The organism is uncultured Tateyamaria sp. (assembly GCF_947504105.1).
Classification (GTDB): Bacteria; Pseudomonadota; Alphaproteobacteria; order Rhodobacterales; family Rhodobacteraceae; genus Tateyamaria.
The window spans coordinates 1-53,347 of sequence record NZ_CANNGP010000031.1 but is presented as its reverse complement, the minus strand read 5'-3'; the positions used below and the strand labels follow the sequence as shown (position 1 = coordinate 53,347).

Here is a 53,347-nt window from a genome sequence, read left to right as displayed (position 1 = left end):
TCCTGCGGATGGACCGGAACCGTCAATGACGCCCAAATCGCTCACCAACAAAACCCAGTACACGAAAGAAACAGGAAAACCTTCCCGCTAGACCACGTGGAAGCCGCTCTATGCGCTTGGGAACACATAATCGAACGCCGCGACGCAGAGCCATATGCCAAACACTATGATAGCCTAGGCACCCCTGCCATGAGGTCCTGTGCAATACAGGCTGGCGGGATCGCGGAGGCGGTTTATGCTGACATGCTCTCCCTCGGATATGAACTCTCTGAACCATACGACTTCGAGATGGTTCCAGCTGTGCTGCAACAACTGGACTGGGATGCCCTCGTTGAAGACAACCAGTTCAACGGCCAGCCATACAAGCCAGATATCGACGCGCTGGGCACTGCTGTCGAACACCTCTTCCACAAACCGGACCCACGGATCAGATGGATGGCCCAAGCGCGGCATGAGTGCAAAAAGCAGTGGCAATACGAAGGTCTACTAGCTGACCACCCCGAGGCAACAGAAGCAGCATTTAATGAGGGGGAAACGCCCGCAGGGTTCGTCAAAGCGCTGGGCGAAAAATATGACCTGCTACCAGCTATGATCTGAAAAGAAAGAACAATTCTGCGCTCCATCAGCGGAGCGCAGATCTTCCAAAATGCAAATCGTGAAGCCTCTGCCGCTGTCAGGTGGGTCAAAGGGCCGAACAAATTGGAAAGAATGACATGTCACAAGACACCATCACCCGATCACAGAAACCAGGCCAGACAATCATCACAACCAAGGCCACCAGCGGGGACGTTGACCAGTCCCTAGAGGTCGTCTGGGAAGCACTGGCGCAAGTCCGCGAAGAACTTCTGCCAGAAGGTGAACCCATCTACGATGCACAGTGGGATGAAATCACGACGGCAATGGGCTGGATAACTGAGGCGCTGGGCATTGACCCGATGGACACTGAGGTAAGCGACCGGGGGACCTCATGCTGACATGGCGCAGGCGGCATTAGGAACTGGCGGCAATAAAAACTCGTCCTAATCGAGATCCCCAAATTCTGAATGCAGCCTGCGAGCGGCTGCAAACAACACCGACCAATCCTTGACAGGCCACCCGATAGGAGGGAATTAGAACATAACAAGAACATTGAGGAGGATTTCATGCCGATCCATCGGATCACACAGCCAGTCATTGAACACTGCCCTCCCATGCGCTTGGTCTCGATACCCGTAAGTGCTGGCTTCCCCAGCCCTGCTGCTGACGATCTTGAAGGGGAGATCGATCCAATTGCATGGGTTGTGCGCAGACCTAGCTCAACGTTCTGGTGGCGCGTAGAAGGCGATTGTCTCGCTGATGCAGGTATTCTCGACGGCGACTTGATCGCGGTAGATCGCGACGGCACCCGAAGAGTAGGCCGCGCCGTGCTGGCAGTGGTTGATGGCTCAGTCACAGCGAAAATTCTGCGCAAGAAAAACGGCCGATACTACCTTGCTCCCGCCAACTCTGCGACGAACTACCCGGACATCGAGATGACGCCCAGCAGCGAAATATGGGGCGTGATCGCAGGTGTTGTTCGACGGTATGAGCTGGGATGAACCGGCATCCAATTGCCATCTCAGACTCGAAGAATTTCTATGTAAGCGCAGAGCGAATTTTCGATGTCTCGCTGGCGAACGTTCCAGTGATTGTCTTGTCAAACAACGATGGTTGTGCCGTCGCCCGCAGTGATGAAGCAAAAGCGCTGGGCATCCGCATGGGTGAACCACTCCATCTGATCAGAGACAAGATCGAGCGGCACGGCATTCAAGTGTTCAGCTCAAACTACACGCTCTACGCAGACATCTCGCGACGTGTCGTGGACACCTATGCCGATTTCACACCTTCGGTAGAAATCTACAGCATTGACGAGTGCTTTCTCGATTTCAGCGGATTCCGTGATCGCGAGGCGCACGCACAAGCCATGCGCGCGGCGGTGCGCCGACGTGTCGGCATCCCAGTCAGAGTTGGAATAGCAAGTTCGAAGACACTGGCAAAATGCGCCAACGAAATCGCGAAGAAGAACCCAATATTCCACGGCGTCTTAGACCTCATGGACGAAGGCTTAGCCCGCCGACTGCTGCCCAAAGTACCTGTTGGGGACATTTGGGGCATCGGGCGACGCACAGAGGCAAAGCTGAAGGCGATAGGGATCAACACCGCAGAGGAGCTGCGCAATATGCCTCTGAGGCAAGCCAGACAGCTCGGGACAGTGGTGCTAGAGCGCACAGTGCTAGAATTGCAGGGCGAACCATGTCTGTCGCTCGATGAAGTCGAGCCACCCAGAAAAGGGATGGCAGTAACCCGCTCTGCCTCAACTCCAATGACCGACTTCGACACACTGTTTCAAGCTGTCACAGCTCATGCTTCGAGAGCAGCGGAGAAGCTTCGCCAACACGATTTGGTGGCAGGCACACTGACAACGATTTTTCACACAAACAAACACCGGCCAGACCGTCCACAGTGGTCAGCAGCGCGCTCGACCAAGCTGACACCAATGTCGTCTGACACATTTGATCTCGTGGACGCAGCACGCAGATGCGCAAGGGCCGGTTGGCCGAAAGATGGTAAGCCCTATGCATTCACAAAAGCAGGTGTTTTGCTCGATGACCTGCTGCCCACCAGTGACAGGCCGCTCACCCTATTTGACACCATGCGCCCAAAGTCCGCACAGCTCATGGCTGCTCTTGATGCAGTGAATGAGCGCTTCGGCAAGAAGACCATGGTTCTGGCATCAGAAGGGACATCCCGTGCATGGGACTTACGCGCAACTCACCGCAGCCCTCGCTACACGACCAGGATCAACGATCTGCCTGTAGTCAAATGACGCCTGGTTCAGCCTGGGGACGCAGAGAGAGAACTGCATTCTGAATACCCTCTGGATCGTCCAAGAGCTTCATGCGCAGCAATGTGGCCCCACGCATATCTACAACCAGATCACCAGTCCCCATTATCCTCTGGAAAAGTGACTGATGCAGATCGACGCTGGCAATTTCTGGGATCGGCACTCTCGCGACGGTCCTGTTCAGAACACCTTTCGCATACTTCAGTTCGCCTTCAGCTATGACCAGCCGTGTACATGACCATTGAATGGCTGAAATCGCCAGAGACAGGACTGAACCGGCAACAATCACGATCACAACGCCGTATTGGAAGCTCGACTTCATATGCGAGGGCAATTCAAACCTTTCCACAGCCGCCTCGAAGAGGAAAAAGACCCCCATCATCACAGCGGCCGCGAAGATCCATGGCACCAGGCGATCAACAAAGAACCACCAATGCATCCGATACTGTGTTTGTTGGCTCATAGTCATTCTTCCCATGGATCAGGCAGCGCTAAGCGCCGTAGAAATTCCGCTTTGTCCTCTTCGACCACACTCCAAAGCGTCTCCAAATTCAGCTGCTGACTGGCGAGCATTGATGTGTTGTCAATGATGAGGTCTCGTAGGCCCAACCGGTTCTGTCCAAGATCAGCGACGATCCAATCAAGGGAAATGTCTGACTCGACAGTTCCACCACGCAACCGTGTCCCAACACATGCAACACCGGGACCTATCGTGTTGACGCTCAGAACATCGATGACTTCACCCTGATATGCTTGGAAAGCGGCCGCATAGCTCTGCGCTGTCACCTTCAGTAGAGATTCCGACAGATCCCGCCTCTCGCCATCAGAGAGGGCTGAAACCAGCGCTGGAGGGACGGTGTTTCTCAACACGAACCCCCAGTCGGTCGAGCGCTCGACCAGCTGAACCAGCTCCGGCAACCGCTCACGGGGGGGGCTTTGATATATGCGCAGTGCTTCCCCCGCGACCGCAGAAACGGCATCGACTGCTCGATTTTCAGCCGCTGCAATCTCCTGCTGGCCCTGACCACCAGAGACCCCGGATATGTCAGTTTGCGCCCCTGAGACAGAGGCACATAGGATGAGAACTAGGGCAATGACGCGATCAAGGCGCACTGTCACCTCCTAGGATCGTACAAACGTTGTCGAAAGAGATGTCGAGACCAAACGTGTTCGACAGAAGGATGGCGACGTCTGTGATCATAAAACACAGAACCGCGCCGCACAGAAATCCAAGAACTTTCAGGCCAGTTCCCTGCCCCTGAAACGACGTTATTCGGACGTACACTAGGAAACCAGACCAAAGCAGAGACGTGATCCCGATGCACATAAAAAACAGGATGACGGCTCCCTTAACCCGTTCACACCAAGGACTTGAGTCGGGTGGTGGGAGGTACGAAAGCATGTTGTATGTCTCCGTGCCGCCCAGCACGAACGTCCCCGCAATATCCCAAAGCAGCACCAGTGGCACCGAGAGTGCCCCGCCCAAAAGCATCAAGCCTAAAGCTGACCATGGTGTTGGAGCACTTTGCCCATATAGCTGACCGCGACCGCCAACGGTTGCTGTTCGCCACGCAGAAACACCGCCGTAAACGATGAAAAATAGCCCCATCAGGGCCATCAGGCCCAGGATGAATTCAATGTAGTAGGGGAAAACATCTGTCAGTCTGACCAACGCGGTATCTAAGCTGGGAATCTCCATACCATCCGCACCCTACTGGCCCGTGCCAGTGTCGATTTTCAGATACGTCAGCAGATCATTGTAGCGCCCAGCCAGATCATTGTAGCGCGTCGTCAGAAGCTCAACGTTTTCCTCTAAAGCCAGGATGCGATCCTCGGCACGTTTGACCTTGATCGCCAGCAGGTTGGGATCAAAATACTCGTTCGCCATATACTCATCGACCTGAACAGTGTCAGGCTCAATAGCCCGCTGCGCAGGCCCTTGTTGAGCGTTCGCCAAATTGGCGGTGGCAACGCAAAACAGTAGAGCGGCGACGGTCAGTTGGACTGGATAAAGCATTGAATGAAATCCTCCGTTTCAGACACGACGGAGGCTTTGACGATAACCTCTTCATCGTTGGTGACTTTGCCGTTCACAACGAGCGCTGGAGCGTCGTTTGGTTTCAGCTGTGATGGGTCTGTGACAATGAACGCGGGTATGTCCGTTAGAGGCATCACACACCCCCCCATGCCCAGCATTGATGTGTCAGTGTCAGGCGCAGTCGCCGCCCATTTCTGATAGATGTCATCGACGTACCAGATGACCTCACGAGACAGGTCGTTGTCCTCGCCCACAAAGACCGACACGCGAGCGCCACGCTCAACAGCCGCGACGAGTGCTTCGGCTTCAGGCATCGTCAACTCACCTCGGCTGTGAAAGATCACAACAGATTGGGCCGCGTTGATCACATCAATGGAACAAGCCGAACCACAATCCTCAAAACCACTGGTAGTGAGACTTGAGAGGTCCAAAGCCTCTATCTCTGCTGTAGCCATACATGGCAACGCTACCGCTGCCAAAACTCCTGCTATCGCCTGCTTCATCGGGCGCTCTCCTCTGCTGTTGTTGAAACCATAGTTGCCCAAGCCGCATTGGGCCGTGATCGACCAGAATTGTAGAGCTGCGCTCTGGTGAACTCGTCGGCCGCGATCTTGGTAAGATCGACGATTGCGTCACGCAGCTCACCCATGGCCATGTCGGCTGCATATCCAACATCTGATAAGTGCCCCATTGGGTTGGTGCCCAGCTCCGAAGCAGACACACCGCCACCAGAACTCCCCATAGGAATTGCCGCCAAGTTTCCGATTTGGCAGTTGTTGGGCAAAGTCATCCCATCCGGTCTCGAAATACCTTGAGAAGCGTATGCCGCAGCTAGTTCGGGCGGAAACGTCACCCGGTTGGGCAAAAACGGTTCAGGATTGACGAAATAGAAACTGCTGGGCAGGGCTGACGCGATTTGGTCTGCCGTTAGAGGGTTCGACCTTTTGGAACCGGTCCATCCCCCAGGGGATTCCCAGATCCGCGACTCCATACCAACACCTTGCAGCTGCGATCCTTGTATCAGGGTGCCCAGGTGCAAGTGGATCGAACCAGGTGACCCAGTATCACCCATGGTCCCAATTTGAGTGTCCGGCGCGACGGTTGTTCCAATCCGACGAACATCGCGATGGATTGAATCCAAGTGCATGAACACAAACCGCTGCGTGCCATCGCTGGTCTCAATCACAACGCGGTTCCCGCCGCTCCCGGAACCAGCGACAACAACCCGCCCATTTACGCCGGCATAAATCGGATCACCGCGGCCAACATTGTTTGCCAGGTCCAGTCCTTGGTGCCATCCGGCCGACGCGCGACCGGTCCTATCGACGCCGTAGGGCGACGTCACACGTTGACCACTGGTCGACATAACCGGATGGGTCATACACACGCCAGAAACGGCGCTGTGAGCCGCTGATTGAGCAACCTGGTCAGCAGTATAAGTCCCGCCGCTTGGACTGCCGCCATAACCAGACGCACCGGCTATTCCGCCATGTGCCGCTGCACCACTCACCAGTCTGCCCATCACATAACGGTCCAAACGCTCCAAGGTGGGGTCAGATGGAAAATTCTGTCGGAGGATCAGCGCGAGATTGTTGAGGTTGGCGCCAGTGAAGCCAGAACGAACGAAATTGTTCATGCCACCGGCACCAAGAAAGTGCGCGGCGGAAAGCAGACCACCTTCAGTGATGAGAACGCCCTGCGCCGGGGTTTTCCCAATATAGGATTTTGTAGACGCACTCAGAGCGACCCAGTTGCGCGCTGTGAACTCATCGAAGGCGCGATCTTGAAAGCGTTCTCCAGCTTCCGTGTTCAGAAAGTCGTTCAGACTGCTCACGCCCAGCGCCCGAGACCTCGCGTTGAACACCACGTCGTCCCAGCCCCAACCACCTGTCACACTGGACACATACCCTAGATCCGCCAACGTCCGGGGCATGAACTGATAAGCGCCAGCTGCGCGTCCAGTGACCCGGTTGAGCACATTGTATCTACGCCCAGATTCTGGCCCCATGACAGCAATCCGGTATGCCTCAAAACTGAACCCACCGGATATGTTCTGAGCAAGGCTCGGCGCGACAAGAGAGACGATGGCGATGAACGAAAAAATGGCGAAATGCCAAAGACGGAACCTCGATCTAACCGGCATCGCGCGGCCTCCTCGGAGGTGACTCCGCTGACACCGGCTCGATCAGAACGAGGTCTGACACAGCGCCAGTGTCCAGATCGATTTGCGTCACCCCCTCATCCAACTGGTATTCGACAAAAATCCGATCTTTCGCTTCAAAGAAGCCCCAAGGAAGATCCAGTTTGACGAAAACCACGCTCGGCTCTTTGCCATCACGGATGATGACCAGCGGACACACGGACCCGCCCCCTGTGCAAATACTCGTTGTGGCAAGGTGAATTGCCTTGAGTGTTTCACCAGATTTGGCCCGAAACAGATAAGCGAGGTTGGCGGCGCTATTCTCTGGCGTTGAAGCTAGGTCATTTTGAAAAGGGATTATTGCGGCCGCAAAATCCGCATCGCTGGCAACACCCGCAGCAACCGCCTGGTCCGCAATCAATGGCACAAAACCGACGTCTCTCCATTGCCACTGCCGACCGTCAGCTACGATCCGCTTGAAGTAGGATCTGGGGTCGTCAACAAAACCAACGATGTCCTGACCACGAAAGACCTCAACCCAGAGAGCATCAGACTTGGACCAAAACAAAACACGTTGGCCGTCCTGCCAGTGCTCTACCAACTCGTCAGGGGCCGCACCGTCGAGATCCACATCGATCTTTGTACGGAAGCTATCTTGTGCGCTGGCTGGGGTCGCAAGAGCGCAGACCAGAGCGATACATTGGAGTGCTGGTTTCAAAGTCCGCCTCTCACGAATATCCTAGAAGATACCATTATTTTACAGTATGTAGTTAGATAGAGAAAGGGAGAATGCCATGACTGCCTTGAGAAACACAATCACCTATGGCGGCGAATATGACTTCAGACAGGGCTTCGCTCTGGAGACTGAGCTGCCGCAGTATTTGGAAGAGCTGGTTCAGGAGACACACGCTGGTCTTTTGACCGATGTAGCCTTCACATCTGTCACTGAGATTGACCAAGGTGCCGACTTCCCCAAGTACCGTCTGATGATGGACATCTCAGGCATGACACTGAGCATCAGGTTCAACGGCGAGGAAGAAGACACGCGCCGCGCAATGTCCGATTTCGAGCGCCTTGGCGGTATCCGAGATATTCTATCCGGTATCGTCCAGGGCGGAGGATTGCCTGCGGAACTCGATCCCGAACACGTCACAACTTCACTGGACTAATCTTTTCAATGAGCGACGATAACAGACCGAAGCGCGGTACTATCGGAAGCATTCTCTTTCCGTGGGCCAAGATCAAAGGCCTTAGCCCGCTTAACATCTTCCACGCTCGCATGACAAACCAACGAGATGTTGGTTCCAGCTTTTCATTCGCTGTTTCAGCAGTTGGGAAGCTGTCGAATAAAGGGCGCTGTCCCAAATGCAACGCTCAAGGAAGCGTCCAGCTCCTAGATGCGATAGAGCATACGAGTGGGGACATAACGTACGTTCTGGGATGCAACCGATGCGACCATATGGAAGAAGTGGAAATGGTTCTCGCGGCCGTCACCAAAACCATCGATGAGCTGCGGATCGGTGAGCGCCGCTTTCTGATTGCCTCTGCCGGAGCCGTTGGATTTGGCTTCCTATACTACTTCGTGACCGGCTATCTTCTCACGCTCATAGGCGCTGTTCTCATTGCGACCATGCTCCTGTTCAATGCTTTGCACCTGCGCTATCGTGTTTGGCAATATGTCCACAAACGGCTTTATGAGAACAAGGCACCAGTGAGAGACTGGTTGAGGCATGAGTTTCACGGCGACACCGCCCAAAATGTACCCTCGCGCCAACAGCGTTAGCCTGGACACACCCTTTCCCCAACTGAAAAGATAAGGACTGCAATGGCAGAGATTGACCTGCTCCAGTTCTCAAAAGCTGAACTTCTGAAACTTCAAAAAGACATTCCCAAGGCCCTACAACAGCTCGACGCGCGGGACAAAGCACTGGCGCTCAAGGAGATGGAAGAAGTGGACGATTTGAAGATCACGTAGCCCCAGAAACTCTGGGTTTAACGCAAAAAAGCCGGGGCGTGTCCCCGGCTTTTTCAATTTCGATCTATGACATCAGGTCTCTATTCGACCATTTCTCAAAGACGCCTGCGACGTTTTTGACGTGTCCGCGCCGCCATGTGCTCACGGAAGGTTTCCTGGGACTCCTCAAGTCGAGCGAGAAGAGTGCTTTGTTTTGCGCGATCACATGCCGCGTCGAATGCTTCACCAGGGCTGGTCTTGTGCGTATCAGGCCCGATAAAGAGCACAGCGCGCAAAATCCGCTCACCCAGTCCCATTTTGGTGCGGGGATAGAAAACTGATTTTTCGGTACTTTCGGTACGTGCCATTTTCCCATCCTTTCTCTAAGTCAATCTAAATATAGTCTGTTTTTGCATATTTTTCAACCCTGGAGAGACTTCCGTGGCAAGGTTCTGCCCTTCAGACCGCCGTGCGGATCCTCTTCACCTCAACCGTGGCTTCTGCCTTCTCCACCTGGCGCTCCACATCACTCAACGCCGCGCTGCGCCCGCGCGATCGCTCGCGCGACTTCTCTGCTCGGACACGCGCCAGATCCAGCACAACATCGTGCAGCACCGCTTTGAAGCGTGGTGACCCCACCTTACGTTGGACATCGCTTTGAACCATTGTCATGGTCCCCGACTGCTTCGATTGTTGTTCAAGTCGGGCAACAAGACCGAGATATGAATCAAACAGAGCTGCTGTCTCATCGTCTGGATAGTCAGCGAGCTTCGCCTGCCGTTGTTCTGCTCGATATGATAGATATGACAGCCAATCATCAGGCCCAACATGCTGTGGGAACGCATCATAGGTCAGTGCATTGACACGCTCCTGCATCAATGCCTGACCTGTGGCACTGATCTTCAACGCCAGATCGGGGTTCCCAGAGAGCTTTAGCTCGGCCCGCATCTTGGCTTTTTCATCAGGAGCCATTGGCAAAACATAGGCCGCGTTCAACGGACTGATCGAGTCTGGGCTGTAATCCCCACCGCAATAGAGCGACAACAACCGAACGACCTTGACGGACTGGTTTGTGATCACCCGCTTACCTTTGCGTGAGAAAATGGGTGTGCCCAAAATGAATGTGAACTTCCCATCCTTCTGAGCGCCCATATCATCATAGCTTAGCCTGGAAAGGCTCTGGAGACGGCTACGGCCGTCATCCAGACGTGTTGTACCGATACCGCTATAGCTCAGCTCCACATCCTCGATCACCTGGACATGCGCCTCACCGGCGCGGCTCGCAGCGAACTTATAAGTCGCGCTTTCAACGCCAGATGTCATGCGACCAACCAAGGCAATGTTCGTGTTTTCCTGCGTCGCATTCCCCTCGGCCTCAGAGGCCTCCATCAGGTTATCGATGTTTTGCACGCCGAACGTGATCGAGTATCCAAGGCTCCGCGCTTGAGCTGGCGCAACCGCGAACCCCTCCACCACAAAATACCCATACTCATCGCACAAAATAAAATAGGGTGTCGGGCCTCGGGCCACCTCCTGATCCGCCATGACCTGCCGCCATTCGCCACTGACCGGCCCCGCCAAACCCGTTGCCAGTGTATTCTTGATGGCAGCAACAGCCATCTTGCCGAGTGGCTGCATGTTCTGCTTACTGCGCTCCAACGCAGGCAGAAGACCAACCAGAAGACGCCGGTTGCGGGCCATGTCCAGAAAGTCGATCTCCCCAATCGTCGTATTGTAGATGTACCCATAGTTGAAGGAGAGGTCTGTGATAGGCTTCACGATTTGCATGGTCAGAAACCCATGCTGTTTAACGACTTCTGCGCGGGACTCATCAGCTTGCGGCGGTGGACCATTGCCCCGACCCATAAATGGCTGCGGTGGACCGCTGGTATAGCCGGGGATGTTTTCCAGATAGATCCGCAACCCGGTCAGATATTCCTGACGCAAAAAGTCTTGCTCGTCTTGTGGCAAAGTCACCAGCTTGCCACCGTGATCAATGAAAGCACAATGCCAATACAGGTCCTCAACGGCGTTCAGCGGCAGAAATCGAGAGAGGGTTTCAGCATTAAGAACGATGTATCCTCGACCGCTGAGATAGTTCAGCGGTGGGATCAGACCTTGAATCAAAGCGATGGCTCGGTCACTCCACATCGGATCAGACCCCGGAGCCGACAACAGCGATATCAAGATCTCTGTCATCTGGCTCGATCCCATCTTTTGCAATGGGTTGAAGGTATTCGAGCGCTTCTCATGCCGGAACAGCTGGGCATCTTGACCACCCATAACATAGTTCAGGCTGTACATATCCTCATCACGCCAGAACAACCTTGCCAACGAAATGACACCCTTTAGCGAGCCTTTCATTTCGCCTTTGCCATCGATCATCATTACACCAGAGTCATGGACCAAGGCATTGCAGGTCTCGGCCAGCAACTCTTCTGTCTTACCAGAACCCGTCGTGCCGATAACGATCCGATGCGTGCGCGCATCGCTGAGCGAGGCCCAGGTTTCCCTCTTCGTCTCAAGACAAAACCCGATATACACATCTCCTTCGCCAGGAGCGTTGGACATCTCGTCCAAATACTCCCGGCCGGTCATCTTGCTCACATAAAGCGGGACTCTGGCTGGGGCAGACCAAATCTTCTTCCTGTAATTGTAGTGCTTACGAAAGAGGACCAATGAGACAACGAACAGAAGTTCTGGAAAGAACGGCAGCCAAAAGAAAATCGCACACGCCAGGACCAAAACGACAAAGATCGTAATTGTGCCACTGGGGGTGTTTGCTTCATCGGAAAGCTTATCCCTCCAACTGCGCATATCAACGCGCCGGTTATCAACCCGAACCTCTTCGTGGCGGGAGATACCCTTGTATGAAGATGTTGACGCCATCAGTTACCGCCCCCTGTCAGACGGGGGCGATTGAGAACGGAGGCGATTTTTGCGCGCCCTGCATTAACCCCACCACCGATTTGGGCACCGCCAGCCACTATCCCTTGATTAAGGGCAGCAGCCGAAGGTGTTCTAACCTGACCACTGGCACCCGATGCCATGTTTTCGCCAATTGTCTCCCGGTTCAGCGCCGAAGGCAGGCCACCAATCCAACCCATCACGGCATCACCAAAGAGGTTGATCAGAGATGAGCAATGCAACGCGAGCAAGACCGAGGCGTATGCATACAAGCCAATCAGCCCAAACAACATGACAACAGCCAGAACACCCCATCCGGGGGTCATAACCAAGAGCATGTTACCAAAAATTACGCCCAAAATCTGGTTCCCCAACCAAAGCAAGAGAACACATGCGATCAGTCCAACAATGATAAAAATTGGGCGCAGCAGCAGGCCACACAAGGTCACCATGACTTTGTTCCAAGGGCCAATCATCGAAGGTTCTCGCGCAGGCACCAGCCACATCAGGAGCGCCAGTGGCAAGGCAAAGACCGCCTCAATAACCAGCGCAAACCACGACATAACGCCAGAGAAGAAGTAGAGGATCGGGATTGATGGAATGATCAGCATGAAGACCACACCTATAGAAATCAGGTAAAAACCCATTGCCTTGAGTGGGCCAGTGATAATGCCAGCACGCTCACCGACTACTGCATCCCCGAGGCCTCCAAGAGCGAGAAGAGGACTGCCAATCAGCACCAGGTTTCCGCCCATATCCGTGTAGTCCATGAACGGATCTTCGAAATTGGACGTATTGTTCACTCCCGGTCCAAGCTTTTCGAGCATGAAACGGTACACCATCTGTGTGGTTTGATTTGCCATCTCCGCACCAGCATCTGTGCCAATCGGACTGGTCTGAGATCCGGCATCTGGTTGTGACAGCCGATCAACGAACGGCAGGTGGGTTTCAAGGTATTCAAAATCACGTTCAACAGGCTGAAAGCTTGCCTGGCTCACTTGATTGTCCGATGTCCAATATCCCCAAAATCCAGTGCCAAAGACTCTGTCAATGCGATGCTCTGCGTCGATGCTCAGATCCAAATTACTCTGAAGCTCGCGCAATGTCGTATTCAGTGACGCCAGACCGCGCTGCCAGATTGGAGCCATGATCCAACCATTCTGAGTGACCGACGCCACCAGTTCATTCTGGATGCCCTGGACAGCCGCCGTGTCTGAAGAAATGGCACTGCGACTAGCGAAAACCTGCACGGCTGCATCGCTCGCAATCGAGCGAATTTCTGTCTGAACAACCGCATCGTTTCGCAGCGAGGCATCGGTATCGCCAGGATTGCCAGAATAAATCCGATCAGCCAAAGCAATCGCACGAGGTCTGACCGTGCTCTCCATTGCAGAAACAACAGCGTCATAGACGTCGTTTTTTGCAAGTGTCGCGAGGTTTTCTGAGAAGGAAAATAGAGACGTTGACATGCCGGGATCAGCGTCAGGCTTTGGAACATTGTAGTTGATGCTGTATTTGACGGAACCGCATATATCATTGCTTGCGTTGGCCCCGGCCCCAGTTCGATAGAACCACTCGAAGATCTTTGTTTCCCCAGAATAGTCCTCCGACCTGCCGGTCCAGCCATTGATCACGTCGATCTGAAGAGTGCGTGGCACCGCTTGGGGAGTTGTCTGTGCCTGAATGTCCAGAGTACCCGACAGTCTGTCCAGGTGCAGCTCGCAGAGACGCCCGAGGACCATGGTGTATGTGGCCTCGCCCATCTTGCCACGCAGCTGCCAATCACCACCGGTTAGTGCCTCTGTCGGGGTTGAATAGGACGCACCATCCAAGGACTGCGTTGCAAACCAGTTCCACCCTTGGTTCGCGATACCACTTCCCATAATGGCGACGCCAAAAGCCAAAAGCTGGATCACAGAAAGCCCGCCGCTCACTGGCAAAAAAGCCAGAGCCGCAAGCCCAGCGCGGAAGAAAGTGTTCACAGTGTTGGTCGAACGACCAAGAAGCTGACCATCTGTAGCGGTCTCGGCCATTGTTGTCAGGAGAGTGTAGGCCCCTACGATCACAGCCAAAACCAACACGACCATGTTGAGCATACCGATCAGCGGCGACAGAAATGTCCCGACCTGGTTGTAGACATCATCTTGCCCGGACAGGTACGGTATGATGCCTCCAAACAAACGCTCCAATGCATTAAGCGCATAGTCGCTGTCGGCCACTGTATAGAGGTCTGACAGGTCTGAAAAATCATCTGGATCCATCGTTACCGTCCTCTCGTGACGCGGCTGATCGCAGAGCTGCGAAGCGGATCTGGAGCATCTTGGTCTGGTTCATCAGAGGGGTCAGCCATTACCCCCCTCGAAACACCGAAGCTGTGAACCGCTCGGATGGCTCGATCCATGACATCCGCGTCTAGCGGAGCATAGTTCATCCAATGACCAGCAATCGCGTGGCCCCCAAGTGGGTCAAGACTGCCGTGCTGTTCTATGCATCGGGATCGCAAGGCATTCTCTACAACACGTGCCAAAGTCTCTTCAGGATCGCGCAGATAGGCTGTGAACTCCTCATCGTTCATACAGCCGACACCGCGCAACTTGCCCTCTGACAGAGTGCTGTTCATCGCTTCTGCGAGGCCGGAACCATGGATGATCTCATCATATTTGCTGGGGTCATCTCCCAAACGCCGAGACAGTCCATGGACAATTTCATGCAACGGAATGCCTATTGTGCCTTGCGAAAAGACGATGGCATTCGACTGATCGACAAACTCTTCCCCAGTGCTGTCGGTGCCAGTTCTCGTTTGAGTGTGTTGGACACCTAAGTTTCTCTGGTTCGCCAACCCCTGAACCACACGAATACGGGTATTTGGGGGCAACACATCAGAGGGTTCCACCCCGAATGTATCCGCCACAAAGCTGAGCGTTGAGGTCAGGCGCGCTTGATATTCGCGAGCAGCGTAGGTCGTCGTGTCTGCCGAAACCTCGAACCGATATCCATGAACATCACGCCGAAAGCCATCAGACAGTGGCGCGTCTTCTGCTTGGGAAGCGTCCAGAGACATCACCAGCTGGCGAGCATCCGGTTGACTGGTGACGATTTCAGATGCGGTGATTTCTTCAACGCTTTCTGCGTCATATCCAAAGGCGACCGCTTCCCCTCTGATTGCGAACAACCGGGCTTCATCGACATTGATTGCGCCAAGTGTCCGATCCAGGCTGTCCCGCGCGGAAGCGCTATCGTCGCCCACCAGACGGCGGATTTCAGAAATGGTGCCCTCATCGTGACGGACAGCCGCCAGCTTGGCCAAATGTGTTGATAGTTTCCCGTCCACTTTGGACGAAACGCTTCGAGCCAGCTCCAAGAGTTCTCCACCACCTGCATCAATCTCATGGCTGGCGCTTTGCCTCCCACGCGCCCGCTCAATCAGGCTCAGCGCCCTGTTGCGAACCGCATCAGGTAAGAAACGCATTGAGTGGTCGATGTGTTCTTTCTGGACGTAAACCGGACGGTCTACACCTTCCAGAACCTCGCCTTGGCGCAGCTCATCACGCGGCACAATGGTGTTGGTTACGACGTCGCCCTCAAAGACAACAGCCAGTGATCGGGAGATGTCCGTGAAATCCCGAAAGTCGCCATAGTGGCGAATTGACAAGCCGTCTTCAGGCTTCACCCAGCCATTCTCAGCGACAGGGACCAGACGGTCCTCGTTCAAGCACTTCCCCATGGTGTCAGAGTCGGCAAATGTCAGCTCCAAATAGGCCGACCCTGCCTCACTGATTTTGCGGTCTAAACGTGCACTTTCGCCCGTCAGATCGAACCAACGCTGAATAGTCATGCTGCCGCCTCCTTCCGAGATTGCTTGCCGTGCTTTCGATAAATCACAGGGTTGCCGAGTTGGCTGCGGGCGTGCCGTAGCTTCGACGTCAACTCGAAATCTTCCATCGAGATTGGAGCAGCCACATCGTTGTTGGGAAACCGGACGGCCTTGAGAAACTGGATGCTACCGGCCTCCAAAGCTGCGCAACCATCGATTAAAGGGGTAACGCTCAGATCGCCATTCGCGGTGTCAGCGCGTTTTGTGTAATGGCCATAGGCAACAAGGATCAGTTCCTGCGGATCACTAGAACCGATACGTCCCGTCAGCCGTTCCGCATAGATCCAGCGTGCTCCGGTATCGATGCGGTCCTGACCGTTTTCTGTGACCAGGTTCAACACAAGATGCCTCCAACCGAGGCTTGGCAAGAGGTCCAAATCGCGTAGGACATTTGCAAACGACACCTCCGATAGGATCGCCTGACTGCCTTCGCCCACAACCCTTGAGGTCTCCTGCCCGACCGCCTCTAGCGTCGACGCATCACTCATGGTCTTCCGAAGCATCACCCAGTGATGCGTCCTGGCGGATAGCTGCTTCAGGAGCGATGGCAACGCCGCTCAAGTCGAAGCCGAACCCCCGCAAACGATCCAAAAACAAAGCCCCGGAAATCTTGGGGGTTTCATCCGCCAGAGGCTTCAGCTCGCGGATGAACGCTTGAAGCCCAGCGCCCAATTCTGCCGGGTTTTGCTTCCATCCGGCCATGCCACCTTCATAAATCTCATCGGACACGCCAACCATGCTGCTGGGTGCCAATTGTTCCCCGAGGTCTTCTGCATCCAGATCGAAGGGCGCCAGAGATGGTAACTTGATCATCATTGTGAGGCTTCCCCTGCAACCAGAGTTCCCACAATGACCGTGGTACGGTCGGTTGATTCCTCGCGGAGCTGGCGCACTGTCATTGCAAGAGAACGGATCCGCGAAATCTCTTTCAGAATGCCCGGTTCCGACTTCGTGACCATGGAAGCGGCCCACTCTTCATATTCAGGACCACCGCCATACCGCGACATCATCCACTCCAAGTGCTCATGCACATCAGATGATGAGCCACCGGCCCTGATAGACCGGATTTGCCAAAGGGACGCCAAAGCCGGGGATTGGAAGGCTTCGAGGCGTGCCGCAATTAAGTTCTGTGCAGCTTGGCTCCCGGTGCCTGCCGATGCAGCTACGCCCCCGCCCCCCAAGGAGAATTTTTGAATTGGCAAACCGGTCAGATTGTTGATGAAGGCCCGCACATCATCATCACTTGCGGAAGGGTCCAGTAGCGATTTCCTCACATTCAAGGTGACGTCATTTGCATCCGCAAGACGGCGACGAATGACATCATCAACATTTGGAGCACCACCAGGACGCAAATCTATCCCCGGATCGGTCACCAAATCTCTGGCGGCAGCGCTTGCCTCAGTGACTGATTGCGAGAAGTCCGACAGCCTCGCAACCACGGCACAGTTGTTGGGTGGCTGACCTGCTTCGCCGTAGGTTTCATAAGCACGCGCAACAGCAAGACGCGCCATGTTGGCCGTGACGGCCGATGCATTGGCTTCGTTTGCTTTGAGGTCGGTTGACGCGATCTGATTGTCTGTCGATGCCCGCTGCGCTGTCAGCACGCGAATGGCGGAGGTGATGGCGCTCGCTGTCCGAGCGTTTTCCCTCGCGACCGCAGCAGAATAGGTATCAACCGCTTGAATTATAGCTTGCTGCGATCTGCCATGTTGGTTTTGCCATGTTGGATCGAACACGGAACACACAGCACCACCGCCAGCGAGAACCGGCGATGCACTCACCGATAAAGCCAGGGCAATACTCGAAATGAAAGAGCGCTTGCGCATCATTGGGCCTCGCTTCCTGAAATCTCAAACATCTTGGTCGACCTCGCCATCGAGAACGCTGCAAGACCAAGCTCCAGGTCGAGCTGGTGTTCCAGTGCACGGATCTCGCTCACGAGGTTCGCCGCTTCAGCGCGGCTCATATCGAGCAGAACTGCCCGCAGTGGTGCAGTCGCCAAACGCGCAGCCCATTCGGCCCCGCCATCTGTACCCGTCCAAGTGCCGGATAGCTCCGCGATTGCCGCATCAACACTGTCAGGCGAATTGCTCACCGACGCGCGCATGAGAAGGTATTGGGAAACAGACCTCTGGGCATCGCGTTGGAGCTGGTCAACACGTTGGACCCCGCCTACTGCGCTACCCGGATTGCTTTGTGGAGGTCCCATAAGCCAATCGATATACTGCGCGACTTCGGCTTCTGTTCCGCCGTTAAAAACAGCGGTGCTGGATGTCCCAGAACCGCTTTTCATAAGGTCGAACCAGTCTTCTGTTGCCTGCCCGTCCTGTGCCACGTTGGGTCTATTGACGACCAAATCTTGGATATCATCCATGCGGGCGGCTTCATTCGCCCTCGCCGTCGCTACCGCCTGACTTCTTTCAACCACGGCGCAGGCATTGAAACCCACATCGCCATATCGCTCTTGGGCATCAAGAACGGCCTGCCGGTTCTGTGCGGCAACCACCGCTTGAGCGTTGGCCTCCTCGGCGCGGAGACGAACCGTCGCATCCTGGTTGCCACTGACGGCCGTTTGTTTGGTGGCGACACCCAGCGCAGATAGGATCCGCGCCCGCTGAACAGTTTCCGTTTGGATCATCGTTTGCTGATGAGCACGGATCAAGTTGACGACAGCCTGTTCCAACGCCGTTGTCCGCTGATTGACCCTTAGCGCCACCCCTGAACATGACGCAGCGAAAGCGCTCCCTGCCCCGCTCAAAAGCAGGACCACTCCAATTGCTGACACCGAAAGACGTTTCATTCCAAGCCCTCAAAGATTGAGCCGCTGATCGTTTCACGCGCCATGCTGCGTTCAGCTGCTTGGCCATGTGCAATCAGACGGGAAATGGCACTCGCAGCGCCCGTGTTTGGAACCACAGTTGGGAGCGGAGCGACACGATCAAGGTAGTCGATACCGACTGCGATCTCCTCAGCTCCTGCGGCTGATCCATTCATCCATACGGAAGCATTTGTATCACCGGCACCTGGGCCAGTGTTGTATCCAACGCCTGCGAACGGCGAGCACAGTCCAGCAGCAAACTCCTCTTCCGAGCAGTAATACTCAGAACGGCGGCGATTAAGTGTTGCCTGCACCGACGCTGCATCACCGTGATCGTCCATGAAGGCTGTGTCAGCTTGACCCAGCATTTGCCGCAGGCTCACATTCCTCTGAGCTGCGGAGTGCGCCATTTGGCGCATTTCGACTGGGCCACAAGCTGCGTTGGTCTGGTCTCTCCCGACAGCATAGGCGCTTACCGCTTCATTAAGGCCTGCCCGAACGTCGAACTGAGTGATTGCAGACGCATGAGCTTCAGCAGTTTTAAGCGCCGCTGTGACAACTTGGTTCCCACTGGCCGATGTCTGCGCCGTTTTCACTCGCAGACCAGACATCATTTGTTGAAAGGATATCTCCAACTGGCCCAGCGCTTGCCCGAACTGCTGTTGCCCAGCAGCTGGGCCGCTCAGTAGCAGAAAGGCAAGGCAAAGAGGTGTCCGCCAATCGCTCATTGCCCGATCCGAATTTGACCATCGGAAATGATGCCTCTGATCTGATCATCTAGTCCGCTGTCCCAGGCGCTGAGCGTTGTGTTGAGTTCCCCGGTTACACCTGAGATTTGCTCGTTCGCGATTTCGCAGGCTTGCTGAACAGCGTTGTTCAACATGTTGTTGACAGCATCTTGTCCCAGACTGCTCACAAGGCCTGCCAAATCTGGGATAGCGGTGCTGAAGTCGATCACGTTCAGCAAGTTGGAATTGATGCAGCTGTTGTTGCCTCTGAAAAAACTGGCCACATCAGTTTGCGCTGCTTCAATGGACCTAATCTGCCGATCCAATGCCGCTTCAGCGGCCTGTTCAACGACGCAACCAGCACCAGAATGTTGAGCATTAACACCTGATGCAGCCAACACGCTGAACATCGTCGCTGCGGATAGGAATGATCTGCACTTCATTGCTCGTCTCCTTCAGAAAGCACGGCTTGCACTATGGGCGCGCTGGCAACGAGCTGATGAAAGATCCAAGCGCCAACTAGAGATGCGTCTTCGACCTCATCGGCGTCAGGTTCATTTCCCGCGAGCGCCAGGACCGCAGCACCAACCTGTTGTTCGGCTAAGTCACTCATCAGAGCACCCCCATTCATAAAAACACAATATGTTTTTAGATAGTGCTGGTCAATCTGGAACTCTATCTGAGCTGCACCGTGACCCCCGGCCCTGCTGCGTCTGTGATGCTGTCAATGAAGTGTTGCGAAACGTACTTTGTGATGAAGGGCGACGGGGCCTCGACCGACAGAACATCGCCGTCTCGCTTGAACACAAGCTGATCGATCCAAGCCCTGAAGGTGGCTGGCTCAATACTGCTGCGCAACAAAGATTTAACGGGATGTTCATCAGCCGGTGGTGGGGATGCTGGTTCTATTTGTTGAGGCTTTGGAGACGGTTGCGCAGTGGAAACTTGTCGATATTCAGAGAACTTCTTGGCGAAACCTACCAGTGCTGCCACACCGATTTTGGTACGGCCTTTGCGGATATTGTAATTTCTAAACCTCTCGTAAACCATTTGTGTGTCAGCCTGGTGGCCGGTGGAGAGTTTCGGAGAAGCATTTCTGATCAACGCTTCCAAGTCTGTGAACTTCACCGATTTCAAATTCTCAAGATCAATAATCTTTTGAATATGTTTGTTATGATTTGGCTCCGGTTTTTCGGACCCCCCCCCATCCGGGTGCTTGGACCCGGTATTAACCTCTTCGGCATCAATGCGATCTTTCAACCAAGCCACAAATCCTTGGAACCATAGGCGACAATACAAGGTTGCGCCCTTCCGATCTGAGACGGCAACGCTGTCGATGATCCCCGCTTCTCTGAGACGCGCCAAGTGATCGTGGACCGTGCTCACAGAGCAACCCAGGGCTTCGGCCATCTTCGGCACGGTCAGGTGATTGATTGTGCCTCTTGGCCCAAATTCGTTGGTTTTCTGCCAGTTGACCTTGGACAGCAAAAGCAGCGCCAAACCGGCCGCTTTCCCCATCCTGCCAAGTTCAGTCGTCAGGTAATGCGCGAGCATTCCCGAGTTAAATTTGGGTGTCTCTAGGGCGTACATGATCAGTCTCTCCTGTTCAGACAGGCGAGGCTGCGGACCATCGAACAAGCAGAAATTGTTCGCTCAGGAGCGCTTTTTCAGTTGCAAAATGTCGGGAAATCCATAGGTTCATAGGTGAGAATTGTGACCAGCTGCTAACTGGTTTTGAACCTATGAATGACCCGTGATGGCCCCGCGCCTCGCGGGTTTTTCGTGTTTAGATGGCTATGCTCGGCTTATTTTTCGCGTTAGCGTATTATGATTCGGAACCAGTGTAGCACTAAACCTAGCGCACGTGATGGCCCCCCCCTCAAAATCTATACGCATTATCTATTCTCCCGGTCAATCTAAATTCAGACTGCCTTTTCATGTTGTTGACTCCATAAACGCCCTTTTGGGGCGACTCGCGTTCACGACCTCAACCTTGGCGTCCACATCCAAAGACTGAGCGACTTCGCGCTTCATCTCGAAAAATGCGGAATCCAGCCGTTCGGAAATTACCCTCGCTGCACCAGACAGGAGCACTGGTTGCTCTGCGACCTCGCTGAGACGGATAAGTGCCTCAGTCACCCGTCTGTGGGTATCAGCTGCACTGGGCACTAGACCTTGATCATCGTAGTCCCAAGGGATCGCGTGGCCGACCATCCCAGTTGGAGCGTTGAAGTGCGCCCCATTGAGGTAGATCGCGCTCTTGTTCGATCCCAGTTCAACCAGATCCGGGAATTCATCCTGAAGGATGCGGTTTTTCGGGTTGAAGATGACAGATGCTGATCCCTTCAGAGGAAAGTAATACATCTCTCCGCGCTTCAATTCCTTGAAGCTGGAGGCCAATGCGTTCTTCAACTCAGCATAGGACACGCCAAAGGCACCAATGGCGTTCATCTCCGGGTCTTCGGCTTTGTGAGGACTGATGTTCACGCCAGCTAAAGCGTTAATACCTTTGTAGACGTGATTGCGAGGTTCCAGCAGCTTCTCACTAAACACGTCTGGGCCAACAAACACACAGCTCGGTGCCCGAATGCCCTCCTGAATTGGCGGAAGGCTTTCCTGACGCAGACGATCACCGAGGGTAACATCGCCAACAGCATCATAGATCGCATCAACGCGACCAAATGCGGACGGTGGGCGTTGGCCAGCAGTGCGATAGTATGGCTGATAACTGTCCTGATCCATCGCAAGCCCAAAGAGTTGTGAGAGCTGTTCCGGCGATGTGATGTTTGCTGAGCTGCTGGCCGTTACCTGCGCTTTGTCTCGGATGCGGCGCATCTTCTCATTCTTCGGGCCACCGCCGACCTCGATCCCGTGGTGCCAAACACCCTTGCTGTCACTGAACTGGATTTTCGTGCCAGCGCTCTGCCCGTTCTTCTGGCGAGTGAGCAGCATCGAGCGGAACATGTTTCCCGTCAGGACGGTTTTTTGCTCCATGATCTCACCGGCAACGGTTCGGTCGAACAATGCTTCATAAAGAGCGGCCAGTTCCGGCCGTCGCGTGAAGACCTTTGGCAACGTCTTGTCCGCCACGCGCCCTTCTGGTTTCGCCCGCTCGAACAGAGTGCTGTTCTCAGCGTGATCAACAAGCCAGTCTTGGATGACACTCAGATTGTCCTCGCGAGCAAACCTGAGAAGGAAGTCTTCGGTTGGAACCGCGAACTGTGCCCGATGCCAAGAGTCTGCAAACTCATCCATGCTGCGCAGATGGCGCGCGACATTTCCGAGTTTCACTTGGATTGGCTCCGGTTCGCCTGGAACTGCCACACCAAAGGCGTGATAGTCGGGGTCCAAGGGATAGGAGCCTGACGCGCTGTAGTTAGTCACGACCGCAGGGATCCAGCCCTCCTCCCCCTGTGACCCTTGCACCACTCTTGTCAGCCGGGTGTCCTCCAGCGCAGGTACGAGAGCAGGGTTCAAAAAGACAGCTCGTCCAACCTCTATGTGACGCGCCAGGTTGGACAGCATCAACGCATTGCGTAGGGTCAATAACTTGGCCTTGTCGCCATCCGATTTGAGTTTGCTTTCATCCGCTCGGTCTGGGTGGTGACGCACCATAAATTGTTGAAGTTCGTCAACCATTTTGGGGACATCGCGGGTTTCACCAGTCGAGAAGAAAGAGCGATCCATCATCCCAACCGTCTTGTTCCAAGGACGGCTTTTGAACTTCGGGAGGCCGTTTTCCTCGAAGGCTTTGCTCATCAATTCAGGGAGATCACCGACAAGCTGAGACTGCGAAAGACCACGTTTGACGGCACGAACAACCTGATCGTATTCGATAGGAGCGATCACCGTAGGCGCTTCCACAGTCGTCAAATACACGGGTTTTGCACCCATACCGGAGGCGCGGTTTTCGGCAAGCAGAACCTCCTGATCCACGATCTCGCCACGCCAGTCCCGCCGCGGACTCTTGTTTGGATTGAGGCCCCGTCTATCCAGGAACTCAGAGCGCATCTGATACTGCACATCGATCTCGCCCACGATGCGCATCTGTTCATCCAAAGGACGGACGATCAGGCGTCCCAGCAACTTCCGGGTTAGGCTGTCATCCGAGAAAGTGTCCTTGCCAACGTCGATATCCAATCCCGCTGCGAGCTGAGGGTTGCTGGTGAGATAGTCGAATACGACCTGACGACCGATTGGATTGAGAAGGTCGACCACCTCGTCAATGTTTGTGCTGTTCTCGCGCGTGGCATTTGTGGACGCTGACAGAGATCTGTTCTTGCGGTTGAAGAGGCTGGCCAACCTGTCGTCGGACACGAAGCCCGTCAAAGGCGACACGTAGCGTGGTCCTTCGACCTGACCGTTCCGGTTTACCCTGCCCTCGATCTGCCGCTCATCTACGATGTCGGCCTGCAACTCCATCTTAATCATGCAGCGGCGGCGGAGATCGTCCCCGACAGATTGCGCAGCGTGCAGAGAAATACCCGTGCTTGCTGATTTGTTCAGGATCAGGGCATCCAGATCACCATTGTTGAACCTGTTCGCTGTTTGCAGGTTCGCCTTGGCCCCACCTTTGTCAAATTCGTGAACGTAAAAGCGACCATTATCTTCGCCCAGGACACCTATCCCACCGCTTGTGGTCCGTCCTGTCAGCTCACCACTGCTCAAGCCCATTTCGTGAAGCTTGGCATGGATCATATCCGCGCCATCCACCCGCATATAGGCGAGGTCTGCATTGTCGATCTGATCGGTGAGGCCTTGCGCAAAACCCGATAGCTGATCACTCAGATCGATAAGGAGCTGGTTACCCAGCGCGTCGGTTGCTTTGACCTTCATGGCGACATCGACATAGCGTCTCAACACATCCGCCAGGTTAGGTGGCGTGTCGAAGAATTTGCCGCCGTTGCCGTCCTCCTTCAGCTCACCGGGACGCGCCATTTTCCAATCCAGGATGCTCCGACCGAGATGTTCGATAGCAAAGACCGGCTTTTCGCCTCTCGACAGGCTGTCTGTGACCAGCTCCTCTAGGAACTGGCCCTTTGCAGCAAGCGTGAGATACCCCGAAAAGTGGTGCAGATTGGTGACTGGGGAGTTTGTGTCCAACTTCAGTTTGTTCACGCCATTTCGGAAGATCGAACCCCCAAACTCCTCCTTAGCGATTTGCTTCGCGAGATCTTCAATGACTGGAACAAAATCGATCACGTCTCGCAGAATGCTGGTTGCATCATCAACGCTTTCACGCACGCGATTGATCTTAGCCGGGTCAAAATCCACCAAGCGTGGCAGGTCGCGCCAGATGCCTTGGTCTGCAAGCTGACGCACAAACAAAGACCCGTTGGCAGCCATCTCATGTGACAACGCCTCCTGAAGGGACAGAGAGTCCCCACCCGCCATAATCTCCAACAGCTCCGACTTACCCAGGCCGGTATCGGGAAGGGCGCTATAGTACAGATCGATGTGCTGCCCAGTTTTGATCCCGGTTGCTGATGACCAGATAACCGACCCACCCCGATCCTCTACAAAGCGGCACAGATTGGAGAAAAACATGCCCGTATTGGATGACGGAGATGCTGCCTTGTGAGCCTCATCCAGAAGGACACGAGGCGAGCGGCCTTGATCAAATTGATGCTGCAACCAGTCCTTGACGGCTTGCAGGCGCAACGCGCCAGTGTCGGCCTTCTGAAACTGGGAGTACGAGCTGGCAACGACGTTTGCGTCTATTGGAAGCGCATATTTCTCCTTGCCCTTGGCACCACTCTTCTGACGATAGATCGTCTTCTCATCGCGATCCAAAAGGACGGCGTAATCGTTGATGAGATGGACGTTGATTTCACCTCTTTCGATACGATCTGCTGTTGCGCGTTGGCTTACATCGGTGAGATCGCGCACCAGAAAGTCGGAAAACAGCGAGGGCTTAACGGTCACGAACATGACGGGATCGCCGTCCGCCAGGGCGCTTTCAACAACGGCCCCCTGCTCTCGCCCCTTCCCCAAGCCCATCAGGTCACCAATGAGAACCCCCCGGCCCTCCGACATGCCGTCCAATGTGAGCGCAACGCCATCTACCTGCTCCGGTGACAGACGATCACCTTTCAGAAGCTCCGCTTTGGGGATGCGGAGCGCATCCGCAACATATGCGTCAACGTCATAGTCAGAGCCGTGTTCTGCCCGCAGTTTGGCCGACAGGTTCTCAAGAGCTTCATAAATCGCGCCCGACAATGAGTTCGGAACAACGGAACTGGGCTGTCCTGCGCGAGAAAACGGCCGATAAGCCTGATTTTCGTCGCTGGCTAAGCTGTCCGTCAGCCAACGAGGGAGGGGATCGTCCTCAAGAACGGGCGTAGACGCGCCAGAAGGGGCCTCCTGGGGCGTTGTCGTCTCTGACGGTCCAAGCTGCTCTACAGTGCCCTCTGGCCCGTCTCCGGTGCTCTGAGAGCGTTTGCGCGGCGTTTCAGTCTCAGATGCTGGCGTCTCCGTTGCTTCAGGAGCGTCTTCGTGATCAGAACGGGGTGCGTCGGGCACTGGCTCAGACGGCACACCGTTCGCAGGACGATCCGACAAATCCGATAGGCCGAAGACCACCCGGCAGTCATCTGCCCACTCATAGAGATCAGTGAACGTCTTGAGGGAACGAGGTGTTCCTACAAACTCGGGGTCGTTCAGCTTTGCGAAGGGATGCAACTCTGAACGAAAGCCGCGAGCCGCATAGACTTGAACAGGGACATTCGTGCCCATGCCCTGATACAGACGTCCATCAGCGATAGCCTCCTCCACATGGTCGAAGGAAAGCTTCATCAGATTGTGAAAACGCTTCGCAGTGCCTTGCTTTTCCTCTGGATTGACGAAGCTCGTGGGCAACACAAAGAAGGCATCGCCGCCTGGTTTGAGCCTTTGAAGAGCCTCAACTGCGATGGCGTAATGAAGGCGGTCAGTCGTAAAGGTGGCAGCACCAACAGGGATATCTTGGCTCTCACCCAGTTTGTCGAAAGGTGGGTTTGCGAGAACAAAATCGAACGTCGCCGCCTCCAAGTGCTGGACGCTATCGAGAAAGTTCCCTTCCTCAATGGTCGCCCCATGCGCGCCCAGCGCTCGCGTGGCACGGATAAACCGGCCATGATCAATCTCGAAGCCTGTGACAGCCGCCCCAGAGGCCGCGAATGGGGCTGCTAAGGCTCCATTGCCAATGGTCGGCTCCAAGACAGGCTTTCCGTCCAGCTCGTCAAAGATTTGCGATGCGGCCAATCCAAACGGATATGGGGTTGAATACTGCTGATTGATGATCGCGGCAGCTGTCCGTTCGCGTGAGCGGGGGAACGTGGCCATAATGGCATCGAGGTTTGACCGGCCTGCGACTTCGCCGCTCGCGATGCAGCGGCTTATTTCGGCTTCCACGTGCTCCATCAGTTCTCTCGGCCGAACCTGAAAGTCCGCCGTGCTTAACGCGGAAGCAAGCTGGTCGATATCGGCGTCGGTCAGCCGGTCACCGTTCGCCATTTCGATAAAGATTGACCGCGCATTTTCCGCAAGGTCGTATTCATTGTACGCCCTGAAAAACATCTCAGGGTGCTGCTGCCCATAGAGATACCCATCCTTGCGTCGCCACTCCGGCACCATATCCCGATGATTGCCGATCTTGTGCGCCGTGCGGCCCAGGCTGCGGTCATACACCTGATATCCATATCGGTTGCGCCCAATCAGATCAGGGTCGCGAATTTCAAACCCGCTCGCGTCCGAAAACCGCTTGATGGCAGCACCAAGCTTGTCTGTCTCGTAAAGTTCAGCAGAGTGGCTTTGGCCAATCGGCCGGTCGATGAAGTCTGACCAGAATGGGCCATTGGCAAATCTGAGCGGCATCAAAACGACAGAGCCACCGTTGGCGGCGGCTACCTCAGAAATCGGAGCGCGAGATCGCATCAGCGCCGACCTCAGACGTGTACGCGCCCTGCCCTCCTCCTGCGCAGTCCATACGGCAAGAGAGTGGCCACGGTTGCCGTCCACATGCTTGTTCTCAACGATGGCAGAAACAAATCTGCCATCGTTGAGCGGTAGAAAGTATGCCATATGCCCCTGCCCCGATCAGAGGCTCGGAGCAGTGTCGAAAGACTTCTTGCGGACGGGTGCTTCGGGCTTCGCATCTGGGGTTGGACCCCCAGCATTGGCCCCGAAGGTTTCACCATGCACCTTCACCGTGGCTTCCACCCCGATCTCGCGCAACTTGCGTGCCGGTGTCTCCGCCTGTTGTCCGATCTCTTTGAAACTGAACTTGTTCTCGGGGAAGACCGTCCTTGCTGACGCCGGTGAAACATCAGGGCCTTTCGGATCTCTCGATAGCGCAACAACGGAAGGCACAAAGCCTTTCCCTTGGTAGCTTGCGGCCGGGTCTGGCTTCTGGTCTTCGCTTGGTTTCCCGTTCCGCGTACCGTGATAGTCGCGCATGAAGTTTTTCAGTGAATCCCCAGGGATGAACTGGGTCTTCGCCATGGGCATCACAGTGATTTCGAAGGGTGGGTTATCTGGGTTTGCAGCGACCGCATCATAGATTTTGCGAGCGATTTCAGCTTTCTGCGGACTGACACGCTCATTGATCTTGAGGTCGTCAAAGTCCCGTGTATCTGTCTTTGCCGCTATGACAGCCGCCGCAAAGATCTGGTATGATCCTTGAGGGGCATCAAGCGCCGCCTCCAAAGATGGCTCGGGATCATACTTGCGATACGGAGTTGTCAAATTGGCGGTGGTGGTTTCGCCCCGCTGATTGCGGATAGCAACCACCACGCCGGTCTGCGTCAAGGGAACGTCATCCCACTGGCCCGTAAACGCACCTTCAAGATCGAAGTCGGTAATGTTCTGCGCTTCTTGCTCTTTGACGACAGTGACATCGATCCGCTGGCCAGCTTTTGTGTCGTAATGGGTCGCCTGAACTGTTCCGGTGAGAACAGCCTCTTGAGCGGGATCACGAACCACTGACTTTGGCCAACCGGCGGCGGTTTTTTCCTCCCCTTCTGGGGTTTGGAAGGTCCGGGAATTTTCCAATGACACAACCGAACCGACCTCAACTTTGAGGGTCTTCACCTCGTCGCCACCGGGCACAAGTGCGGGCCGGTTTTCGAAGCGCTTTTCGGCGGATGCAACGCGCTCTTCAAATGGACGGTGGTGATCTTGTGAGCTGACGAAGTGCTTCGCGAACTCCTGTGGCGTGGCCAGTGAAATGGTGAAGGCTTCACCAGTATGCACTTCGGTCCCGGAGACGGATCGCGCCTCCAGGTCAACGCTCTCAACCTCCAAAAGCACGTCGCCATGGTGTTTCCGTTGAGGGCGGTCGTCTCCGAAACTGAAATCGGACATTTTTGTCTCCTTCCGAGATTTTCACACAAAGCCGAGATCTATGCTCAGCTCGCGGCAAACCTGCGTCCGAATCTAACTAAAGTCAAACTGTATTTAGTTAGAGGCAACTTTGACACCGAGACAGCGTGCAAACCCACCCGCATCCCAACAGTGCACTATGTACATAGTGCACTGTGCGAATATGGTTGTGCGCCCATATGATGCTGTGATACTATGTGCATATGTGGTTAAGAGCGTGTGACCATGTGTGACTATTAAAGTGTGCGCGTAGTGTAATGTGCGCTTAATCACATATGTTAAGACGAGCTTATGTGCATATGCGCTTGTGCGCTTGTGCGCTTGTGCGCTTGTGCGCTTGTGCGCTTGTCGGAGGTGTTTAATAATCCCATAAGGACACATGCACACATGGCCTTGAAGAAGCCGTTCTGAAATTGCAGGTGATGAAATGAATGATGCAAAGGTAATAGCGATCTACACCACCAAGGGTGGCGTAGGCAAAACAACAACCGCAATACATCTCGCAGACGCCCTGACCACACGCGGTTCGAAGGTGTCTCTCATCGACGCCGATGAGCGCGCGATGCTCACAGAGGCTGTGATGGGATCGCCAGAAAACATGCCGTTCCCAGTGCACTTCCTTGAGAACCCATCGGGTGGAGATGACCCGCAGGCTGCACAGCGCCTTGTGGGTGAAATGATCGACAAAATTGACGAAGCCAGCGACGGCTTTGATTACGTCATCATCGACTGTGGGGGGTACAACTCTCAAGCTTCATTTGCGGCGGCGGCTATCGCGGATTTGACGATCATTCCCGCGAACGCTGGGCGGTTTGACCTGGTTCAAACGGAGGAAGTCTACGCAAAGATTCAGACCATCGCCAAACAGATGGAGCGCAAACCAAAGATCAAGGTTTTGGTGACGCGGGTGAACTTGGCAACCAACGTGTACTCCGGGTTTATGAGCGCTCTCAAAGCGAAGGGGATCGAGGCGTTCAAGAACAGCATCCCCACTTACGCAGCGATCTCGGAAGCATCATTCATGGGGTCGTCCATCTTCAAGCACAGACCGAATTCACAGGCAGCTGGCTTCATGCAGAGGTTCGTTGACGAAGCGATAGCAACCATCACAGCGGAGGACAAATAATGGCTGAAAAGACGAGCAAAACGGACAAGAACAAGCTTACAGCCGCGATCATGGGTGTTGGTCAAGATCGCGCGTCAGGCGTCAAGGGTGGGGATGCTGTTAACGTCCCGGAGGCCAAGACGGCGACGGATGGTCAGGTTGCGAGTGGAGGCGACAGCTCGGCACATGAGCAAGCGAAACCGCAGGGAGAAGGGCAGGGGGGTGCCCCTGAAAAACTCACAGCGCGCATCAACCTCCTGTGCACACCCACAGAGAAAAAGCATCTCAAGCGGCTGGCGCTAGACTTGAGCGATGGCAACGTCTCGAAGCTCATCTACTGGGCGCTCGTGGACAAAGGATACATTGACAAGCGAGATGCAGAAAACTGATCCCCAGGCCTCCAAGGATCACAACAGCAGATCAGAGGAAGCCATCAAAATGATGGCTTCACTTTGCCCAAATCACCGAAGTCAATCACGCTTGGGCTGGGGCGATTATCAGGATGTTTGACCGGGTAAAGCCGCCTCACATTTGAAATGCTTGTCTGGCTCGGCCGCACCTTCAAACCACCTTTGCCGTACTTCCTCCGGCCGTAGTGTTCAACGGCTGTGTCCTCTACAGAGTGCCCCATTGCGGCTGCGACCATACCGGTCCCGACACCCCATTCGTGCTTGGCATCCGCGCTGAACTGATGGCGAAAATCATACAGGCGAAGACGAAGAAACCACCGGCTTTCGCCAAGGCTTTTGATGGCCTCGCCCAGCGCCGCTTTGAACGCCACAGAGAGGTTGGGACGCACCGTCTTATAGCCCTTCTCGCTGATCAATTTCATGGTCCGTTCGATGGCCGCACGTTCGTCCTCTGTGATCGAATCCAGCAGCTCAAGTTCACGGTGTTCACCGTTGCCTCTGACGTCAGAATGCTTCGCATTTTTCACGCGCAAGATGCGCCCCTCAAGCACCGCATTGGCCCACTCACTCGGACGAAGACCGGTCAAAGCTGTAGCAACAAGAAGGTCGGCGGCACGGTGAGATGTCTTCGATTTGCTCTCTCTGAGGTTCCGCAAAGTGCGCTCAAAAATCTTGTGCGGGACTCTGCGAACAAGCTTCAATTTGCGTCCGCGTGCCGGGTTCTCAACCTCGTCAAACATCTGTCGGAGGCGGTCGGCATCGTCGTTTCTACCGGCCTCTTCCAAGCTGAAACAGACTGACCTTTTGTAGATCCTCACGGTGTTCGTGCACAGCTCAGTGGACTTCACCATGAGATACTCGAAGTAGCCTTCCACAGCATCTGACCCATGCAAAGATACCACCTCACCGGCGATCCTCTCAGCATTTTTCATGTAAGCTATTTTGGTATTCTCATGCATTTTGAAACCATACGCTAACGGGGGGGTAGTGGTCGCATAAGTATACTATAGGCCTCGATAAATTACCAATGAAAACGGGTGGATGGCATAAAATATCGTATTGTATTTAGATTGATTGCGGCATATCGTGCGGCGGAAACATCCGTGTCTCTCAGGAGTATCTGCCATGCGAATTGTCGTCCTCACCCTTGTTCTCGGAACGCTCACAGCCTGCATGAATCCGCAGACGCAGATCCGGCCAGATGAGACAACAGAGCAGTTCGTGAACCGTGTCATCAACAGCTCGGGCGGGCACGTTGGGTTCTGATGTTGGTTGTGATCGACACGGGGCTGGCGACAACGAAAGTCGCCACCATGGACGGCAACGTCGTCAAGGCTGATGCGTTCGCTTCTGCGGTGGTGCGAGGTCTGATTGGTCGTCAGGCAGGGGGCGTCTACTGCTTGGGTCAGACCACAAAGAACTTCCAAATCTATTCGGTGCTCGCGTGCGAGTATGGGGTGTTTCCGATCCGTGCGGATGGCTTCCGTGATCCCTCAAATACCTTCCGCCGAGTGTTGGTTGAACATGCGATGAACTCGCTATCTGTGACCGGGGAAACGAGCCTCATTTTGACCCAGCCCGCGCCGCTTCTCTTCTCCGGTGGCGAAGATCAGGCCGCGACTTTGGGGGATGTTGAGCGTTCCCTATTGCGCATGGAAATCGGTTCGATTGATCCGTCGTCAGGTCTGCCCAGCGCATCGAAATGGAAGTTGCGCGAAGTGGCTGCGAGCGTGGAGACGGCATGGGCAATTTACGATCTCGCAATCTATAGCCCAGCGTCGGCGCGGGAAGATCTGGAGCGGTTCACGAAGGACCATGTGTCTGTCGACGCGATTGTCGCCATCGTGGATATCGGAGCGACTGGGACGCGCATTCACTACGTGGAGTGGACGGGTGAATTGCTGCCAACACTGGTGATGAGCCAATATCACGAGTCTGGATGTGGCACCGAAGAACTGGCCGCTCAGATCGACCGCCGGTTTGTGGAGACGCATGGATATCGAGATGTGATCGACGTCCCAGAGTTGTGCCAGGACCCCACAATCTTTGTCGCGGGTGCCAGGACTGATGTGAGCGATCTCGTTGATGATGCTGTTAGTGCAACCGTCGATCATTTGAATGGTGAGTGTCTGGATCGATTGAAGGCAGAGGTCGCTTCTGGTGATGTTGGCCACGTCCTTTTTGTTGGAGGGGGTGCTCACACCCTGGGCAAGGCGGCGGCTCAAGATTTACCAGGTCATGTCGTCTTGAAGGTTGATCAGCCGGAGCAAGCTGGTGTCCGTGGACTGCTCAAGGTGCGGGCGTCCAATGACAGGGGAGGGCGCTCGTGATGGATGGTGCTCTCAACATTGATCAATCGTGCGATGGCTTGACCGGCGAGCCGCAGCACATTGTCAGCGTCTCTGGCGGCAAGGATTCCGCGTCCTGCTATCTGCTGGCTATCATGCGCGGCAGACCGTTCCGGGCAGTGACTGCGGATACCGGCCACGAAAACGAAATCACATATGAGTGGATCAGTAAGCTATCGGCGCGGACGGGTGGACCAGAAGTCGAAATAGTCAAAGCTGACTTCACTGCGCGGATCGCGCACAAACGCCAACTGGTGCAGACGAAGTGGGTTTCTGATGGGATGCCCGACGAAATAATTCAGGCCGCACTCGATATTTTGCACCCGACGGGGATCCCGTTTTTGGACCTGTGTATCTGGAAGGGGCGCTTTCCTTCGATCAAGGGGCAATTTTGCACGGAGCACCTGAAGGCCGAACCGATCTTCGAACAGGTCTTCGTCCCGGCCATGGCATCCCAAGGCAATGTCATTTCGTGGCAGGGGGAGAGGCGGCAGGGGGAGAGGCGGGGAGAAAGTCAAAACCGCTCCCAGCTGCCGCGCCATCAGCGCGTGAGATATGCTGACATCGGATCGCTCCACATCTGGCGACCCATCCTGCATTGGTCGGCTGAGAATACCTTTGCCTTGCATGACCACTTCGGATTGGAGCCAAACCCGCTCTACCGCATGGGTATGGGTCGTGTCGGGTGCTTCCCATGCATCAATGCTCGGAAGGGAGAGCTGTCAGCGATCTTCGCCCGCTTCCCCGAGGTCTTGGAAAAGATACGGCACTTTGAGCTGCTGGTGTCAAAGGCCAGCAAGCGAGGGCAGGCGACGTTCTTTGCAGCATCGACCACACCTCAAGGCAAGCGTCTTGCGGAGGACCATAAACGCGGCCTGCGGCTCGATGAGGCTTTGCCCGGTATCGATGACATTGAAGCGTGGTCAAGGACGACCCGTGGAGGGCGGCAGTTTGACGGGTTCAAACTGATGGACGGCAATCAGCTGTGCAGCAGCCAATACGGCCTTTGTGAGTAAGAGGTGGGGAGCGTCGGAACATGAAACAGCCAGCACCATTCAACGGATACGCATAATGGCCAAGCGAGGACGTAAAACAGAGCTTCGTCAGCTGCGGACGTATCTCAACTCGGAAAGCGAAACCGAAGCGCAGATCAGCGAGTTCATAGAGAAGTCGGTCAGGATGCGCGCCAGCCATACCATGCGTCTCATGCTGGCAATCGCGTGGGAGCAAATGCAGGGCTTCGACCGGGCCGAGTTCGAAAGGCACTTTCAGGGTTGCCACAATTTTTCTGCTTTCGACCGAATGCGGTCGAAACAACAGGCGAGCGACGGGTCGGACTCGCTGACGATCAATCCACCCACTCCGAAAATCAAGTAGAGGCCGATACGATGCATAGCCGCATTCTCTCCATCGCCTGCACAGCCGCCTGCGTGTTCGGGTTAGGTGCAGTAGCACAAGCTCAACAGTTGCCAGCGCCAGGGACGCCATTGGTTGCGCCAACGCCTGATTGTTCTGATCCCGAGGAAGCGCAAAAGAATGCATGCCGGGGGCGCAAGGATGAATCGTCCTCGTTCGTTCTTCAAACCGTCAACGCCCCGTCTGCCAATGTGCGATACGAAGACATTGTAAATCCGAACAGCGATTTCTACCGGCGTACCCAGAGCTTTGTGCCATCCGATCCAAAGCTGCGGGTGATCTATGACGCAGCTCGTGGTGTTGGCATCCGAGCTGGCTATGCGGACGAGGCGACCCGGATCAATGAGATTGTCCAGCGGCGCTACGTTCCCAATTTGACCCGCCGTTTCGATTTTAACCGGCTGATGATCCAGACCTATGTGATCCCGCCGGTCATCAGCCGGATCAACAATGTGCAAGAGGCGTCGGGGCGGCTGCTCTATTTCTCGAACAGCTCCTTCGAAATCGTGAAGGATGCGCGCCTGTCGATGGAGCCGCCGCGCTGGCAGTCCTATCTGGTCCTGCCGGTGCAGCCGATTGCAGCGCCGCAGGGCCTTTCTGTTGAGACGGCCGAGGAAAAGTCTGCTTGGCGAGAAGGTGCGTCCGTTGGCTGGTATGCAGGTATCTCCGAGGCGCGGCGTGGGTTCGTGACAGGGTGGAACATTCTGAACAGGGACTACGGCGGTATGATCCGATACCATGAGCTGTCCCGTCAGGGCGTTGTTTCGTTGCCCGACCTCAAGACCGAGGTGAGCCGCTGGCGCGTTACCGAGGGAGGTACGCGGGCGCATCGTGGCGAGCGCACACTAACTCTCCGCGTCGCGCCCCGGTTTCGGAGGCCCTAACCATGTGGAACGGTAAGTCGATAGACTATGATGGGCCGCATCTATCTGACCCGGATGCTGTCATCCCGTTGCTGGCGTATCTGTCCAGGATGAAGGTCGATGACATCTTCTTCTCAACCGATCTGCCGGTGCTGACGTTGCACAAGGGCGAGATGCTGTCTGTCACGCGCTACACCCTCAACGGTAGCCAGGTTGAGAGAGTGCTCAAGAAAATCACCCGGTCAGACAACGTGACCGCCAAGGTTGGCAGTGGCACTGACCACGACAGTGCTGTCAATGTCGGTGATCCTCACGAGGTCGATGATGTTGGGGAGCCATTGCAGCATCGTTTTCGGCTCAATATCACCGGGGGTTTCGCTGGCAGTGGCGGCGACAGCTATGATGCGACGCTGCGTCGGATCAACTCTGTCCCGTTGACGCTGGATCAAGTCGGCTTCCCAAAGGAGCTGCGGAAACGCTTCGCGGTCACGCAAGGGTCGTTCCTGATCGCTGGACCAACAGGCTCGGGAAAATCCACCACATTTGCGGCTTGCCAGCGCGAAATTCTTGAAGGCGACACCCCCATCAAAGGGAAGATCGTCACATATGAAGCGCCCGTGGAATATCTGTTTCACTCTATCAAAAGTGCGCATTCATATGTTCATCAAGCAGAGATCGGGAGGCATCTCCCCTCGTTCGCTGCTGGGGTCCGTAACTCGTTGCGACGTCACCCGTCATTGATTGTCATCGGGGAGATCAGAGACACAGAGACGATTGAGGCCGCTCACGAGGTGGCCGCAGCTGGCCACCCTTTGTTTGCGACGACACATGCGAACAGTTGTCTCGAAATCATCCAGCGCCTCGTTCTGAACTTTCCGGTCGCGCAGCATGATCGAATGTTTGCAGCGCAGGTGAATGCATCAAGGCTCTTTATGTCGCAAGTCCGCATCCGTGGTTCCGATGGCGAGATGGTTGTTCTACGGGACTACTTGTATCTGACCAATGCGGACAAGCAGAGGCTCCTGGAGGCGGGCTACTCTCAGCACATTCCAGTGTTGCGGGAGCTGATGGAGAATCCAGAGAATGCCTGTCCGATGCGCCGATCTATCGATGAGGCGTATCATGCTGGTCATTTGGATGACCAGCTGCGCCGCACTCTTTATCGCACATATGGAGAGGACGAAGATGGCTTATGAGCTTTCCAGACGATCAGCTGTCTTCGGGATCGTTAGCGCCCTAGGCTCCTTTGCGCTCCCGAAACCAACAGAAGCGTCACCGTGGGAAGAAGTCGGATACGACCGTCTTTGGGTGCGGAATGCCAATGGTGATGAGCTGGCAGTACAGCATTGGGTCGGTGAACGATATGAGGTCCAAGCCGTCCGCCTCTTGTCTTGGCTATGGCGAGATTGGCGGGATGCCGATGCGGCCGTCTATATTGATCCCATGTTGTTCACCTTCTTGGCGAACATCCAAACCAATCTATCCGTCAATGCTGGGACGCCCTGTCTGATCAACCTCAACTCTGGCCACAGAACTGCGCGGCGCAACGCGACGTTGGAAGGCGCTGCGAAACATTCCTACCATATCTCGGGTAGAGCGGGGGACTTCACGTTGCGCAGTTTCCTGCCTGACGATGTGTATCGCATGGCGTCGAACCTAAATGTCTCAGGGTTGGGGCGATATCGCACTTTCACTCACGTTGATACCGGCGCGACGGGGCGTCGGTGGGCTGGGAAAGGACTGACATTGTGAGCAACGGCGAAGAATTTGATCGCGACAGCGTGATTGTCTCAGATAAGTGGCGGTTCGCGAATGTGCCAACAACCGTTGGTGGACTGAACTCATCGATCTTGCTGGGCTTGCCACCGTTAATTCCGGCAGCATGGATGGGCACAGTCAAGCTTACTTTATTTGTCTGGATCGCGTACATTGCATTTGTTTACTATCTAAACACAAAATGGAAAATTACCCCGTATGAGTGGGTGCTGATGATGAATACGCGGTTCCTGAAGGGCAACAGATGGCGAGTGCGTTAGAGGTGTTTGATGCAACAGTGTTTGAAGCCGTCTTTGATACAATGAGTGTCAAAGATGGTGATGCTGCTTGCGACATCGTTTCAGTTGGTCTTGCAGAGTTGGTCGATGGTTTAGATCCAGCGGATGCGCTTCAATTTATATCCCCGAATGCACCGCGTATTGTTCCTGAAAACGCAGAGAACGACGATGGAAGCGCGATGATCGTCAATGATTTTTGGTACCGGCGTGAAACCTTCGCCCCAATCTTCTTTGCCATAGCTCGGGCATACTATGAGCGCGTACATCCTGCTTCGTATCCTCCGCCCCCAAAGGCCGACATCCGTGAGAACGATACAGCTATGTTCGGATGTGAGTTGGCAGATATCTGGTTTCCAGAAGGACATTCAGATCAGCGTGAAGCAGCTCTGGTTCTTTGGGCAGGCGCAGTAGCCGCTGCCGTCAAATTTTGCTTTCAGAGGAGTGTTGCTATGCCGCTAGGATATGCGCTGTTGTTTGCTAATGTGCGCGATGGGGTGTTGCAGGACACAGTTCTGTCGTAAGTTCAACAGCTGAAAAAGGGAGCGGGTTATGTCATCATCGGTAAAGGCTTTGTTTGATCAAGCCATACACCCAGAGTCGCCCTATCTGAAGCTCCTTCAAGAGCGCGGCTTGGTGCGACAAGAGCTATCATCAGACGATTTGCGCTCAGAGAGCGTTCGCGATGATGCTGTTGAGCAAGCCTTGATATTGTTTGCAGCTGACACGGAACGCGCCGAGCGCCAAGAAATCTTGGATCAGCTACAGCACGCCCAGCGCGAAGCAGGCGTCGAGATTCCACAAGTACAGGGGTTTGAGCGGACAGCGAGCCGCGAAGCGGCATTCCGTCAACTGGAAGTAAAAGCCGAGGAAATCTGGACGAAGGCAATGGAAGATACCCGATCCCGTTCGTCGGACGTATCAGCCACTGTCTCCGATGCATCTGTTGCGATCTCAGAGAAGAACTATGACGTCGCTTCCGACCTCCTGAGTGCCGCCGAGCGGGAGCAGTCGGAGATCGAGGATAGCTTCAAGAAAGTATATATGGAGGCGCGTCGTGGTTTGCGGCGCGAATATAATGCTGAGTTTGCGAGCAGAGTTTGGGACAATGATGCCCAGCAACACTTCGACACCCAGGTCAATCGATCAGTCTTCGTCCCGCCAAACGAAATGCGCCAATCTGCCCAGCAGATCGCAGAAGTGAAACAGCACCTTGTGACTGAAAAATCGTACTCGACCGAGCTTGAAAAACGTGTCGGCGCTCGTCCAGAGCGGTCTCCCAGTCAGGGAATGAAGCGTTAACGCTTAAACCAAAATCAATCTAAAAACCGATTGTAAACTTTCGATTGGCCGGGTAAGCTTCACCTGGTCAGACGGGAGTTTTTTTGATGTCCAATACCTCAATCGTTCCGCTCGTTGGTTGCGCTTTCGTGCTTGTCAGCATCGCCAGCGCTGGCGGCTTCTACGCTGGGAGCATGTCCCAAAAAATCGCTTATCTGGAACGTGAACGCGACCTTGGGCAACGGCAGCTGTACAGCCAGACTGCGCCATCAGAGCTTGGTTACATTGCCCCACCAAACATAGCTTCTGAGCAGTTTCCACCGCTTGTCAGCAGCGGAAACACCGGTGGGATCAGTGGTGATTTGGGGCTTACCGCGAAGGGTGTACCCCCTCAGCTCGTCCCAGTTTTGAGCAACCCTGAATCCGCTGAAGCGTTGACTAAGCTTGTCGCCCAGGCGACCGCGTTTGAGGTTGGAGGCGAGGCTGAGAGTGATCAGCCAATTTTCGCTTTTTTTGATCCTGCGTGCCCGCACTGCAAAAAAGCTATGGCGGAGATGAACGGCAAGGTCAGGATCAACTGGATCCCCGTTTCTACGCTTGAAAGTCCTCAAGCTGGGTCGGTGCGGATCAATGGAATGCGGACGCTTGAAGGGCAGGCCGCGATACAGGCTGCGGCGGAGGGTGTGGTTCCCCCTGCTCCTGGAAGCACCGAGACGCTTGGTCAGCTCGAAGACAATTTGAGGATTCTGGCAGCGCTCTATGAAGGGTCGGAGCGCTCTATCGCGGTCCCGTCGTTCATCATTCCAAAAGCCGATGGCACAGCGACCTTCTGGCGGGGATATAACGAGGGTGATGTCATTAAAATCACAGAGGCTTACGGCTCGTGATTTTCTTTGGCCAACGCAAGAACGACACATTGGATTTCGCGCTGCCTGCACTTGCGCAGCCGGAGCTGCCGGTGCCGCCTTCCAAGCGGATTATGGAAGTCGCATCACTGCGGTCGTGGGCGTATGGCCTGTTTGTTGCAAACGCACTGTCCCTCCTGTTCATGGGGGGCTTCTATGCGCTTTTGCTCTGGCGGATAGATGAGGTTGCCTATGTGGCAGATGGCTCCTCCTATGGCTGCTCACCGGCAACGAGCGAGATCTCTCCCGTAGAGCCACAGCGTGAAATCCCCCCCCGAAGACCAGTCTTCGAGCCGCTTGCTCCCATAGAAGGATGATGCACGCCATGGATGCACATTCACAGATCCAAGTCCGTGATGATCACCTCCGCGCACAAAAGCGTTTCACATTCATCACTCTCATCGGGTTGGGGGTGGCGCTTGTCTTATCGATGCTTGGCAATCTAGCGCTCATCATTGGGTTCAACTCATACCCGAAGACGACATTTCTTTGGACACAGGACGCGCAAGCCGTTTGCGAGGCTATACCACTCACAGAACCAAACATCTCGCCAGCGCTGTTGTCGGATTTTGCTGCTCGTGCGGCCATCAGCGCTCACACGTATGACTACATCAATTGGCGACAACACCTCAATCACGCCGTCCAGACTTACTTCACAGAGCTAGGTGGCGAGCAGTTCATGGATGCGTTCGCGCGGTCCAACATCCTGCGCCAGGTGCAGCGCAATTTCTATGTCGTGTCGTCCGTGAGCGATGGGCCACCAGTGATCCAGACAACTGGAATTGATCACGGCCGTTACTTCTGGAAAATCGAAGTCCCGCTGACGATCACCTATCGATACGGGAACGACTATCGCGCTGAGCGCCGCATCATCGAGCTGACCATTCTGAGGGTGGATCCGACACCTGCGAACCCGAATGGCGTTGCTGTTGATGGCTTCATTTCAGTCCAAAATACCAACAGGAGTTAGGCAGATGCTGAAAAAATGCCTTTCTGCGTTTGCAGCCACCATGATTTTGGGCGGCACTGCTGCCACTGCGCAGGATTTGAACCTCTCACAGGAACAATTGGAAACCTTTCTCACTGAGAACCAAGGGTTGCCACCTGAAGAGTTCGCTGAACGTCTGAAAGTGCTGAATGACCGGACGTTGGATGCCCAGCGCGACCAGTCGCGCATTGGATACTCCGACGCCCAAGAGCCGCAGCTCAACATTCGGCAGGTACGTGTCAGATCCAATGTCACGCCTACGGGACCGCAGGGGCTTCAGCTGGGCAGGGGATTCATCACCGCCGTCAACTTCGTTGATGAAGATTTTCGACCGCTTACGGTAACTTCGGTCGTTCACGATCCGACTCTCTTTTCCGTTAATGGCCAAGGCTGTGCTGATCGAGCTGGTCAGCCCAGCTCGGCTACCGGAGAGATCAACGGAAACACGCTGAATATTTATCCCTGCCAGTTTTGGGCCAATGGAACGATCAATGTCAGGGTGAGCGGGGCTGCGCAGCCGATCATATTCTCTGTGTCAGCGGGCACCAACGAACCGAAACCACAAATCGACGCGATGCTGACTGTCGAAGTTTCTGATGGCGTGACCAACACCTTTCCAGAGTTTGCGTCCCGTCGCTTGACCATCAACCCAGTAGATCGGTCAACGAGTGGCGTCACGCCGATCTACCCCGGTCTTGATGTGATCACCGATGTGGCTTTCATCGACAGCTCTGGAAACCCGTGGCCAATCGAAGAGGTGGTCTACCAGTCGTCTATGGTCAGCATTGGCGGTTCCGCGTGCGCTAGAGAAGAGCAGAACGGTGGTGCGACCGGGACCGGGACTGGCAACATGCTCTACCTGTCTCTGTGCCGTGACCGGACCTCCAACATGTCAGTGAAGCTCCAGGGTGCTCCTGCTGCGCTGGGACTGTTGCTCGTGTCTCCGGGAACTGATGACAGCGCTCTGAAACGAGATGTCACCCTTACGGTCACAGTGCCTGGCCGCAGCCCAACAGCAGCGGCGAATGCCACAGCAGCCAGCTCGGCCTTGGCAAACAACAATGTGGATCGCGAGGGCTTTCAGCCAGATCGCTTCCTAGCCGACTTCGTGAATGGGACACCGCCACGCGGAGCGCGGTATGTCCAGATGCTCGGTGCCCCAAACATCGAAGGGTATGTCTACAACGGCCAACTCTATGTGCGGGGCCGATACCGCCCTGTGAATCCCACGGCTGATGCTTCGGCATCCAGCAGCTCCGGTGGGATCAATGTCTGGCGCTACAACAAACCTGTAAACAGCCTGATCGTGGCAGACGCCCAGAACGGTCAGGAGTTCTCCCTAACAGCTGATTTCTGACCCGAGGTTCATCATGGCAAGCATGAAGTCTATCGCAATCGTATCTGGTGGTGTCGTGGCCGTTGTCGGCGTGATTGTCGCGATGAACGTGGTGGCCGGGGACCAGGATACGGCAACGTTTGATGGTGGAGTGAGCGCCCAGGCTTTGCCCCGGCAGTTGCCGGAATCAAATGCGGACCCATTCCAGGTTATCTCTGACACCGAAGAGGCGGCGCGGAGAGCAACGAGTAACCGAAATGTTGCCGAGGAGGAGATCGCTCGAAGCGAAGGCGCTTTGCAGAGCTACACAGCGCCGCCTGTCATTCAGCTCCAAGGCACGTCTGGTGACCGGAGCGATCCAATGGCTGATGCCTTCGTCACCGACAGCCGCAAACCAGCGGCAGAACCTCTTGCGAAGATCGAGCCAGTGCGTCCTCCAAACGTTGCTTACAAGGTGCCTGTACAAGAGGTTGAGGCGTCCACGAACGCTACACCGCCGGTCACGGGGTCCCCCGATCAATGGGTGGATGATTTGTTGCGGCGCTCCATGATGCAAGGGCGCCAGAGCCAAGGTATTTCGATCAACACGTATAGCGGCAGCGGCGCTGGGAACCGTGTGCCAATGAATATCCTTGAGTTCGAGGAAGGTTCTGCGGGCGGAAACACTGGATTGCCGACATCGCGTCTTCCTGACGTTGTGCAGCCTTTAAGCCAAGACACGACAAGGGCGGCACCTGTTGTCGCGTTGCCAGAAGACCCGCAAGGCAATGCTGATGCAGCCGCGACTGACGCGACTGAGGTTCTGCGCACCATCGATCCAAACAACCCGTCATCATATGTTGATGGTGCGTTGGATATCGATCTTGGGTTTGATCATTTTGCAGCGGTCACCCGAGAGCATGACCAAGCCTATGATTGGCGCAAACCCTACCAAGTCGCTCAAACCGCCCTAGACGGAAATTCCAGCCTCTATGATACGTCTCGGAACGCCCAGGGGTTTGGGTCCCAAACGCTCTTGGTGCCGGGAGATCAACGTTATGCGACGCTGGTGTATGGCTTCAACAGTGACGACGCAGCTCAGTTGCCAGTGTTTGCGCAGCTGCATGATTACGGGGCCGACAGTTCCGCCTTTTTGAATGGAGCGCGGGTGCGGGGCACACTGCGTCTCGCGGCAGAAAGCGCCGTTATGGAGTTTGACACGCTCATTCTCCAAGACGGTCGCACGGTGCCGATCAGTGCGATGGGGATCAGCGCGGACCAGCTGCGCGTTGGCGTGTTCGATAAAGTCGACCGCCATGTCTTCGAGCGCTACTCCTCCTTGTTCGTGTCAGGTCTCATCAAGGGGATCGGTGATGTCGGGAACCGCGTAGTCGACAATCGTTTTGGTGGCAACGGCGACAGAAACGTCATCATCATTGGTGACGGAACCACAAACGATAATTCGCGTGACAGGTTCACGGATGACGATTGGGCGGTCATCGGTATGGGCGCTCTCAGCCCCATTGGGGACGCCATGGCCTCCAACGCAGCTCGCGGGTTCAACAGACCACCGACAGTCAGCGCTCCGCCCCAGCACGGCTTCTCCATCGTGTTTTTGGATGGCCTGACGTTTTCACAGGTTCAGTAGGAGGCGTCGAGTATGGATGGCGATAAGAATCTGGGCACCCTTTTCCAGTCGTGGACCGTCTGGACGGGCTGGGGCATTAGCGTCCTCATTCTGGGGGCTGGTGTTCTCGGGCTAGTCCTCTCGCTGGCGTCATTTGTGAACATGTTTCGACATGTGCAGGAGCAGGATGGAAGCCCAAAAGGGATGGCGATCCCGGTCGGGCACATCCTGGCCGTGATTATCGCGGGCATGATTTCTGTGTCTGGTGTCTGGTACGGGGTCATGTCGCTCCTTTGGTCCCCGGCTGGGACAGCGCCATGACGCGCCGGTACTACTTCACCGGGCCTGTCAACGCTGTTGATTTGGGTCTGCGATCACCAGAGGAACAGGCAGCGGCCAAGGCTGCAATGCGCAGAATGCACCTCTACTGGCGCAGCATTGATCGCGGAGACCAGGACGACAAGAACCTGTCTAGCGAAGTCATTCGACGGATCGAAACAGAGTTGGAGCGTCGCGCGGACGTTGGGCGCACGGCGCTGATCCGCGTGCTCCAGTGCTCGCTGGCAGAGTTGGAGCAGATCCATCCCGCCACCTTCGACACACTGCCAGACATTTTGCTCATGGATGAGATGGGAGAGAGCTGATGGCGTTTTCCGACGACTATTGCGACCTTCACGGTTTTGAACACGGAAAGCCGTATTTCACCGCTCACGATCACGGGAACTGTTCGATCATCCGTGTCCATGGATGCGACAGTTTGGCGACCGAGAACGAATTTGAAGAGCGCATGGCTGTTGCCGCGCAAGCGATCGGGGCGCTCCTGCGCGAACCATATCACTCGCTCACAATTACCTTCGAGCGCTCCCAGAACAATTCCGACTACATCGAGAGTATTCGACGTGACCGCCAAAGAGACGCGCAAGCGAAAGGTCTCAATGCAGATGTCCTGATTGATGAAACGATTGGTGTTCTGAAAGAACGGGTGATCTACGAAGAAATCCTGATCGCCTGTTGGACAGGTATCGGCGCTGGATATGCGGAAGAAACCAGCAAGGAGTTCGCAGAAAACAAAGCCAGCTGGGGACGCATCAACGCCAGCATGGCAATGGACCCCTTGGTTGCCGTTCGCAACCTGGAAGGCCCGCACATGAGCTTTGTGCATGGAGTGGTTTCCGCTTTGGAAGCAGGAAAGCTGAAGTGTGAAATACTGGGTGAGACGAAAGAAGGTTTGCGCCAAGACCTCGCGGCCGTCAGACGTGCAGCGCTGTTCCATGAGACCTCCGATGACTGGACGCCTCAAACCACATTCGAGCGCAGCTTTTTCGAGCTGAGAGACTACGAAACCAAAGATCTGTCGGGCTTTTTTGCGCCACCCCTGTCACAGCAGATTATGACGAGTTCCGGTGATGGCGCACCCGACATGAGGTCAGTGGGATTTGGTGGACGTACTTACTCTGTTGTCCACGCTAAGGTTTTTCCACGCCAAATGCCGCTGTTCCATCAGCTATGCAAAAAGCTTGAGCGATATGATGGACGCGGGGAGCAGGATGTTCCGTGGCGGTATGCGCTTCATCTTTCAGGTGGGGTGAAGATCTCCGCCATCGCGAGCTTCTTCAATACCATGATTGCGTTCTTGTCTCCCATGAACCAGCAAAAACGCTTTGCTACCATGGAAGTGAACGCCCTGGCGCAGGCGGATAAGGAAACCTTTGTGGGCGCTCAAATGATGGCGGTCACATGGATCGAGCCGCATGAAGAGCGTGAGCTGCTTTCCCAGCGCCGTGCACGCCTTGTGCGTGCCCTAGAGAGCTGGAACAGCCCAACGATAGTTGAGGTCTCCGTCGATCCAATGCGCGCGCTTACGGAGACCTGCGCGGGGATGACCCGGCGTGCAAAGATCGCCCGCCATTCTGTTGCTCCGATCACAGAGCTATCCTTATCGCTACCGTTTCATCGCACGGCACCGTTTTACAAGAACGGACAGTCTGTGATGATTTCACCGGAAGGGAAACCGGTCCCTTTGCAGGCACACTCGTCTGACCAGAACTTCTGGCTCACTCTTGTTTCTGCGCCTCCTGGTTCAGGTAAATCGGTGTTTATGAACCGGACCAATGCCGAGTTCGCCGTGTTTTCACCAGGAGGACAGCTCCCCTTTATCGGGGTTGTCGATATTGGCCCGTCATCCGCTGGCTTTATTGAGCTGGTGAAATCAATGGCACCCGACCACATGCGTCATCAGATGCTGTTGGTGAAATTGAAGAATGACCGGCAACAATCAACAAACATCAACCCTTTTGAGCTGGGCTTGGGAAATCGGAAACCGACAGACCCTGAAAGGAAGTTTGTCGAGGCATTCCTTACGGAAGTTCTGGGTGATGAAGAGGGTCGCACAAATCCTGATTTTGTCGCTTCAATTGTTCGGCAACTCTACGCACAGATGTCAGATTTGGAGATCTCAAGCCAACCAAAACGTTGGCAGGCTGAGATGTGTCCAGAGATTGATGCTCTGTGTGCCAAGCTGGACATCCCGCTCCGCGAAACCACTCGGTGGTGGCAGATTGTTGATTTGCTGGCAAAGCGGAAGCTGTTCCGAGAAGCGATGGTCGCCCAGCGCTATGCGTCGCCGCTTTTAGAAGATGTTGCACGGATCATTACCCAAACCGAGTTTCGCCAGGACTATGGTGATGCCTTCTGTAAAGACGCAAACCTCCGCCTCCTCGGAGCTATTGAGCAGTTCCCAATCTTTTCGCGCCCAACTTCGTTGGACATTGGCGATGCTCGTATCTGTTCCATCGACCTAAACGATGTTGTGGTTGGTGGTTCTGCGAAAGACCGGGGGGCGTCGCGGAACAACACGCTGATGTACATGATTGCGGCCGACCTTTTCCTGCGCCAAATCAGTGGGACCGAAGAAGACATCCCAGCAATGTCATTCCCCGATGGCGAACTCCGCGATCTGTATCAAACATACTGGCGGAAGCGATTTCTGGACATAGCGGAGACACCCAAGCGCTTCGCAATGGACGAGTTTCATAAAACGGGTTCCACGCCCTCCATCGTCAACACAGTCGATATTATGGCGCGCGAGGGCCGGAAATGGGGTTTGGAAATTGTTCTCGCGTCTCAAAAGATTGATGACTTCGAAGCTTTTAAGGAGCTTGCGTCAACAATTGTCCTCCTGGATGCAACCGACAATGGGACCAGGCGAAAACTACAACAGCAGTTCGGTTTCTCAGAGGCAGTAGTCGAACAAATGCAAGAGCTTCACGGACCACGCCCAAATATGGGTGCGGCATTCGTGATTGGTGCGAAGCTGAAGACCAATTACCACTGGCTTCGCATCTATAACCATCTAGCGCCCACCTTGTTGTGGGCGCTAGATACGACCCCCGCCAACCGTTTGCTCCGAAAGGCTCTGGTCAGCCGATTGGGCTTGGAGCGCGCGCTGAAATTGCTCGTGGCGCGTTTTCCTAGAGGGACGGCGGTGGATTACATCGAGCAATGTAAAATCGACAGGGCGTTCGGAGACGAAGATATCGGCGTTTATGCCGATATTGCGTCTTCGCTGATCCAAGATTTTGTCGAAACCATCCCCGCTTAACCATGACACTTAGGGAATCCAAATCCATGAATGCAATCACCAAAATCCAAGACGCATCGTTGCTCATGTCCGTTGCGGTTATGAGCACTGTTGTAATGGCCAAACAGGCTCTGGCCCAAACTGCCGATCCATTGAACCCACTCCAACAAATCGAAGATGCTCGAACGGCGGCGCAAAACACCACGTTGGACGTGGATTCTGCAAAGTCTGGGGCGGAAAAGATCTCCGATGTCGCGATCTACTGGGCCGCGCCCATCGGTCTCCTTATCGCGCTTTTCGGTTTCTATCTTCTGCACAAGGCGAACCAGGATGAAAGTGGTCGCACGAGCACAGGTGGCGCACTGGGCACGATCCTCATCGGCGGCTGTACGGCAGTATTCTCTGTGCTGACGTTCGTTGCTGTTGAATACCTCATCGGGACAAAAGCCTGATCCCATGTGGCTGTGGCGAACAATGTAGTATGCTAAGTTCGCCACAGACCAATCAAAGAAGGGTGACAAACTGCATGAGCAGAGAAGAACAATACACATACGGCGAAAATGTGCTCGACCTCATCAGACATAACTACGGTGAAACGAAGACGGCGCGGGCTGAGTTTGCAGCGCTTTTTGACCGGAAACCGGCATCTGTTTGGCCATGGGTTGGAGGAGATCGGCAAGGCATCCCCGCTGCGCAGCGCCAAAGGTTTGAAGTGCTGCTTAAGAACCGTGACATCAAGCTCCCGCCAAACACGCAGGTCGATATGTATGTGCGTCCAGCTCCGCGACGTGATGTGACTGATAAAGCGCCGAAGAGAAACGTCGACTTGCTCACGCTGATCTGGAATGTCGTGCGTCACGATGCGTTGGGACCGACCGCGCTCGAAGCTCTGATGGCAGATACGAACTTCATTGAGCGACAACGGACGCCAGCTCTCTTGTTCCGGTGGGCTTATCACGAAGGCGGTGTCCCAAAATCATATCAAGAGGCGTTTTCGAATGCCTTGGTCAGATCCGGGATCGCGGGGGTACTGTTGGAGTATGACGATGATCCCCACGGCTTGTTTGACATTCGCGTCAGCAGTTTCTTTGCGGAGTGAGGGCAGATGGCATTAAAGAGTCAACGGCAACAAGAGCTTCATGCGCTGTGGATCCTCTTAGCTCTTGGAGCTTTCCTTGTAGCTGTTCTCTTTACAACTTTCTGGTTCGCAAAACCTGATGTCCTCATGGACGCCTACAAGACGGTGCGTTTGATCCAGTTTGGCTCTTTCTGGGACGAACTATTTCCTCAAGCGCGTCAGCTTATTGCAGAGACTGAGAATGGGGTTTTCAGCCTTTCGACGCTCGCAAAGAGTTCTGTGCCTTCAGCCGTATTGTCAGGGATCGGGATCCTGACCGTAGGTCTTTTCGCATATGAGCGGGTGAGTAAAGAGCATTTGGATGCCTTCATCACGCACAAGACACCTCCATCAATGATGGAAATACTGGACAAGTTTGCGATTTTCAAACCAGCTGTCCGATTTGTTTTGAACTATAAAGACCACAAATTGTCGTCGGCAAAGGGAGATGGGAGACTGCCCCATCACCCTCTCAGCTTTCTTCAGGAACATGAATTTCTGAAACGGATCGGACCACCGGCCGAGTGGAACAGCCCAGACTCGAACCCTGATTTCCCAGAGCCGCTACCCTTTGCGTTTTTGGAAGTCGATAAGGCAGGTATCCAAGCTTATTTCAGTGATAGCTTTGGGCCGCGGAACCCGTTCCTCGGTCTCAAGAACATGAATGATCTTGCCGCCGTGCGTTCAGCTGTAGACGCTCTGCCATTTCACCTCGTTCTCGTCATGGCACCGGCGTTGGCGCGCGTTCATTATTCGATCTTCTTTGAAGAGAAGGATTACGTGCGAGCTGTGCTCGACCTGCACAAGTTTCCTGACGAAGTGTGGACAGAGCTGAACGCGATGAAGGCAGCTGAAGGAGGCCGTCTGCGCCTGGGCTTCGATGATCAACGTCACAGGGTCTCAGAAAACAGCCTGTGGCTTGAAGCGAACAAAAAAGCATCCAAAGACCTCATCACACTGTCTGAATACCTGAAGGAGACCATCACGGTTGATGGGCAAGAGGTTGTGCGCGGGGATGCGATGAAGACCGTCCTGAAGGCTCGTGAGCTGATGTGGGATGTGTTGACAATGCATCGCCTGGAAGACCGGAAACGCTGGCCTGTCGGGCAGGATGAAAATGCCAAGTTTATCTGGAAGGAAACGCCACCAGAAACAGCCGCTGAGAAAGCTTACCTTGAGAAGGTCACAGAGCGGCTAATCCGGGCGTCTGAGGAGTGCGATGCGCTCATGCGGGCGAATGCATACTGCTTTGGCGTGTTGGGCACGTTGGTCGAGAGAACGCGGAAAATGGGGGTGTATGTGCCCAATGTCTGGCGGTGGATGCGGTTTGTTGAGCTGGCACATTGGCGCTTCTTCCTCGATCTGGGCAAACCACTCAGCACAGTCGATTCAATGGGGATGTGGGAGCACTACAACGCGGAAACCGCGATAGGTGAACCAATACACTCACCGTTCTTGCGTCGCACAGCGAATGACCTGGCGCGGCAGGCGGCTCGGTTCGTCACCAAAGAGTTCACCTCTGGTTACAACCGCACCATCGTCATGGACGATACAGGGGCCAGTTTCGACCTGGAGGCGCTTTATCGTGAGGTGGATGCGCAGGAAAAAGCGGGTAAGCGCGAGGTTCAAGACGCTCTCGATGTCGGCACCGCTTTGAGTGATTTTGACCCAGCAGCTGCCATGCGGGAGGCGGCTGGGAAGCCAATACAGATTAAGACATCAACCCGGCGCATCGTCACCTGAAGATGCCCCTAGCCATGGAGAGACAATATGGCAAATGACCAAGATAACTATCTGTCCGATGGCACCGATGCGCGCCATCCGCGTAGTCGTCAGGAGATCGAGGCGCAAGCGGAGGACCAATTCGCAACCGATGTCGTTAAGAAACGGGCTGAGTTTGAGGCGCTGGTACGGCGTCATCGAGCAATGATGGATGAACAAGTCCAGAATACGAAAAGCATGTTTGGGAGAACGCCACCAGAAGTGAGCGTCAACGCTTTAGCTCTCGCGGTAGAAGAAGCTCACCATCTGGACGAGCTGCATGTGTTGGAAGGAAAGCCCAGATCGACCGGGGGCGACATCCGTGATTTCAATGCACAGATCCGCAACCGGGACGTGGAATACTACAGCGAGGGTAGCAAACAGCCGGCCTTTTTGGACGACGGAAAGAATATCTATGTGCCGAGCTTCGAGGATGAGGCGGCTCTGTTGGCCTCCCTCCAGCTTGCGCAGCAGCGCTGGGGCGTTGTGAAGGTCAACGGCAACGATGACTTCAAGGCTCGCGTCGTGGAGATGGCGGTGACGCATGATTTGAAGCTGGCAAACGTAGATCTGGCAGAGGTCGTTCAAATGCGGCGTGAAGCTGGAAGCGTGCTATCGCAGCCCAGCGTGGAAGAGCGCGCCGCAGCTGAAGACTTTCATGCAAGTGTTGAGGAAAAGGGCCCAGCCACGCCCAGCGCTGCGCCACAGCCAGTTCAAGAGACCGTCGCGGCCGAACCGGCGCAACCAGCAAGGGACGTAGCGGCAACGGCCGAAACTCCAAGTGAAGACGATGATTGGATAGAGCGCCTGCAAGCAGAGCGGCGTCTGAGAAAGGAAGCGAAAATGGACGAGCAGGATATGACGCCAGAAACTGATATCGACACAACACCAGCTGTGGATGCCCCTTCGATTGATTTTGAGGAGGAACCCGAAGTCGAGATAGATCTGGGTTTTGATGATGGCGATGATTGGGACCCGATGGCTACCGCTGATCCTGTCCCGCCGTCCACGCAAAAGCAGGCTGTCGGAGCAAGGCCATGACCATGGCCACAGACACGGAGATCTTCGACAAGCTGGGCTTCAGCTGGGATCGTGACGTGTTGCCTGCGGGATCGGCTACGACAACAGAGCGGTCGCTGTATCGGTATAAACAGATGATGGCGCAGTTTGTCTTCGATGCGAGTTCGCTGGAGGGAAATCCGTTCACGTTCCCCGAGGTGAAGACGTTGCTCGATGGTGTCACGGTTGGTGGTCGGAAGGTATCGGACCAACAACAGGTTCTCAACTTGGCAGCGGCTGCGACAGAGCTGTTTGATATGGTCAAGAAGGGCACATTCAAGCTGGATAAAGCCACCTCAGACCGTCTGCACGCGCTTGTGGCGCGTGAGGAGGCGTTTGAGTGGGGTCACTTCCGTGGCGAGGGTGAGGAGGCGCAGATAACGCCTCGTGTGGCCCTGGGCGAGTTGGATAGCCACTATCCCCCTGAGACAGAGCCAGGAGGACAAAACCTGGTCGATCTGTTCAACAATGGTGTTGCCGTGCTCAATGCCGATGTTCCGCATCCACAGGAACGCGCAATGGCGCACTTCCTCTTTGGTGCGCTTCAGCAGTTCTATTTCGACGGCAACAAGCGGACAGCCAGGTTTATGATGAATGGCGTGCTCATGTCCGAGGGCATGGATGCGATTTCCGTACCTGCAACCCGCGCCCAGGAGTTCAACGAGAAGATGGTGCGTTTCTACGTGGACAAGGATGCAACTGAGATGATGGCATTTCTGCTGGATTGCCGTCCCTCAAATGCCCCTAGGCCCCGCCCAACGGTGGGGGCTGGGGGCACTTAGCTTCCATGAAAGAGGACGTGAGAATGAAGACGACTGTTAACGCGGTTCAACTGTTGGTGGGGCAGACGGTGAAATATCTGCCGCTCGCATACGTGATCAATATGATCGTGGTGCATCTGAGCGTGGGGTACAGCCATGCTTTGGAAGCAAGCGTAGGCCCAGACGTGCTTGAGCGTGCGACGAACCCAGAGTTGGCTATGCTTGAAGGTGATTTCATCATTTGGTCCAATGCGCGCTTCAGCTATTGGTCCGATATGTTGGCGGCATCTTTGTCGCCAGCGGCCCTATATTCCATTGCGGTCTATTCTCTGGCCTTGGGTTTGGTCAGCCTGTTGCCGCGCATTATTCTCTCTGGTCGTGCGGCTCGCACTGCATAGAATGATGACGCATCAAAACCCAAATAGAACCATCGAAGCGCTACAGGCCGCAGGTGGTACACCGAAACATCAATATCTCCCCCGAGAAGATTCAATGTTCTTTGATACAGGCATCTGCGGTCTCACTGGGGAGACAAATGAAGTATGTGATCCACTCCTGCTCGATGTGTATATCGACCTTGGAATTGATCCTTCTTTGGTTCCTAACACTCACTTTTTCGATAGAACCGTTCCACAACTCCCTCGCTTGAGGTTCAGGATGGACCGAAAAGGATCATCCTATCCAACCGGGGTGATTGAAACGGTTACCATGGAAGAGGCACTAGCGGCGGCGAAAGAATACAACGAATGGCTTCACAACAACGCTGCAATCCGAGCCACTGAGACAGCTAAAAACGCCAACATGTGAAGACCAAACACAAGACGGAGTGCGTTGGACTCTGGTGTGTTCGCGCTCTCCAAAAATCTGTATTTCGGCAACGCTTGCCAAGCGATAGGGACGGTGTGCGCTGGTTGAAAGAGCCACCAACGAACCCACCGGCAGACTGCACACCCGACGAAGCCACTGCTTGGCCACTGCTGAACCGGGATGAAAAACTTGCGATGATTTGGGACCACCTTGAGAAAGGTGCCCAGCTATTTGGGGATGTCCTGAACGTACCACACATACCACTGGTTGCGGTCGAAAATCCAATAATGCACCGCTACGCCAAAGAACGGATCAGAGGGTACTTTCCACCGTCACAATCGTTGCACCCGTGGCACCATGCAACGGATGAAGACGGCCCCGACAACGAGCGCAAGCGCACATGCCTATGGCTGCGTGGTTTGGAAAAGCTGACACCAACTGGCACTCTCGACGGCACGACAGCCCGTGATAGCGTACACAAAGCAAAACCCGGCAAGGATCGCTGGAAAGTACGCTCCAAATTCTTCCCCGGCATAGCGAATGCCATGGCGGATCAATGGGGTGGCGAAGCGCTGGCCCTGATGGCCGCATAACGACTGTGAAAGGCAACAGAATGAAACCCGAACTGATCACCCACAAACGCTTTATCCCAGCCTTTGGGCTGGCTGAACACGAAGACCAGATGCCGGTATGCTTGTATACCATCCTATCGGTGAACAAGTCGGTCGGAGACTGCGCCGCATACGAGGGTATTGGCCCAACGATGAACGGTTGGGAAGAAACCGACATCGAACAGATGACCGAAACCATCAAAGCGGGTGGTTCCAAAATATCGGAAGAAGCGGCTCGCAAACTGTTTGACGAAATTGAAGATCTGGCTCTGCGCTACCGGGGTTAACACCCGGTATTCCCACAACGTAAGAACAAAGATAGGGTATCCGTAATTCATGGTTGATCAGAATCCCGGCAAAGAGGATACAGCAGCCGATGATCATAATGTCGTGCATGGCATTCCCTCCTTAGATGGCAACTGACACCAGCTCCGCGTTGCATAAGGCGCTAAGCTGCGGGGCGCAGCACAAGAGCTTTCACGGCATCGTCCTTGGAACTTGTTTCAGTCCACGCATCTTGCGTCATAAAGAAGGTATTGCCGATCTGAACGCCGTGATCGTCAGTGACAGTATCATTTGTCCCGTCTGTCTGACGTCAGCGCCTATGGGTCCAAATAGCGGTATTTGCTAAGAGAGGGTTTGTTGCTCATCGTGGCCACC

The 53,347-nt window shown here is 54.9% G+C and carries 58 protein-coding genes; 36 read left to right on the top strand and 22 right to left on the bottom strand.

Annotation, left to right across the window (positions count from 1 at the left end):
- Positions 1–189 precede the first annotated feature (189 nt).
- The 4 genes from Q1A75_RS17095 to Q1A75_RS17080 all read left to right on the top strand — a co-directional run bounded on the left by Q1A75_RS17095 (position 190) and on the right by Q1A75_RS17080 (position 2,845).
- Positions 190–597, top strand: coding sequence for a hypothetical protein (locus Q1A75_RS17095; protein ID WP_299640589.1), 408 nt, complete (start codon positions 190–192; stop codon positions 595–597).
- 116 nt (positions 598–713) lie between these two features.
- A complete protein-coding gene (locus Q1A75_RS17090; RefSeq protein WP_299592483.1) occupies positions 714–974 on the top strand; it encodes a hypothetical protein in 261 nt (86 codons plus the stop codon).
- 168 nt (positions 975–1,142) lie between these two features.
- A complete protein-coding gene (locus Q1A75_RS17085; protein ID WP_299592485.1) occupies positions 1,143–1,577 on the top strand; it encodes a S24 family peptidase in 435 nt (144 codons plus the stop codon).
- Positions 1,574–2,845, top strand: coding sequence for a Y-family DNA polymerase (locus Q1A75_RS17080; protein ID WP_299592486.1), 1,272 nt, complete (start codon positions 1,574–1,576; stop codon positions 2,843–2,845). Before Q1A75_RS17085 ends, Q1A75_RS17080 begins: the two co-directional genes overlap by 4 nt.
- Here Q1A75_RS17080 and Q1A75_RS17075 read toward each other — a convergent pair.
- The 7 genes from Q1A75_RS17075 to Q1A75_RS17045 all read right to left on the bottom strand — a co-directional run bounded on the left by Q1A75_RS17075 (position 2,838) and on the right by Q1A75_RS17045 (position 7,759).
- Entirely contained in the window at positions 2,838–3,326 is a 489-nt protein-coding gene (locus Q1A75_RS17075; protein ID WP_299592488.1) for a PH domain-containing protein, read from the bottom strand. The genes Q1A75_RS17080 and Q1A75_RS17075 overlap by 8 nt on opposite strands.
- Positions 3,327–3,328: 2 nt before the next feature.
- Positions 3,329–3,976 carry an ABC transporter substrate-binding protein gene (locus Q1A75_RS17070; RefSeq protein ID WP_299592490.1) on the bottom strand — a complete coding sequence of 216 codons (648 nt, stop codon included), beginning with the start codon at positions 3,974–3,976 and terminating at the stop codon, positions 3,329–3,331.
- Entirely contained in the window at positions 3,966–4,562 is a 597-nt protein-coding gene (locus Q1A75_RS17065; RefSeq protein ID WP_299592492.1) for a hypothetical protein, read from the bottom strand. The genes Q1A75_RS17070 and Q1A75_RS17065 overlap by 11 nt, the downstream gene beginning before the upstream one ends.
- Positions 4,563–4,574: 12 nt before the next feature.
- The gene (locus Q1A75_RS17060) at positions 4,575–4,880 is read right to left on the bottom strand and encodes a hypothetical protein (protein WP_299592494.1); all 306 of its coding nucleotides are present in this window, start codon (positions 4,878–4,880) and stop codon (positions 4,575–4,577) included.
- Positions 4,859–5,215, bottom strand: a complete 357-nt coding sequence (locus Q1A75_RS17055; RefSeq protein WP_299592496.1) for a hypothetical protein — start codon at positions 5,213–5,215, stop codon at positions 4,859–4,861. The genes Q1A75_RS17060 and Q1A75_RS17055 overlap by 22 nt, the downstream gene beginning before the upstream one ends.
- Positions 5,216–5,400: 185 nt before the next feature.
- On the bottom strand, positions 5,401–7,044 hold the full coding sequence (locus Q1A75_RS17050) for a peptidoglycan DD-metalloendopeptidase family protein (protein ID WP_299592498.1): 1,644 nt from the start codon (positions 7,042–7,044) through the stop codon (positions 5,401–5,403).
- Positions 7,034–7,759, bottom strand: a complete 726-nt coding sequence (locus Q1A75_RS17045) for a hypothetical protein (RefSeq protein WP_299592500.1) — start codon at positions 7,757–7,759, stop codon at positions 7,034–7,036. Before Q1A75_RS17045 ends, Q1A75_RS17050 begins: the two co-directional genes overlap by 11 nt.
- 76 nt (positions 7,760–7,835) lie before the next feature.
- Here Q1A75_RS17045 and Q1A75_RS17040 point away from each other — a divergent pair, with 76 nt between their 5' ends.
- Genes Q1A75_RS17040 through Q1A75_RS17030 form a run of 3 tightly spaced genes read left to right on the top strand, consistent with a single transcriptional unit; the run spans position 7,836 to position 9,016 of the window.
- Positions 7,836–8,210, top strand: coding sequence for a hypothetical protein (locus Q1A75_RS17040; RefSeq protein ID WP_299592502.1), 375 nt, complete (start codon positions 7,836–7,838; stop codon positions 8,208–8,210).
- Positions 8,211–8,218: 8 nt separating this feature from the next.
- On the top strand, positions 8,219–8,824 hold the full coding sequence (locus Q1A75_RS17035) for a hypothetical protein (RefSeq protein WP_299640580.1): 606 nt from the start codon (positions 8,219–8,221) through the stop codon (positions 8,822–8,824).
- 42 nt (positions 8,825–8,866) lie between these two features.
- A complete protein-coding gene (locus Q1A75_RS17030; RefSeq protein ID WP_299592506.1) occupies positions 8,867–9,016 on the top strand; it encodes a hypothetical protein in 150 nt (49 codons plus the stop codon).
- A gap of 95 nt (positions 9,017–9,111) precedes the next feature.
- On the opposite strand, the gene Q1A75_RS17025 is transcribed toward Q1A75_RS17030, so the two are convergent.
- The 14 genes from Q1A75_RS17025 to Q1A75_RS16960 form a co-directional block, all read right to left on the bottom strand.
- Positions 9,112–9,363, bottom strand: a complete 252-nt coding sequence (locus tag Q1A75_RS17025) for a hypothetical protein (RefSeq protein WP_299592508.1) — start codon at positions 9,361–9,363, stop codon at positions 9,112–9,114.
- A 91-nt stretch (positions 9,364–9,454) separates the two neighbouring features.
- Positions 9,455–11,593, bottom strand: coding sequence for a hypothetical protein (locus Q1A75_RS17020; RefSeq protein ID WP_299592510.1), 2,139 nt, complete (start codon positions 11,591–11,593; stop codon positions 9,455–9,457).
- A 290-nt stretch (positions 11,594–11,883) separates the two neighbouring features.
- Positions 11,884–14,163, bottom strand: coding sequence for a DotA/TraY family protein (locus Q1A75_RS17015; protein WP_299592512.1), 2,280 nt, complete (start codon positions 14,161–14,163; stop codon positions 11,884–11,886).
- A gap of 2 nt (positions 14,164–14,165) precedes the next feature.
- Complete coding sequence (locus tag Q1A75_RS17010; RefSeq protein ID WP_299592514.1) at positions 14,166–15,737, bottom strand: hypothetical protein; 1,572 nt, start codon at positions 15,735–15,737, stop codon at positions 14,166–14,168.
- A complete protein-coding gene (locus tag Q1A75_RS17005; RefSeq protein ID WP_299592516.1) occupies positions 15,734–16,279 on the bottom strand; it encodes a hypothetical protein in 546 nt (181 codons plus the stop codon). Before Q1A75_RS17005 ends, Q1A75_RS17010 begins: the two co-directional genes overlap by 4 nt.
- Positions 16,257–16,592 carry a hypothetical protein gene (locus tag Q1A75_RS17000; protein WP_299592518.1) on the bottom strand — a complete coding sequence of 112 codons (336 nt, stop codon included), beginning with the start codon at positions 16,590–16,592 and terminating at the stop codon, positions 16,257–16,259. The genes Q1A75_RS17005 and Q1A75_RS17000 overlap by 23 nt, the downstream gene beginning before the upstream one ends.
- Entirely contained in the window at positions 16,589–17,557 is a 969-nt protein-coding gene (locus Q1A75_RS16995; RefSeq protein WP_299640573.1) for a hypothetical protein, read from the bottom strand. Before Q1A75_RS16995 ends, Q1A75_RS17000 begins: the two co-directional genes overlap by 4 nt.
- 44 nt (positions 17,558–17,601) lie before the next feature.
- Positions 17,602–18,414, bottom strand: coding sequence for a hypothetical protein (locus tag Q1A75_RS16990; RefSeq protein WP_299592522.1), 813 nt, complete (start codon positions 18,412–18,414; stop codon positions 17,602–17,604).
- A 158-nt stretch (positions 18,415–18,572) separates the two neighbouring features.
- A complete protein-coding gene (locus tag Q1A75_RS16985) occupies positions 18,573–19,322 on the bottom strand; it encodes a hypothetical protein (RefSeq protein WP_299592524.1) in 750 nt (249 codons plus the stop codon).
- Entirely contained in the window at positions 19,319–19,732 is a 414-nt protein-coding gene (locus Q1A75_RS16980; protein WP_299592526.1) for a hypothetical protein, read from the bottom strand. The genes Q1A75_RS16985 and Q1A75_RS16980 overlap by 4 nt, the downstream gene beginning before the upstream one ends.
- Positions 19,733–19,761: 29 nt before the next feature.
- Positions 19,762–19,935 (bottom strand): hypothetical protein, encoded by a 174-nt coding sequence (locus Q1A75_RS16975; RefSeq protein WP_299592527.1) that lies wholly within the window; start codon positions 19,933–19,935, stop codon positions 19,762–19,764.
- Positions 19,936–19,997: 62 nt separating this feature from the next.
- On the bottom strand, positions 19,998–20,912 hold the full coding sequence (locus Q1A75_RS16970) for a DnaA N-terminal domain-containing protein (protein WP_299592529.1): 915 nt from the start codon (positions 20,910–20,912) through the stop codon (positions 19,998–20,000).
- Positions 20,913–21,257: 345 nt separating this feature from the next.
- Positions 21,258–27,383 (bottom strand): strawberry notch C-terminal domain-containing protein, encoded by a 6,126-nt coding sequence (locus Q1A75_RS16965; RefSeq protein WP_299592531.1) that lies wholly within the window; start codon positions 27,381–27,383, stop codon positions 21,258–21,260.
- A 15-nt stretch (positions 27,384–27,398) separates the two neighbouring features.
- Complete coding sequence (locus Q1A75_RS16960; RefSeq protein ID WP_299592533.1) at positions 27,399–28,664, bottom strand: hypothetical protein; 1,266 nt, start codon at positions 28,662–28,664, stop codon at positions 27,399–27,401.
- A 445-nt stretch (positions 28,665–29,109) separates the two neighbouring features.
- Between Q1A75_RS16960 and Q1A75_RS16955 the strand changes: the two genes are divergently transcribed.
- Positions 29,110–29,808, top strand: a complete 699-nt coding sequence (locus tag Q1A75_RS16955) for a ParA family protein (protein WP_299592535.1) — start codon at positions 29,110–29,112, stop codon at positions 29,806–29,808.
- On the top strand, positions 29,808–30,176 hold the full coding sequence (locus Q1A75_RS16950; protein WP_299592537.1) for a hypothetical protein: 369 nt from the start codon (positions 29,808–29,810) through the stop codon (positions 30,174–30,176). Before Q1A75_RS16955 ends, Q1A75_RS16950 begins: the two co-directional genes overlap by 1 nt.
- A 44-nt stretch (positions 30,177–30,220) precedes the next feature.
- Here Q1A75_RS16950 and Q1A75_RS16945 read toward each other — a convergent pair whose 3' ends face one another.
- A complete protein-coding gene (locus Q1A75_RS16945) occupies positions 30,221–31,156 on the bottom strand; it encodes a hypothetical protein (RefSeq protein WP_299592539.1) in 936 nt (311 codons plus the stop codon).
- 166 nt (positions 31,157–31,322) lie between these two features.
- Here Q1A75_RS16945 and Q1A75_RS16940 point away from each other — a divergent pair, with 166 nt between their 5' ends.
- From Q1A75_RS16940 to Q1A75_RS16810, 27 genes are all read left to right on the top strand, one after another.
- Positions 31,323–31,463 (top strand): hypothetical protein, encoded by a 141-nt coding sequence (locus Q1A75_RS16940; protein WP_299592541.1) that lies wholly within the window; start codon positions 31,323–31,325, stop codon positions 31,461–31,463.
- Positions 31,463–32,527 (top strand): hypothetical protein, encoded by a 1,065-nt coding sequence (locus tag Q1A75_RS16935; protein ID WP_299592543.1) that lies wholly within the window; start codon positions 31,463–31,465, stop codon positions 32,525–32,527. Before Q1A75_RS16940 ends, Q1A75_RS16935 begins: the two co-directional genes overlap by 1 nt.
- Positions 32,527–33,561, top strand: coding sequence for a phosphoadenosine phosphosulfate reductase family protein (locus Q1A75_RS16930; protein WP_299592545.1), 1,035 nt, complete (start codon positions 32,527–32,529; stop codon positions 33,559–33,561). Before Q1A75_RS16935 ends, Q1A75_RS16930 begins: the two co-directional genes overlap by 1 nt.
- Positions 33,562–33,616: 55 nt before the next feature.
- The gene (locus Q1A75_RS16925; protein WP_299592547.1) at positions 33,617–33,922 is read left to right on the top strand and encodes a hypothetical protein; all 306 of its coding nucleotides are present in this window, start codon (positions 33,617–33,619) and stop codon (positions 33,920–33,922) included.
- A gap of 11 nt (positions 33,923–33,933) precedes the next feature.
- A complete protein-coding gene (locus Q1A75_RS16920; RefSeq protein WP_299592550.1) occupies positions 33,934–34,845 on the top strand; it encodes a type IV secretory system conjugative DNA transfer family protein in 912 nt (303 codons plus the stop codon).
- Positions 34,846–34,847: 2 nt separating this feature from the next.
- Positions 34,848–36,020, top strand: coding sequence for an ATPase, T2SS/T4P/T4SS family (locus tag Q1A75_RS16915; RefSeq protein WP_299592551.1), 1,173 nt, complete (start codon positions 34,848–34,850; stop codon positions 36,018–36,020).
- A complete protein-coding gene (locus tag Q1A75_RS16910) occupies positions 36,010–36,576 on the top strand; it encodes a DUF882 domain-containing protein (RefSeq protein WP_299592553.1) in 567 nt (188 codons plus the stop codon). Before Q1A75_RS16915 ends, Q1A75_RS16910 begins: the two co-directional genes overlap by 11 nt.
- Entirely contained in the window at positions 36,573–36,860 is a 288-nt protein-coding gene (locus Q1A75_RS16905) for a hypothetical protein (RefSeq protein ID WP_299592555.1), read from the top strand. Before Q1A75_RS16910 ends, Q1A75_RS16905 begins: the two co-directional genes overlap by 4 nt.
- Complete coding sequence (locus tag Q1A75_RS16900; protein WP_299640561.1) at positions 36,803–37,399, top strand: hypothetical protein; 597 nt, start codon at positions 36,803–36,805, stop codon at positions 37,397–37,399. The genes Q1A75_RS16905 and Q1A75_RS16900 overlap by 58 nt, the downstream gene beginning before the upstream one ends.
- Positions 37,400–37,427: 28 nt before the next feature.
- A complete protein-coding gene (locus Q1A75_RS16895; RefSeq protein WP_299592560.1) occupies positions 37,428–38,177 on the top strand; it encodes a hypothetical protein in 750 nt (249 codons plus the stop codon).
- An 86-nt stretch (positions 38,178–38,263) separates the two neighbouring features.
- Positions 38,264–39,043, top strand: coding sequence for a hypothetical protein (locus Q1A75_RS16890; protein WP_299592562.1), 780 nt, complete (start codon positions 38,264–38,266; stop codon positions 39,041–39,043).
- Complete coding sequence (locus Q1A75_RS16885; protein ID WP_299640558.1) at positions 39,040–39,378, top strand: hypothetical protein; 339 nt, start codon at positions 39,040–39,042, stop codon at positions 39,376–39,378. The genes Q1A75_RS16890 and Q1A75_RS16885 overlap by 4 nt, the downstream gene beginning before the upstream one ends.
- A gap of 8 nt (positions 39,379–39,386) precedes the next feature.
- The gene (locus tag Q1A75_RS16880; protein ID WP_299592564.1) at positions 39,387–40,031 is read left to right on the top strand and encodes a DotI/IcmL family type IV secretion protein; all 645 of its coding nucleotides are present in this window, start codon (positions 39,387–39,389) and stop codon (positions 40,029–40,031) included.
- Positions 40,032–40,035: 4 nt separating this feature from the next.
- Positions 40,036–41,406 carry a DotH/IcmK family type IV secretion protein gene (locus Q1A75_RS16875; protein ID WP_299592566.1) on the top strand — a complete coding sequence of 457 codons (1,371 nt, stop codon included), beginning with the start codon at positions 40,036–40,038 and terminating at the stop codon, positions 41,404–41,406.
- A gap of 13 nt (positions 41,407–41,419) precedes the next feature.
- The gene (locus Q1A75_RS16870) at positions 41,420–43,012 is read left to right on the top strand and encodes a TrbI/VirB10 family protein (protein ID WP_299592568.1); all 1,593 of its coding nucleotides are present in this window, start codon (positions 41,420–41,422) and stop codon (positions 43,010–43,012) included.
- 12 nt (positions 43,013–43,024) lie between these two features.
- Positions 43,025–43,312 carry a hypothetical protein gene (locus Q1A75_RS16865; RefSeq protein WP_299592571.1) on the top strand — a complete coding sequence of 96 codons (288 nt, stop codon included), beginning with the start codon at positions 43,025–43,027 and terminating at the stop codon, positions 43,310–43,312.
- Positions 43,309–43,635, top strand: a complete 327-nt coding sequence (locus Q1A75_RS16860; protein WP_299592573.1) for a hypothetical protein — start codon at positions 43,309–43,311, stop codon at positions 43,633–43,635. The genes Q1A75_RS16865 and Q1A75_RS16860 overlap by 4 nt, the downstream gene beginning before the upstream one ends.
- Entirely contained in the window at positions 43,635–46,592 is a 2,958-nt protein-coding gene (locus tag Q1A75_RS16855) for a hypothetical protein (protein ID WP_299592576.1), read from the top strand. The genes Q1A75_RS16860 and Q1A75_RS16855 overlap by 1 nt, the downstream gene beginning before the upstream one ends.
- A gap of 95 nt (positions 46,593–46,687) precedes the next feature.
- Entirely contained in the window at positions 46,688–47,023 is a 336-nt protein-coding gene (locus tag Q1A75_RS16850) for a hypothetical protein (RefSeq protein ID WP_299640552.1), read from the top strand.
- 74 nt (positions 47,024–47,097) lie between these two features.
- Positions 47,098–47,670 (top strand): hypothetical protein, encoded by a 573-nt coding sequence (locus Q1A75_RS16845; RefSeq protein ID WP_299592580.1) that lies wholly within the window; start codon positions 47,098–47,100, stop codon positions 47,668–47,670.
- 6 nt (positions 47,671–47,676) lie between these two features.
- A complete protein-coding gene (locus Q1A75_RS16840; protein ID WP_299592582.1) occupies positions 47,677–49,431 on the top strand; it encodes a hypothetical protein in 1,755 nt (584 codons plus the stop codon).
- Positions 49,432–49,458: 27 nt separating this feature from the next.
- The gene (locus Q1A75_RS16835; protein WP_299592584.1) at positions 49,459–50,490 is read left to right on the top strand and encodes an LPD7 domain-containing protein; all 1,032 of its coding nucleotides are present in this window, start codon (positions 49,459–49,461) and stop codon (positions 50,488–50,490) included.
- Positions 50,487–51,290 (top strand): Fic family protein, encoded by an 804-nt coding sequence (locus tag Q1A75_RS16830; RefSeq protein ID WP_299592586.1) that lies wholly within the window; start codon positions 50,487–50,489, stop codon positions 51,288–51,290. The genes Q1A75_RS16835 and Q1A75_RS16830 overlap by 4 nt, the downstream gene beginning before the upstream one ends.
- A gap of 23 nt (positions 51,291–51,313) precedes the next feature.
- Positions 51,314–51,667: a hypothetical protein gene (locus Q1A75_RS16825; RefSeq protein ID WP_299592588.1), complete on the top strand. Its 354-nt coding sequence runs from the start codon at positions 51,314–51,316 to the stop codon at positions 51,665–51,667.
- A gap of 4 nt (positions 51,668–51,671) precedes the next feature.
- A complete protein-coding gene (locus Q1A75_RS16820) occupies positions 51,672–52,076 on the top strand; it encodes a hypothetical protein (RefSeq protein WP_299640546.1) in 405 nt (134 codons plus the stop codon).
- Positions 52,077–52,171: 95 nt separating this feature from the next.
- Positions 52,172–52,669 (top strand): hypothetical protein, encoded by a 498-nt coding sequence (locus tag Q1A75_RS16815; protein ID WP_299640543.1) that lies wholly within the window; start codon positions 52,172–52,174, stop codon positions 52,667–52,669.
- 20 nt (positions 52,670–52,689) lie between these two features.
- A complete protein-coding gene (locus Q1A75_RS16810) occupies positions 52,690–52,974 on the top strand; it encodes a hypothetical protein (protein ID WP_299592594.1) in 285 nt (94 codons plus the stop codon).
- The last annotated feature ends 373 nt before the right edge of the window (positions 52,975–53,347 follow it).

Coding starts and splice junctions, on each gene's coding strand:
- Q1A75_RS17095 (WP_299640589.1), top strand. CDS start 190: ATGAGGTCCTGTGCAATACAGGCTGGCGGGATCGCGGAGGCGGTTTAT.
- Q1A75_RS17090 (WP_299592483.1), top strand. CDS start 714: ATGTCACAAGACACCATCACCCGATCACAGAAACCAGGCCAGACAATC.
- Q1A75_RS17085 (WP_299592485.1), top strand. CDS start 1,143: ATGCCGATCCATCGGATCACACAGCCAGTCATTGAACACTGCCCTCCC.
- Q1A75_RS17080 (WP_299592486.1), top strand. CDS start 1,574: ATGAACCGGCATCCAATTGCCATCTCAGACTCGAAGAATTTCTATGTA.
- Q1A75_RS17075 (WP_299592488.1), bottom strand. CDS start 3,326: ATGAGCCAACAAACACAGTATCGGATGCATTGGTGGTTCTTTGTTGAT.
- Q1A75_RS17065 (WP_299592492.1), bottom strand. CDS start 4,562: ATGGAGATTCCCAGCTTAGATACCGCGTTGGTCAGACTGACAGATGTT.
- Q1A75_RS17060 (WP_299592494.1), bottom strand. CDS start 4,880: ATGCTTTATCCAGTCCAACTGACCGTCGCCGCTCTACTGTTTTGCGTT.
- Q1A75_RS17055 (WP_299592496.1), bottom strand. CDS start 5,215: ATGCCTGAAGCCGAAGCACTCGTCGCGGCTGTTGAGCGTGGCGCTCGC.
- Q1A75_RS17050 (WP_299592498.1), bottom strand. CDS start 7,044: ATGCCGGTTAGATCGAGGTTCCGTCTTTGGCATTTCGCCATTTTTTCG.
- Q1A75_RS17040 (WP_299592502.1), top strand. CDS start 7,836: ATGACTGCCTTGAGAAACACAATCACCTATGGCGGCGAATATGACTTC.
- Q1A75_RS17035 (WP_299640580.1), top strand. CDS start 8,219: ATGAGCGACGATAACAGACCGAAGCGCGGTACTATCGGAAGCATTCTC.
- Q1A75_RS17030 (WP_299592506.1), top strand. CDS start 8,867: ATGGCAGAGATTGACCTGCTCCAGTTCTCAAAAGCTGAACTTCTGAAA.
- Q1A75_RS17025 (WP_299592508.1), bottom strand. CDS start 9,363: ATGGCACGTACCGAAAGTACCGAAAAATCAGTTTTCTATCCCCGCACC.
- Q1A75_RS17020 (WP_299592510.1), bottom strand. CDS start 11,593: ATGACCGGCCGGGAGTATTTGGACGAGATGTCCAACGCTCCTGGCGAA.
- Q1A75_RS17015 (WP_299592512.1), bottom strand. CDS start 14,163: ATGGATCCAGATGATTTTTCAGACCTGTCAGACCTCTATACAGTGGCC.
- Q1A75_RS17010 (WP_299592514.1), bottom strand. CDS start 15,737: ATGACTATTCAGCGTTGGTTCGATCTGACGGGCGAAAGTGCACGTTTA.
- Q1A75_RS17005 (WP_299592516.1), bottom strand. CDS start 16,279: ATGCTTCGGAAGACCATGAGTGATGCGTCGACGCTAGAGGCGGTCGGG.
- Q1A75_RS17000 (WP_299592518.1), bottom strand. CDS start 16,592: ATGATGATCAAGTTACCATCTCTGGCGCCCTTCGATCTGGATGCAGAA.
- Q1A75_RS16990 (WP_299592522.1), bottom strand. CDS start 18,414: ATGATCCAAACGGAAACTGTTCAGCGGGCGCGGATCCTATCTGCGCTG.
- Q1A75_RS16985 (WP_299592524.1), bottom strand. CDS start 19,322: ATGAGCGATTGGCGGACACCTCTTTGCCTTGCCTTTCTGCTACTGAGC.
- Q1A75_RS16980 (WP_299592526.1), bottom strand. CDS start 19,732: ATGTTCAGCGTGTTGGCTGCATCAGGTGTTAATGCTCAACATTCTGGT.
- Q1A75_RS16975 (WP_299592527.1), bottom strand. CDS start 19,935: ATGAGTGACTTAGCCGAACAACAGGTTGGTGCTGCGGTCCTGGCGCTC.
- Q1A75_RS16970 (WP_299592529.1), bottom strand. CDS start 20,912: ATGTACGCCCTAGAGACACCCAAATTTAACTCGGGAATGCTCGCGCAT.
- Q1A75_RS16965 (WP_299592531.1), bottom strand. CDS start 27,383: ATGGCATACTTTCTACCGCTCAACGATGGCAGATTTGTTTCTGCCATC.
- Q1A75_RS16960 (WP_299592533.1), bottom strand. CDS start 28,664: ATGTCCGATTTCAGTTTCGGAGACGACCGCCCTCAACGGAAACACCAT.
- Q1A75_RS16955 (WP_299592535.1), top strand. CDS start 29,110: ATGAATGATGCAAAGGTAATAGCGATCTACACCACCAAGGGTGGCGTA.
- Q1A75_RS16950 (WP_299592537.1), top strand. CDS start 29,808: ATGGCTGAAAAGACGAGCAAAACGGACAAGAACAAGCTTACAGCCGCG.
- Q1A75_RS16945 (WP_299592539.1), bottom strand. CDS start 31,156: ATGCATGAGAATACCAAAATAGCTTACATGAAAAATGCTGAGAGGATC.
- Q1A75_RS16940 (WP_299592541.1), top strand. CDS start 31,323: ATGCGAATTGTCGTCCTCACCCTTGTTCTCGGAACGCTCACAGCCTGC.
- Q1A75_RS16935 (WP_299592543.1), top strand. CDS start 31,463: ATGTTGGTTGTGATCGACACGGGGCTGGCGACAACGAAAGTCGCCACC.
- Q1A75_RS16930 (WP_299592545.1), top strand. CDS start 32,527: ATGGATGGTGCTCTCAACATTGATCAATCGTGCGATGGCTTGACCGGC.
- Q1A75_RS16925 (WP_299592547.1), top strand. CDS start 33,617: ATGGCCAAGCGAGGACGTAAAACAGAGCTTCGTCAGCTGCGGACGTAT.
- Q1A75_RS16920 (WP_299592550.1), top strand. CDS start 33,934: ATGCATAGCCGCATTCTCTCCATCGCCTGCACAGCCGCCTGCGTGTTC.
- Q1A75_RS16915 (WP_299592551.1), top strand. CDS start 34,848: ATGTGGAACGGTAAGTCGATAGACTATGATGGGCCGCATCTATCTGAC.
- Q1A75_RS16910 (WP_299592553.1), top strand. CDS start 36,010: ATGGCTTATGAGCTTTCCAGACGATCAGCTGTCTTCGGGATCGTTAGC.
- Q1A75_RS16895 (WP_299592560.1), top strand. CDS start 37,428: ATGTCATCATCGGTAAAGGCTTTGTTTGATCAAGCCATACACCCAGAG.
- Q1A75_RS16890 (WP_299592562.1), top strand. CDS start 38,264: ATGTCCAATACCTCAATCGTTCCGCTCGTTGGTTGCGCTTTCGTGCTT.
- Q1A75_RS16880 (WP_299592564.1), top strand. CDS start 39,387: ATGGATGCACATTCACAGATCCAAGTCCGTGATGATCACCTCCGCGCA.
- Q1A75_RS16875 (WP_299592566.1), top strand. CDS start 40,036: ATGCTGAAAAAATGCCTTTCTGCGTTTGCAGCCACCATGATTTTGGGC.
- Q1A75_RS16870 (WP_299592568.1), top strand. CDS start 41,420: ATGGCAAGCATGAAGTCTATCGCAATCGTATCTGGTGGTGTCGTGGCC.
- Q1A75_RS16865 (WP_299592571.1), top strand. CDS start 43,025: ATGGATGGCGATAAGAATCTGGGCACCCTTTTCCAGTCGTGGACCGTC.
- Q1A75_RS16860 (WP_299592573.1), top strand. CDS start 43,309: ATGACGCGCCGGTACTACTTCACCGGGCCTGTCAACGCTGTTGATTTG.
- Q1A75_RS16855 (WP_299592576.1), top strand. CDS start 43,635: ATGGCGTTTTCCGACGACTATTGCGACCTTCACGGTTTTGAACACGGA.
- Q1A75_RS16850 (WP_299640552.1), top strand. CDS start 46,688: ATGGCCAAACAGGCTCTGGCCCAAACTGCCGATCCATTGAACCCACTC.
- Q1A75_RS16845 (WP_299592580.1), top strand. CDS start 47,098: ATGAGCAGAGAAGAACAATACACATACGGCGAAAATGTGCTCGACCTC.
- Q1A75_RS16840 (WP_299592582.1), top strand. CDS start 47,677: ATGGCATTAAAGAGTCAACGGCAACAAGAGCTTCATGCGCTGTGGATC.
- Q1A75_RS16835 (WP_299592584.1), top strand. CDS start 49,459: ATGGCAAATGACCAAGATAACTATCTGTCCGATGGCACCGATGCGCGC.
- Q1A75_RS16830 (WP_299592586.1), top strand. CDS start 50,487: ATGACCATGGCCACAGACACGGAGATCTTCGACAAGCTGGGCTTCAGC.
- Q1A75_RS16825 (WP_299592588.1), top strand. CDS start 51,314: ATGAAGACGACTGTTAACGCGGTTCAACTGTTGGTGGGGCAGACGGTG.
- Q1A75_RS16820 (WP_299640546.1), top strand. CDS start 51,672: ATGACGCATCAAAACCCAAATAGAACCATCGAAGCGCTACAGGCCGCA.
- Q1A75_RS16810 (WP_299592594.1), top strand. CDS start 52,690: ATGAAACCCGAACTGATCACCCACAAACGCTTTATCCCAGCCTTTGGG.